The 57,671-nt window shown below is 62.6% G+C and carries 47 protein-coding genes, 1 pseudogene and 1 riboswitch (2 of these 49 only partly in view); of the genes and pseudogenes, 26 read left to right on the top strand and 22 right to left on the bottom strand.

Features of this window, described 5'->3' with window-relative positions; translation table 11 throughout:
- The 3 genes from Q1W70_RS24765 to Q1W70_RS24755 form a co-directional block, all read left to right on the top strand.
- Positions 1–58, top strand: partial view of a chemotaxis protein CheB gene (locus Q1W70_RS24765; protein WP_166592693.1) — the 3' portion only. Its footprint begins 548 nt before the window's first position; only the last 58 of its 606 coding nucleotides appear in the window; its start codon lies beyond the left edge, outside the window; the stop codon is at positions 56–58.
- Positions 52–1,233 carry a hybrid sensor histidine kinase/response regulator gene (locus Q1W70_RS24760; protein ID WP_182344561.1) on the top strand — a complete coding sequence of 394 codons (1,182 nt, stop codon included), beginning with the start codon at positions 52–54 and terminating at the stop codon, positions 1,231–1,233. Before Q1W70_RS24765 ends, Q1W70_RS24760 begins: the two co-directional genes overlap by 7 nt.
- Before the next feature lie 78 nt (positions 1,234–1,311).
- Positions 1,312–1,689, top strand: coding sequence for a response regulator (locus Q1W70_RS24755; protein ID WP_095168307.1), 378 nt, complete (start codon positions 1,312–1,314; stop codon positions 1,687–1,689).
- Positions 1,690–1,789: 100 nt separating this feature from the next.
- Here Q1W70_RS24755 and Q1W70_RS24750 read toward each other — a convergent pair whose 3' ends face one another.
- The 8 genes from Q1W70_RS24750 to Q1W70_RS24715 all read right to left on the bottom strand — a co-directional run bounded on the left by Q1W70_RS24750 (position 1,790) and on the right by Q1W70_RS24715 (position 15,399).
- Positions 1,790–3,460 (bottom strand): response regulator, encoded by a 1,671-nt coding sequence (locus tag Q1W70_RS24750; RefSeq protein ID WP_166592696.1) that lies wholly within the window; start codon positions 3,458–3,460, stop codon positions 1,790–1,792.
- Positions 3,457–4,959 carry an ATPase domain-containing protein gene (locus Q1W70_RS24745; protein WP_166592697.1) on the bottom strand — a complete coding sequence of 501 codons (1,503 nt, stop codon included), beginning with the start codon at positions 4,957–4,959 and terminating at the stop codon, positions 3,457–3,459. The genes Q1W70_RS24750 and Q1W70_RS24745 overlap by 4 nt, the downstream gene beginning before the upstream one ends.
- Before the next feature lie 107 nt (positions 4,960–5,066).
- On the bottom strand, positions 5,067–6,122 hold the full coding sequence (locus tag Q1W70_RS24740; RefSeq protein WP_182344565.1) for a tetratricopeptide repeat protein: 1,056 nt from the start codon (positions 6,120–6,122) through the stop codon (positions 5,067–5,069).
- 75 nt (positions 6,123–6,197) lie between these two features.
- Complete coding sequence (locus Q1W70_RS24735) at positions 6,198–7,097, bottom strand: bestrophin family protein (protein ID WP_182344567.1); 900 nt, start codon at positions 7,095–7,097, stop codon at positions 6,198–6,200.
- 635 nt (positions 7,098–7,732) lie between these two features.
- Positions 7,733–9,154 (bottom strand): efflux transporter outer membrane subunit, encoded by a 1,422-nt coding sequence (locus Q1W70_RS24730; protein WP_185818042.1) that lies wholly within the window; start codon positions 9,152–9,154, stop codon positions 7,733–7,735.
- Positions 9,151–12,330 carry an efflux RND transporter permease subunit gene (locus Q1W70_RS24725; RefSeq protein WP_166591575.1) on the bottom strand — a complete coding sequence of 1,060 codons (3,180 nt, stop codon included), beginning with the start codon at positions 12,328–12,330 and terminating at the stop codon, positions 9,151–9,153. The genes Q1W70_RS24730 and Q1W70_RS24725 overlap by 4 nt, the downstream gene beginning before the upstream one ends.
- A gap of 15 nt (positions 12,331–12,345) precedes the next feature.
- Positions 12,346–13,596: a multidrug efflux RND transporter periplasmic adaptor subunit MexE gene (mexE, locus tag Q1W70_RS24720; protein ID WP_166591576.1), complete on the bottom strand. Its 1,251-nt coding sequence runs from the start codon at positions 13,594–13,596 to the stop codon at positions 12,346–12,348.
- Between the two features lie 183 nt (positions 13,597–13,779).
- A complete protein-coding gene (locus tag Q1W70_RS24715; RefSeq protein ID WP_166591577.1) occupies positions 13,780–15,399 on the bottom strand; it encodes a condensation domain-containing protein in 1,620 nt (539 codons plus the stop codon).
- A gap of 496 nt (positions 15,400–15,895) precedes the next feature.
- Between Q1W70_RS24715 and Q1W70_RS24710 the strand changes: the two genes are divergently transcribed.
- Complete coding sequence (locus Q1W70_RS24710; RefSeq protein ID WP_302098235.1) at positions 15,896–17,152, top strand: aromatic amino acid transport family protein; 1,257 nt, start codon at positions 15,896–15,898, stop codon at positions 17,150–17,152.
- Between the two features lie 97 nt (positions 17,153–17,249).
- A riboswitch (cobalamin riboswitch) is annotated at positions 17,250–17,456 on the bottom strand.
- A 48-nt stretch (positions 17,457–17,504) separates the two neighbouring features.
- On the opposite strand, the gene Q1W70_RS24705 is transcribed toward Q1W70_RS24710, so the two are convergent.
- The 3 genes from Q1W70_RS24705 to Q1W70_RS24695 all read right to left on the bottom strand — a co-directional run bounded on the left by Q1W70_RS24705 (position 17,505) and on the right by Q1W70_RS24695 (position 21,242).
- On the bottom strand, positions 17,505–19,661 hold the full coding sequence (locus Q1W70_RS24705) for a TonB-dependent receptor (protein WP_166591579.1): 2,157 nt from the start codon (positions 19,659–19,661) through the stop codon (positions 17,505–17,507).
- A gap of 72 nt (positions 19,662–19,733) precedes the next feature.
- Positions 19,734–20,114, bottom strand: coding sequence for a DUF2946 family protein (locus Q1W70_RS24700; protein WP_302098232.1), 381 nt, complete (start codon positions 20,112–20,114; stop codon positions 19,734–19,736).
- Positions 20,115–20,267: 153 nt separating this feature from the next.
- Positions 20,268–21,242, bottom strand: coding sequence for a TerC family protein (locus Q1W70_RS24695; RefSeq protein ID WP_302098230.1), 975 nt, complete (start codon positions 21,240–21,242; stop codon positions 20,268–20,270).
- A gap of 363 nt (positions 21,243–21,605) precedes the next feature.
- Here Q1W70_RS24695 and Q1W70_RS24690 point away from each other — a divergent pair.
- A pseudogene (locus Q1W70_RS24690) lies at positions 21,606–22,508 on the top strand (universal stress protein).
- A gap of 150 nt (positions 22,509–22,658) precedes the next feature.
- Here the strand turns inward: Q1W70_RS24690 and Q1W70_RS24685 are convergent.
- The gene (locus Q1W70_RS24685; RefSeq protein WP_166591581.1) at positions 22,659–23,573 is read right to left on the bottom strand and encodes a LysR family transcriptional regulator; all 915 of its coding nucleotides are present in this window, start codon (positions 23,571–23,573) and stop codon (positions 22,659–22,661) included.
- A gap of 268 nt (positions 23,574–23,841) precedes the next feature.
- On the opposite strand from Q1W70_RS24685, the gene Q1W70_RS24680 reads away from it, so the two are divergent.
- The 4 genes from Q1W70_RS24680 to pgm all read left to right on the top strand — a co-directional run bounded on the left by Q1W70_RS24680 (position 23,842) and on the right by pgm (position 30,174).
- Complete coding sequence (locus tag Q1W70_RS24680) at positions 23,842–24,864, top strand: zinc-dependent alcohol dehydrogenase family protein (protein ID WP_166591582.1); 1,023 nt, start codon at positions 23,842–23,844, stop codon at positions 24,862–24,864.
- Between the two features lie 600 nt (positions 24,865–25,464).
- Positions 25,465–26,913, top strand: coding sequence for a hypothetical protein (locus Q1W70_RS24675; protein ID WP_302098229.1), 1,449 nt, complete (start codon positions 25,465–25,467; stop codon positions 26,911–26,913).
- Positions 26,914–27,019: 106 nt separating this feature from the next.
- Complete coding sequence (locus Q1W70_RS24670) at positions 27,020–28,420, top strand: aminotransferase-like domain-containing protein (protein ID WP_185818046.1); 1,401 nt, start codon at positions 27,020–27,022, stop codon at positions 28,418–28,420.
- 110 nt (positions 28,421–28,530) lie between these two features.
- Positions 28,531–30,174 carry a phosphoglucomutase (alpha-D-glucose-1,6-bisphosphate-dependent) gene (gene pgm / locus Q1W70_RS24665; protein WP_166591585.1) on the top strand — a complete coding sequence of 548 codons (1,644 nt, stop codon included), beginning with the start codon at positions 28,531–28,533 and terminating at the stop codon, positions 30,172–30,174.
- A 310-nt stretch (positions 30,175–30,484) separates the two neighbouring features.
- Here the strand turns inward: pgm and Q1W70_RS24660 are convergent, their stop codons facing one another.
- The 6 genes from Q1W70_RS24660 to Q1W70_RS24635 form a co-directional block, all read right to left on the bottom strand.
- Entirely contained in the window at positions 30,485–31,150 is a 666-nt protein-coding gene (locus tag Q1W70_RS24660) for a response regulator transcription factor (RefSeq protein WP_166591586.1), read from the bottom strand.
- Between the two features lie 57 nt (positions 31,151–31,207).
- A complete protein-coding gene (locus Q1W70_RS24655; RefSeq protein WP_302098226.1) occupies positions 31,208–31,765 on the bottom strand; it encodes a PQQ-dependent catabolism-associated CXXCW motif protein in 558 nt (185 codons plus the stop codon).
- Positions 31,766–31,888: 123 nt separating this feature from the next.
- Positions 31,889–32,680 (bottom strand): ABC transporter permease, encoded by a 792-nt coding sequence (locus tag Q1W70_RS24650; RefSeq protein ID WP_166591588.1) that lies wholly within the window; start codon positions 32,678–32,680, stop codon positions 31,889–31,891.
- On the bottom strand, positions 32,677–33,408 hold the full coding sequence (locus tag Q1W70_RS24645; protein ID WP_182344601.1) for an ABC transporter ATP-binding protein: 732 nt from the start codon (positions 33,406–33,408) through the stop codon (positions 32,677–32,679). Before Q1W70_RS24645 ends, Q1W70_RS24650 begins: the two co-directional genes overlap by 4 nt.
- Entirely contained in the window at positions 33,405–34,364 is a 960-nt protein-coding gene (locus Q1W70_RS24640) for a YVTN family beta-propeller repeat protein (protein WP_166591590.1), read from the bottom strand. The genes Q1W70_RS24645 and Q1W70_RS24640 overlap by 4 nt, the downstream gene beginning before the upstream one ends.
- 36 nt (positions 34,365–34,400) lie before the next feature.
- Positions 34,401–35,585, bottom strand: coding sequence for an ABC transporter substrate-binding protein (locus tag Q1W70_RS24635; protein ID WP_265537696.1), 1,185 nt, complete (start codon positions 35,583–35,585; stop codon positions 34,401–34,403).
- A 157-nt stretch (positions 35,586–35,742) separates the two neighbouring features.
- Between Q1W70_RS24635 and Q1W70_RS24630 the strand changes: the two genes are divergently transcribed.
- From Q1W70_RS24630 to Q1W70_RS24620, 3 genes are read left to right on the top strand one after another with little or no spacing between them, the layout of a single operon-like run.
- The gene (locus Q1W70_RS24630) at positions 35,743–35,865 is read left to right on the top strand and encodes a hypothetical protein (RefSeq protein WP_256669893.1); all 123 of its coding nucleotides are present in this window, start codon (positions 35,743–35,745) and stop codon (positions 35,863–35,865) included.
- Between the two features lie 2 nt (positions 35,866–35,867).
- The gene (locus tag Q1W70_RS24625) at positions 35,868–37,130 is read left to right on the top strand and encodes a sensor histidine kinase (RefSeq protein ID WP_302098222.1); all 1,263 of its coding nucleotides are present in this window, start codon (positions 35,868–35,870) and stop codon (positions 37,128–37,130) included.
- Entirely contained in the window at positions 37,127–37,765 is a 639-nt protein-coding gene (locus Q1W70_RS24620) for a response regulator (RefSeq protein ID WP_166591593.1), read from the top strand. The genes Q1W70_RS24625 and Q1W70_RS24620 overlap by 4 nt, the downstream gene beginning before the upstream one ends.
- A gap of 81 nt (positions 37,766–37,846) precedes the next feature.
- Here Q1W70_RS24620 and Q1W70_RS24615 read toward each other — a convergent pair whose 3' ends face one another.
- Positions 37,847–38,494, bottom strand: a complete 648-nt coding sequence (locus tag Q1W70_RS24615) for a pentapeptide repeat-containing protein (protein WP_182344605.1) — start codon at positions 38,492–38,494, stop codon at positions 37,847–37,849.
- A 168-nt stretch (positions 38,495–38,662) separates the two neighbouring features.
- Positions 38,663–40,549 (bottom strand): quinoprotein ethanol dehydrogenase, encoded by a 1,887-nt coding sequence (gene exaA / locus Q1W70_RS24610; protein WP_166591595.1) that lies wholly within the window; start codon positions 40,547–40,549, stop codon positions 38,663–38,665.
- A 253-nt stretch (positions 40,550–40,802) separates the two neighbouring features.
- Between exaA and pedF the strand changes: the two genes are divergently transcribed.
- The 14 genes from pedF (at position 40,803) to Q1W70_RS24540 (ending at position 55,670) form a co-directional block, all read left to right on the top strand.
- Positions 40,803–41,264: a cytochrome c-550 PedF gene (gene pedF, locus Q1W70_RS24605; RefSeq protein WP_166591596.1), complete on the top strand. Its 462-nt coding sequence runs from the start codon at positions 40,803–40,805 to the stop codon at positions 41,262–41,264.
- A gap of 4 nt (positions 41,265–41,268) precedes the next feature.
- Positions 41,269–42,144: a substrate-binding periplasmic protein gene (locus Q1W70_RS24600; protein WP_166591597.1), complete on the top strand. Its 876-nt coding sequence runs from the start codon at positions 41,269–41,271 to the stop codon at positions 42,142–42,144.
- An 8-nt stretch (positions 42,145–42,152) separates the two neighbouring features.
- Positions 42,153–42,914: a quinoprotein dehydrogenase-associated SoxYZ-like carrier gene (locus Q1W70_RS24595; protein WP_166591598.1), complete on the top strand. Its 762-nt coding sequence runs from the start codon at positions 42,153–42,155 to the stop codon at positions 42,912–42,914.
- A gap of 16 nt (positions 42,915–42,930) precedes the next feature.
- The gene (locus Q1W70_RS24590; protein ID WP_166591599.1) at positions 42,931–43,872 is read left to right on the top strand and encodes a quinoprotein relay system zinc metallohydrolase 1; all 942 of its coding nucleotides are present in this window, start codon (positions 42,931–42,933) and stop codon (positions 43,870–43,872) included.
- 218 nt (positions 43,873–44,090) lie between these two features.
- Complete coding sequence (locus Q1W70_RS24585; RefSeq protein WP_182344607.1) at positions 44,091–45,866, top strand: PQQ-dependent methanol/ethanol family dehydrogenase; 1,776 nt, start codon at positions 44,091–44,093, stop codon at positions 45,864–45,866.
- A 247-nt stretch (positions 45,867–46,113) separates the two neighbouring features.
- The gene (gene exaC / locus Q1W70_RS24580) at positions 46,114–47,634 is read left to right on the top strand and encodes an acetaldehyde dehydrogenase ExaC (RefSeq protein ID WP_166591601.1); all 1,521 of its coding nucleotides are present in this window, start codon (positions 46,114–46,116) and stop codon (positions 47,632–47,634) included.
- Positions 47,635–48,699: 1,065 nt separating this feature from the next.
- Entirely contained in the window at positions 48,700–48,771 is a 72-nt protein-coding gene (gene pqqA / locus Q1W70_RS24575) for a pyrroloquinoline quinone precursor peptide PqqA (RefSeq protein WP_003253598.1), read from the top strand.
- Positions 48,772–48,826: 55 nt separating this feature from the next.
- Positions 48,827–49,741: a pyrroloquinoline quinone biosynthesis protein PqqB gene (pqqB, locus tag Q1W70_RS24570; RefSeq protein ID WP_166591602.1), complete on the top strand. Its 915-nt coding sequence runs from the start codon at positions 48,827–48,829 to the stop codon at positions 49,739–49,741.
- A gap of 91 nt (positions 49,742–49,832) precedes the next feature.
- Entirely contained in the window at positions 49,833–50,585 is a 753-nt protein-coding gene (gene pqqC / locus Q1W70_RS24565; RefSeq protein ID WP_166591603.1) for a pyrroloquinoline-quinone synthase PqqC, read from the top strand.
- Positions 50,582–50,854 carry a pyrroloquinoline quinone biosynthesis peptide chaperone PqqD gene (gene pqqD, locus Q1W70_RS24560; RefSeq protein WP_166591604.1) on the top strand — a complete coding sequence of 91 codons (273 nt, stop codon included), beginning with the start codon at positions 50,582–50,584 and terminating at the stop codon, positions 50,852–50,854. Before pqqC ends, pqqD begins: the two co-directional genes overlap by 4 nt.
- The gene (gene pqqE, locus Q1W70_RS24555; RefSeq protein ID WP_302098216.1) at positions 50,832–51,974 is read left to right on the top strand and encodes a pyrroloquinoline quinone biosynthesis protein PqqE; all 1,143 of its coding nucleotides are present in this window, start codon (positions 50,832–50,834) and stop codon (positions 51,972–51,974) included. The genes pqqD and pqqE overlap by 23 nt, the downstream gene beginning before the upstream one ends.
- 109 nt (positions 51,975–52,083) lie before the next feature.
- Complete coding sequence (ercA, locus tag Q1W70_RS24550; RefSeq protein ID WP_302098214.1) at positions 52,084–53,247, top strand: alcohol dehydrogenase-like regulatory protein ErcA; 1,164 nt, start codon at positions 52,084–52,086, stop codon at positions 53,245–53,247.
- Complete coding sequence (locus Q1W70_RS24545; protein WP_166591606.1) at positions 53,231–54,958, top strand: PAS domain-containing hybrid sensor histidine kinase/response regulator; 1,728 nt, start codon at positions 53,231–53,233, stop codon at positions 54,956–54,958. The genes ercA and Q1W70_RS24545 overlap by 17 nt, the downstream gene beginning before the upstream one ends.
- Before the next feature lie 91 nt (positions 54,959–55,049).
- Positions 55,050–55,670, top strand: coding sequence for a TetR/AcrR family transcriptional regulator (locus Q1W70_RS24540; RefSeq protein ID WP_166591607.1), 621 nt, complete (start codon positions 55,050–55,052; stop codon positions 55,668–55,670).
- Between the two features lie 72 nt (positions 55,671–55,742).
- On the opposite strand, the gene preA is transcribed toward Q1W70_RS24540, so the two are convergent.
- Together preA and Q1W70_RS24530 are read right to left on the bottom strand one after the other, a co-directional pair.
- Positions 55,743–57,017 (bottom strand): NAD-dependent dihydropyrimidine dehydrogenase subunit PreA, encoded by a 1,275-nt coding sequence (preA, locus tag Q1W70_RS24535; RefSeq protein ID WP_182344613.1) that lies wholly within the window; start codon positions 57,015–57,017, stop codon positions 55,743–55,745.
- On the bottom strand, positions 57,017–57,671 hold the 3' portion of the coding sequence (locus Q1W70_RS24530) for an NAD(P)-dependent oxidoreductase (protein WP_182344615.1). It continues 713 nt past the right edge of the window; 655 of the gene's 1,368 nt are visible here — the last part of the coding sequence; its start codon lies off the right edge, out of view; the stop codon is at positions 57,017–57,019. The genes preA and Q1W70_RS24530 overlap by 1 nt, the downstream gene beginning before the upstream one ends.

The following is a 57,671-nucleotide window of genomic DNA, read 5'->3' as shown; positions in this document are numbered from 1 at the left end:
TCTCACCCTGCACGGCATCGGCCGTCTGCTTGTCGAGCTGGAAGGAACCTCATGCTAAGTACTATCCAGGCCAAATTGCTGATCGTCGACGATCTGCCGGAGAACCTGCTGGCCCTTGAAGCGCTGATCAAGCGCGAAGACCGCACGGTGTACAAGGCGCTGTCCGCCGATGAGGCCTTGTCGCTGCTGCTGCAGCACGAGTTCGCCCTGGCCATTCTCGACGTGCAGATGCCGGGCATGAACGGCTTTGAGCTGGCGGAACTGATGCGCGGCACGGAAAAGACCAAGAACATTCCCATTGTGTTCGTCAGCGCCGCCGGGCGCGAAATGAACTATGCCTTCAAGGGCTACGAAAGCGGCGCGGTGGATTTCCTGCACAAACCCCTGGATATCCATGCGGTGAAGAGCAAGGTCAACGTGTTCGTCGACCTGTTCCGCCAACGCAAGGCCATGAAGCTGCAGGTCGAAGCCCTGGAACAAAGCCGCCGCGAGCAGGAAGCCTTGCTCAACCAGTTGCAGATCACCCAGGGGGAGCTGGAGCAGGCGGTACGCATGCGCGACGACTTCATGTCGATCGTCGCCCATGAGGTGCGCACGCCGTTGAACGGGCTGATCCTGGAAACCCAGCTGCGCAAGATGCACCTGGCCCGCGACAACGCGGCGGCCTTTACCCTGGACAAGATGCACGCGATGGTCGACCGCGATGAGCGGCAGATCAAGAGCCTGATCCGCTTGATCGAAGACATGCTCGATGTGTCGCGGATTCGCACCGGCAAGCTGTCCATCCGGCCCAGCCGCTTCGACCTGACACAACTGGTGGCTAACCTGCTGCACAATTTTGCGCCGCAGGTCGAGGCCGCCGAGTGCTCCATCAGCTTTATTGCCGAGCAACCGGTAGAGGGGCACTGGGACGAATTCCGCATCGAGCAGGTGATTTCCAACCTGCTGACCAACGCCTTGCGCTATGGCGGCAAAGGCCTGATCGAGGTGCGGGTGTACAGCCAGGATGGCCAGGCCCGGGTCGAAGTCCGCGACCGTGGCATTGGCATCAGTGAAGAAAACCAGCAACGGATTTTCCAGCAGTTCGAGAGGGTTTCGGCGAAAACCGTGGTGGCGGGCCTGGGCCTTGGGCTGTTCATTTCCGAGCAGATAGTCGCCGCCCATGGTGGCTCGATCAGCGTCGAGAGCCGGATCAACGAGGGCGCATTGTTCCGGGTTTGCCTGCCGCTCTAGTAAAACCGGCAAAATAAACGCAACCTCTGCACCGATGCAGGGTCGTAATAGCAGCTATTGATCGAACAAAGGCTTCCCATGAGTGAAGATGCACAAGACGTCGTACTGATCGTCGAAGATGATCCTTCGATCCTGATGGTGCTTGCCGCCTACCTGTCGGGCGAGGGCTATCGGGTGTTGCAGGCGGTGGACGGCGAAGAAGCGTTCGCGATCCTGGCCAGCAAACCCCACCTGGACATGATGATCACCGACTTTCGCCTGCCCGGAGGCATCTCCGGCGTGCAGATTGCCGAGCCGGCAGTCAAGCTGCGCCCTGAGCTCAAGGTGATTTTCATCAGCGGCTACCCGCAGGAAATCCGCGAGTCCGGCAGCCCCATCGCGCAAAAGGCACCGATCCTGGCCAAGCCGTTCGACCTCGACGTGCTGCAGGAACTGATGCAGGAAATGCTGTCCTGATCCAACCGCAACCCCCGCATTACTCAATCTGCTGAGCGTCCTGCGGCCGCTGACGCAGCCGCGCGGTCTCGGCCAGCTGCTACAGGGCTCGGCGCTTGAGTCAGGCGCGGATCATCTCGCGGACTTTGGCGGTCAGCAGGTCGAAGGTGAAGGGCTTGGTGATCATCTGCATGCCCGGGTCGAGAAAGCCGCCGCGCACCGCGGCATGCTCGGCGTAGCCGGTGATAAACAACACCTTGAGCTCGGGCCGGTATTGCCGGCCGATTTCCGCCAGTTGCCGGCCGTTCATGCCGGGCAGCCCAACGTCGCTGATCAGCAGGTCGATGCGTTGCTCGGAGTCGAGGATCGGCACCGCGCTGTCGGCGTCCCCGGCTTCGACGAAGGCATAACCCAACTCGCTCAATACCGCACTGACCAGCACCCGCACGGCCGGATCGTCCTCGACAATCAGCACGGTTTCCCCAGCCTTTGCCTCCGGTGCGTGGGGCACCTGGGTCGGTTGGCTTTGCGTGAGGTCGCCACGAAAACGCGGCAGGTACAGGTTCACCGTGGTTCCGTTGCCCACCGCGCTCTGAATGGTCACGTGGCCCCGGGACTGCTTGCTGAAGCCATAGATCATCGACAGCCCAAGCCCCGTCCCCTGGCCAATCGGCTTGGTGGTGAAGAACGGATCGAAGGCCCGGCTGATGGTGGCCTGGGGCATGCCACAGCCATTGTCGACCACACTCAACACCACATAATCGCCGGCTTGCAGGTTGCCGTGGGCTTCGGTGAACGCGGTGTCCAGGTGCTGATTGAAAGTCTTGACCGCCAGGGTGCCGCCGTCGGGCATGGCGTCGCGCGCATTGAGGACCAGGTTGAGCAGGGCGCTTTCCAGCTGGTTGGGATCGGCCTCGGCCACCCACAGTGGGTCGTGCAGCTGCATGTTCAACTGAATGCTTTCATTGATGCTGCGCTGCAGCAGTTCGCCCATCGAGCGCACGAGTGTGTTCATTTCCACTGGCTTGGAATCCAGTGACTGGCGCCTGGAGAACGCCAGCAGACGATGGGTCAGGCCAGCGGCGCGGTTGGCGGAGGTCACGCCCAGGTCGATCAACCCATCCAGGTCCTCGGTGCAACCGCGGGCCAGGCGCCGGCGCAGCAGCTCCAGGCTGCCAATGATGCCGGTCAGCATGTTGTTGAAGTCATGGGCGATGCCGCCCGTGAGCTGGCCCACCGCTTCCATCTTCTGCGATTGGCGCAAGGCCTCTTCATTGTGCCGCAGCTGGGTGGTGCGCTCCTCGACCTGTTGCTCGAGGGTTTCCAGGGTGTTCTTCAGCCGCAGCTCGCTCTGGTACAGATCCACCAGGCGGTCGCGGGCTTCATACTGCCGGCGCCGCCCGCGCAGCGCCGTGGACACCAGGCTGATCAGGGTCACCGGGTGAAACGGGCGCTCGAGAAAGGTCACGTTGCCCAACTGGGTGCCAAAGCGCGAAGCCGGGTTCTGCTCGGCCCCGCCGTGGTGGGTCAGGAGCACGATGGGTAAGTCCGACCAGGCGGGTTGTTGCTCGATAAACCGCAGCAACGGCTCCAGGTCCGCGCCCAGCAAGGCCTCAGAGGAGATCAGCAGCAGGCCGGCACCGTGCTCCAGTTGTTCGCACAGCACGCCCAGCCCCTGGGTGATCACACCGTCGTAACCAGCCTCGTTGAGCAGGGTCAGGGCGATCTGGCTGTCGCGTCCCAGGGGCGCAAGAATCAGTGCCCGCTCGGACACGGCCTTGAGCGCGGTCACAGGGTCTCGTCCACAAGCAACGGTGTGTTGGCGCCCAGGTAGGTGGGCACACCGCGCAACACACCTTGGAAGGCATCCAGGGGCTCACCGATGGTCATGCCGGTGCTGCCGATGCGGTATTCGCGAATGGTCGATTCATGCCTGCCCGTGCGTTTCTTGATGATTGAAATGGCCCGCCGCACTTTGCCCAGGGCCTCGAAGTAACGCAGCAGAATCACGGTGTCGGCCAGGTAGGTGATGTCCACCGGGGCCTGCATATCACCCACCAGCCCGTGCTGGGCCACGGTCATGAAGGTCGCGGCGCCCTGGCGATTGAGGTACAGCAGCAATTCGTGCATGTGCAGCACCAGGGCGTTCTCTTCGGGCATGGCGGCCTGGTAGCCGTTGATGCTGTCGATGACCACGGTCTTGATCCCGCGTTCGTCGACGCAACGGCGCACCCGGTGCGAGAACTCGCCCGGGGACAGCTCGGCCGCGTCCACCTGTTCGATCAGCAGGTTGCCCGAGTCTTGCAGGGCCTGCAGGTCGATGCCCAGGTTTCTCATGCGCTCAAACAACAGGCCGAGTTCTTCATCGAAGATAAACAGCGCGGCCTTCTCGCCCCGGGACACCGCGGCGGCGGCGAAGATCATCGAGATCAGCGATTTGCCGGTACCGGCCGGACCGAGGATCAGGGTACTGGAGCCGGTCTCGATGCCGCCCCCGAGCAGGGCGTCCATTTCCTTGATGCCGCTGGTCAATTGCTGGCGGGTGTACTGCCCGCGATGCTCGGCGGCCACCAGTCGGGGGAACACGTGCACGCCATCGGCCATGATGGTGAAGTCATGAAAGCCGCCGCGATACTTCTGGCCCCGGTACTTCACCACCCGGATGCGCCGCCGTTCGGCGCCGTAGTTGGGGGTCAGTTCTTCCAGGCGAATCACCCCGTGGGCCACGCTGTGCACGGTTTTGTCGAGGGATTCGGTGGTCAGGTCGTCGAGCAGCAGCACGGTGGCGTCGTAGCGCACGAAGTAGTGCTTGATCGCCAGGATCTGCCGTCGATAGCGCAGTGAGCTCTGGGCCAGCAGGCGGATCTCCGAAAGGCTGTCGAGCACCACCCGGGTCGGCTTGACCCGCTCCACCACCTCGAAAATCTGCTTGGTGGCTTCGCCCAGCTCCAGGTCCGAGGAATACAGCAGGCTCTGCTGGTGCTCGCCGTTGAGCAGGCTCTCTGGCGGCGTCAGCTCGAAGATGTGGATGTTCTCATCCAGCTCCCAGCCGTGGGACTTGGCGCCCTGGCGCAATTCGCGTTCGGTTTCCGACAGGGTGATGTACAGCGAGCGTTCACCGGCGCGGGCTCCGGCCATCAGGAAATGCAGGGCCACCGTAGTCTTGCCTGTGCCGGGTTCTCCTTCCAGGAGAAACACATGGCCGCGGGACAGTCCACCGGCGAGGATGTCATCCAGGCCTTCAATGCCGGTGGCGGCTTTTACGCTGTTCAACTCGTTGGATGTAGACAAATAATGCCCTCTCATACCTAGGGGAAGCGAGGCAGTGGCCAAAAGTGGCGAATTAACTGCCTGTTCACTTGACCTCAGGGAGAGCCAAACGGTTCAACGCAATCGGGTCACAGACCCTGCTGCAGGGCCGGATCGTCCGGATTCATTTGCTCCAGCTGCGCCAGCAGCACCTGGACATTCTGCAGTTGGCCGCTTTCTTTCCAGTAGTTGATCAACAGCACCCGCGCCTTGCGATCGGCCGGGTGGCGCTGGACGATTTCCTGCAACTGCTTTTGCGCCGCTTCCAGCTCGTTCTCGCTGTGCAGGGTGGTCGCCAGGTCGTAGCGGTAGAGCTTGTTGTTCGGCTCCAGCTCCACCGCCCTGGACAACCCCAGCAGGGCGAACTCGCTTTGCCCGTGGTGCAACAGCCACAAACCCAGGGCGTGTTGCAGGTACGCCGAGTCGGGTTGGGCCTTGAGCTGGCGGGCCAGCAATTGCTGGGCCGCGTCGCTCTGGCCCAGTTTGTCCAGCACCTCGATCTGCATCACCAGCGCGGGCAGATTGCCCGGGTCCAGTGCCAGGGTCTGCTCCAGGTCTTGCTGCGCCTGCTTGAGCTCGGCGTTGTGCAGGTGCAGGCGTGCCAGTTGGTAGTGGGTATGGGCGGTGGCGGGCTGGCTTTGCAGCGCTTGCTCGTATTCATCGATGACTTGCTGCAGCGGACCGAAGTACAGCCCCAGGTCATCAGGCGACAAGCCGAGCAACGCCTCGGCGGCGGCAAACCGCACGGCTTGCTCGCTGTCCTCCAGCAGCGGCCCGAGCAACAGGCTGCGCTGGCCGCTGGGTACCAGGGCGACAATGCTGTCGATCGCCGCTTCGCGCACCGCCACCGAAGGGTGGTGCAGGTCGGCATCGGCCAGTTTCAGGGCCTGGGGGCTGGGGTAGTTGGGCAGTTCGGCATGCAGCCACAGGCGGCGTTTGTCGGAGATATCTGGACGGGCCAGTTGCTGGTACAGCACACGCGCGGCACCCGGCTTGCCATTGCGCGCCTGATCCAGGGCTTCGCTGTAGCCACGCTTGATCGCTTCCGGCACCTGCGGCGTGACACTGCGCAGAGACACCCAGGCAAGGGCGATGGCAACGACAACCAGCAGGCTGATGATCAGGTAGCGACGAGGCTTGGGCATGCAGGGATCCGGAAGCTGACAACGAGTGCAGGGTGGTCAGCTTCGGTCAGCGCAGGCCCTGAGTCAAACCCGTGGCTAGTTTAAAACGTAGTCGACCGGCTCCAGGGCCGGGGGCAGTTCGTCGTGGCCCAGGGCGGCCAGGACTTCGCGTTCGATCAGGCGTAGCAGGGCATTGCACGGCAGGTCGTTCTCATCGAAGCCGAACGGGTCCTCCAGATCGTCGCCGATTTCGTCCAAGCCAAAAAAGGTATAGCTGACGATGGCCGTGAACACCGGCGTCAGCCAGCCCAGCGGTTCGGCCATGGCGAAGGGCAGCAGGATGCAGAACAGGTAGATGGTGCGATGCAGCAGCAGGGTATAGGGGAAGGGCAGGGGCGTGCTTTTGATCCGCTCGCAGGCGGCCTGCACCTGGCTCAGGCTGACCAGCCGGGTTTCCAGTTGGGTATAGCGCCATTCGTTGATCCGCCCCAGCTCGGCCAGGCGCGAGCAACGGGCGCCGACGTGTTGCAGCAGGCGATCACTGAGGTTCGGATGGTGCAGGTCAGCCTCGACATCGGCCCATGGCCTGATGGCCGCAGCCTCATCTTCGACCCGCAGCCGGGCGATCAGGCCATGGGCAAAGCCGCACAGCTCACGCAGCAGGGGTTCCCGTTCGCCCGGGTCCTTGAGCACTTGGGTTTCGCGGATCAGCGACCGCAACTCGATGATCAACTGGCCCAATTGCTTGCGGCCTTCCCACCACCGGTCATAACAGGCGTTGTTGCGAAAGCTCATGAAAATCGACAGTGACAGCCCCAGCAGGGTGAACGGTGTGGCATTGACCTTGGAGAAGTACGCTGGGTGCAAGGTTTCCACCAGCACAATGACCGATGCCAGCAACGTCACCAGCAGGCTGCGCAAGGCGATGCGCTTGGCAATCGAACCCTTGAGGGAGAACAGGATGCCGATCAGGTTGGGTTTGGGGCGGACAATCATCAGTGGGGTCTTCAGCCGTTTTGGTGCAGTGGCAGCGAGTAGAGGCTAGAGGCCCGCAGGCAGCCTGTCCAATTGCTCTGGCTGACGGGGTGATCGATGCTGTCTATGGCTTTGACTTGGCTGATCGATTTACGCCATGTGCCACGTTCAGACCCTTGTGGGAGCTGGCTTGCCAGCGATGGACGCCAACGATGACGCGAGGCTCCTGAATAAACGCGGCGCTCTCAGGTTTTTCGCGCGTAGGCTCGCTCCCACAGGACGGCGTTCGGCCTGTGGGAGCGGGCGCCCGCTTGCGGCTTGCCCGCGATGAGCATAGGTATCTACACAACTGTGGTGCGACGTTGCACCAGGGTTTTGGATTAGACCGAGTACATATCCAACACCCCAGAGGCCGCTACAAAGTTGTGTAGATACCTATGCCGCGATGAGGCCGACCCAGTCCCACAGGTTTGGTGGCCATACGCAAAATTTGCCGGCAGCCAGATTCACTGTGCGAGCCCACTCGCGAAAACGGCCTCAAGCCTTGCGCAGTGTTTGATTCAACCAATCCCCAGGCCAAAAAAAGCCCCGCGACCGAATGAGGCGCGGGGCTAAAAGTTGGTTGGTTGCGGCCAACCAAAGGAGCACGTTTAAGCTTAGTTGCTGGCGACGGTTTGTGGTTGCCAACCGCCACCCAGGGCTTTGTAAATGGCGACGATGCCACGGTACAGGTCGACTTCGGCCTGGGCCTGGGCATCTTCGGCTGCCAGGCGCTCGCGTTGGGCGTCCAGCAGCACCAGGAAGTCCACGGTGCCTTCGCGGTAGCGAATCTCTGCAAGGTCGGCGGCGGCCCGGCTCGATTCGCTCTGGCGAATCAGCGAAATCAGCCGCTGCTGGCGTTTGCCGTAGTCAGAGAAGGCGTTTTCCGATTCTTCCAGGGCCAGCAACACTTGCTGTTCGTAGCTGGCCAGGGCGCCGTCGGCGTTGGCATCGGCGGCCCGCAAACGCGCGCGCACGCTGCCCAGGTCAAAGGCCGCCCAGGTGATGCTGGGGCCCAGCGCCCAGGCATTGGCTGCCGATGAACCGATCTGCGAGCCGCGCCCGGCGGTAAAGCCGAGGAAGCCACTGAGACTGACCCGCGGGAACAGGTCGGCCTTGGCCACGCCGATGCGCGCGGTGGCGGCTGCCAGCTTGCGTTCGGCGCTCTGGATGTCCGGCCGGCGTTGCAACAGTTCCCCCGGGTCGCCAATCGGCAAGGCCTTGGCAATGGCCGGCAGGCTGGCTGGGCTGAGGTCGACGCTGAGCTTGTCCGGACGTTGACCGAGCAACGTCGCAATGCGGTTGCGCTGACGGATCTGCACTTCCTGCAATTGCGGCACGCTGGCTTCCACGGACGCGAGGCGGGCATCGGCGCGCACCACGTCCAGTTGATCGCCGACACCGGCATCACGCAGGGTCACGGTGATCTTGCTCGACTCCTGCTGGTTCGCCAGGTTGGCCAGGGCAATCTTCTCGCGCAATTGCGCACCGCGCAGTTGGCCGTAGGCGTCCACCAGTTCGGCAATCAGGGTGACTTGCAACTGGTACAGGTCCGCCGCGGCCACCTGGGTGTCGGCGTCGGCCGCTTCCAGGTTGCGCTGGATACGTCCGAACAGGTCCAGTTCCCAGGCCATGTCCAGGCCCAGGTCATAACGTTCGCTGCTGACCCGGTCGGTGGTCTGGCCGGGGATCTGCCCCTTGGCCAGGTCACTGCTGACGCGGCTGGTCACCACCGGCATGGCGTCGTTGCTGACGTCATCGCGAAACGCTCGGGCGGCCCGCAGGCGGTCAAATGCCACCCGCAGTTCCCGGTTGCCTTGCAGCGAGGTGTTGACCAGCTCGTTGAGGATCGGGTCCTCGAACTGCTGCCACCAGATCCCCTCGAAGCGGGCCCGGTCGAAGTTCTTCTGACCCTGGGCGCCATCGGTGGCGGCCGTGATGTGGGCCGCCTCCGTCGTTGGAGTCTGGTAGTCCGGGCCGACGGCGCAGGCACTCAGGGCCAGCACCAGCAAGCTCGGCAGGAAGACTTTCAGGCTCATGGTTGTGCCTCCAGTGGCAGGGCCTTGGCCGCTTTGCGCGCTTCACCGCGCTCGACATAGCGGCGAATCAATACGTAGAACACCGGCGTCAGCAACAGGCCGAAGAAGGTCACCCCCAGCATTCCGGAGAACACCGCCACACCCATGGCGTGACGCATTTCGGCACCGGCACCGCTGGAGAAGACCAGGGGCACCACGCCCATGATGAAGGCGAAGGAGGTCATCAGGATCGGCCGCAGACGCAGACGGCAGGCTTCCAGCACCGCGCTGAGGGCGTCCATGCCTTCCTCTTGCTTGTCCTTGGCGAACTCGACGATCAGGATCGCGTTCTTGCACGCCAGGCCCACCAGTACGATCAAGCCGATCTGGGTGAAGATGTTGTTGTCACCACCGGACAGGATCACCCCGGTAATGGCCGACAGCAGGGTCATCGGTACGATCAGGATCACCGCCAGGGGCAGGCTCCAGCTCTCGTATTGCGCCGCCAGCACCAGGAATGCCAGCAGCACACACAGTGGGAACACGAACAGCGCGGTGTTGCCCGAGAGAATCTGCTGGTAGGTCAGGTCGGTCCACTCGTAGGTCATGCCGTTGGGCAGTTCTTCCTTGAGCAGTTTTTCAATTGCCTGTTCGGCCTGGCCGGAGCTGTAGCCGGGAGCTGCGGCACCGTTGATTTCAGCGGTGATGAAGCCGTTGTAGTGCATCACACGGTCCGGCCCCGAGGTGTCGCTGACCTTGATGAAGGTCGCCAGCGGGATCATCTCGCCTTTGTTGTTGCGCACTTTCAGCTGGCCGATCTGGTCCGGTTCGAGGCGGAACTGCTGCTCGGCCTGGACGTTGACCTGATAGGTGCGGCCGAAGCGGTTGAAGTCGTTGGCATACAGCGAACCCAGGTAGATCTGCAGGGTGTCGAAGATGTCACTGACGGCCACGCCATGGGTCTTGGCTTTTTCCCGGTCGATGGCGGCATCGACCTGGGGCACGTTCACGGTGTAGCTGGTGAACAGGCCAGCCAGCTCCGGCACGTTGTGGCTCTTGTTGATGATGTTCATGGTTTCTTTGTACAGCTCGTCGTAACCCAGGTTGCCGCGGTCCTCGATCTGCAGGCGGAACCCGCCAATGGTGCCCAGGCCCTGTACCGGCGGCGGTGGGAAGATCGCCATGTAGGCTTCCTGGATGTCGGCGTACTGGCCGTTCAACGCCCCGGCAATCGCCCCGGCGGACTCGCTCGGGTCCTTGCGTTCATCGAAAGGCTTGAGGGTGACGAACACGATCCCGGCGTTGGGGCTGTTGGTGAAGCCGTTGATCGACAGGCCCGGGAAGGCCACCGCGCTTTCCACGCCCGGCTGCTTGAGCGCCATGTCGGACATGCGCTTGATCACTTCTTCGGTGCGGTCCAGGCTCGCCGCATCCGGCAACTGGGCGAAGGCCACCAGGTACTGCTTGTCCTGGGCCGGGACAAAGCCGGTCGGGGTGTTGGAGAAACCGAAGAAGGTCAGCACCATCAGCCCGGCGTACAGCAGCAGGGCAATCCCGCTGCTGCGGATGACCCGGGTCACGGTGCCGACATAACCATGGCTGGCGCGGTCGAAGAAGCGGTTGAACGGACGGAACAACCAGCCACCGAACAGCGAGTCCAGGACCCGCGAGAAGCGGTCCTTCGGCGCGTCATGACTCTTGAGCAGCACGGCGGCCAGGGCCGGCGACAGGGTCAGGGAGTTGAAGGCCGAGATCACGGTCGAGATGGCAATGGTCAGGGCGAACTGTTTGTAGAACTGCCCGGTCAAGCCGGAGATGAACGCGGCCGGGATAAACACCGCACACAGCACCAGTGCCGTGGCAATGATCGGGCCGGTCACTTCGCGCATGGCGCGCTTGGTGGCTTCCACCGGTGTCAGCCCCAGGCCGATGTTACGTTCGACGTTCTCCACCACCACGATGGCGTCGTCGACCACGATACCGATGGCCAGCACCAGGCCGAACAGCGACAGCGCGTTGAGGGAGAAGCCGAACAGGTGCATCACGGCGAACGTGCCAATCAGCGAGACCGGTACCGCCACCAGCGGAATGATCGAGGCGCGCCAGGTCTGCAGGAACAGGATAACCACCAGCACCACAAGGATCAGCGCTTCGAACAGGGTGTGCACCACCGCTTCGATGGAGCCACGGACGAAGATCGTCGGGTCATAGACGATGCTGAAGTCCATGCCTTCAGGGAAGTTTTTCTTCAGCTCCGCCATTTTCTCGCGAACCTGGTTGGAGATTTCGATGGCGTTGGAGCCCGGACGCTGGAAGATCGGGATCGCCACCGCCGGATCGTTGTTGAGCAGCGAGCGCAGGGCGTACTGGCTGGAGCCCAGCTCGACCCGGGCGATGTCCTTCAGACGGGTGATCTCACCGTCGTCGCCGGCGCGGATGATGATGTTCTCGAACTCTTCTTCAGAGACCAGGCGCCCCTGGGTGTTGACCGAGAGCTGGAATGCGGTGGCGTTCGGTGCGGGCGGCGCGCCCAGGGCACCGGCGGCGACCTGGCGGTTCTGTTCGCGAATCGCGGTGACCACGTCGGTAGCCGTCAGGTTGCGCGAAGCGGTCTTGTTCGGATCGAGCCAGACCCGCAGCGAGTAATCCCCCATGCCGAACAGCTGCACGTCACCGACACCGCCCAGGCGCGCCAGCTCATCCTTGATGTTGAGCAGGGCGTAGTTGGACAGGTAGAGCATGTCGTAGCGTTTGTCCGGGGAGGTCAAGTGCACGACCATGGTCAGGTCGGGCGAGGCCTTGTCCACCGTGATGCCGATCCGGGTCACTTCTTCCGGCAGCTTGGGCTCGGTACGGGTGACGCGGTTCTGCACCTGCACCTGGGCGTTATCCAGGTCGGTGCCCAGGGCAAAGGTGATGGTCAGGGTGATCTTGCCGTCGGCGGTGGACTGCGAGGACATGTACAGCATGTTCTCGACACCCGTGATGGCTTGCTCCAGGGGCGCTGCGACGGTTTCGCCGATGACCTTGGGGTTGGCGCCGGGGAAGTTGGCGCGCACCACCACGGTCGGCGGTACCACTTCCGGGTATTCGCTGATCGGCAACTGGAATAGCGAGATGCTGCCGGCGATCAGGATCAGCAGCGACAGCACGGCGGCAAAGATCGGCCGTGAAATGAAGAACTGGGAAAAATTCATTGGCGTGTGTATCCCTTAACCGCGTGGAGTCGCAGCGGCGAGCTTGACAGCCGTACCCGGCGCACCCTTGGCAGGTGCGACTTGGGGCAGGTTGCTGGCTTCAAGCGCCTGGCGTTGTTGGGCGAGGGCGGCAAGGGTTTCCTGGCTGGCCATCTGCACCACTTCAGGGGTGACCGGCGAGCCTGGGCGCACCCGTTGCAACCCCTTGACGATGATCGTGTCGTCCTTGTTCAGGCCACTGCGCACGATGCGCAAGCCTTCGATCTTCGGACCCAGCTCGACGGCGCGGTACACCGACTTGTCGCCATCCATGACCAGCACGAACTTCTTGCCCAGGTCGGTTCCCACCGCTTCGTCGGTGATCAGCACCGCCGAGTAGGTACCGCTGCCCACCAGCTTCAGGCGTGCGTAGAGGCCGGGGGTGTATTCGCCCTTGCTGTTGTCGAACACCGCACGACCGCGAATGGTGCCGGTCTTGGGGTTGACCTGGTTGTCCATGAAGTTCATCTGGCCCTGGTGCGGGTTACCGTCTTCGTTGGACAGGCCCAGGTACACCGGGGTGCTCTGGCCGCGCTGGCCTTGGCGAGCCAACTGGCTGTACTTGAGGAACACCCGCTCATCGGCGTCGAAGTAGGCGTAGACCTTGTCGGTGGAAACCACGCTGGTCAGTGGCGTGACATCGGCGGTCACCAGGTTGCCGGCGGTGATTTCGGCGCGGCTGACGCGGCCACTGATGGGGGCGGTGACGCGGGTGAAGCTCAGGTTCAGCCGGGCCAGGTCCAACTGCGCCTGGATCGCGCCCACGGCGGCCCGGGCTTCCTGGGCGGCGCTGGTGCGCGAGTCGGCGAGTTCCGCCGAGATCGCGTTGCTGGTGCGCAGGCGCTCGCCGCGTTGGGCTTCGTTTTCACTGCGGGTGGCATTGGCGCGGCCTTGGGCAACCAGGGCTTCGAGGCGGCGGACCTCAGCCTGGAACGGACGCGGATCAATCTGGAACAGCAGGTCGCCCTTTTTCACCAGGGCGCCTTCGGTGAACGCTACCTCATCGATCTGGCCGGACACCCTTGGGCGGATCTCCACGGTTTCCGGCGCTTCCAGGCGCCCGGTGAACTCGTCCCACTCGTTGACCGGTTGTTCCAGCACCTTGGCCACGCTGACCTTGGCGGCGGGCATGGCGGCGGCCGAGTCCGGGGTCTTGCCGCAGGCGCTCATCACCAGCACGGCCAGGGCGGCCAGAGGCAAGCGCAAATGTTTGAGAGACTGTTCCATGGATAGATCCGCCAATGTATTGAGATGGGCGGATGATGCTCGGCGAGTCTCTATCTCACGAATCGAATGAAGCAAAGGTAACTATCATTCGGAATGATATAAGCCTCGGGACAGCCCTCTAGCCTAAGGCTTTTGCGAACAAGTCTTCGAATGTGCTGAGTCGAGATGGATCGGGCCGTGTTGTCACTTGCCTATGGCAAGTAACTCATCCAATGCCTGCTTGAAGCTGACCAACAGCGCGTGCACGCAATCGTCAGGAATGGCGTCACGATAGTAGGAAAGACTACCGACCAATCCGCTTTCGGTACGTAGTGTGTTAAGCGAAACATCAGTCTTTATTCCGCTGGACGGAACCCCGATACCGTGGAGCTGTGACGTGCCTAATCGGCGCTGTCGTGAGGGATAGTTGTGGTGGTTGTACCAGTAAGGAAATCGGGAGCCGTAAGCGACAGAGTGGGGCGAGCAGTTGGCCTCAAAAATAGGTGGTGGCAGCATGGCATGGCGATAGGCATCCAACACACAACGATTGACCTGCGCGAGCAGCCGCTGAGAAGGTGACCATTCGCAAAGCCTTGGTCGAATCACCATGGGGTGAACAAAATACCCCACCACCGGTTCCAGGGCTGCGTCGGTCCGGTTGGCTACAGGAGAGCGTACATAGAGGTCGATCGTGCCTGTATTTCTGGCGAGAGAAACCAGGAACGCAGTGAGGATAACGGTATAAAGGCTGAAGCCTGTTCGGCTGCTCAATTGCGCGATTGCGGGGTATTGCGCATCCAGGTTGAGCGGTAGGACCGCACTGCGATAGGTAAATTGCTGAGGCCGCTCAATAGCGCCGCGCAACGCAAAGGGTTCAGGCAGTTGCTTCAGTGTCTCTTGCCAAAAAGCGCTATGTGTATCCAGCAGGTTTTCAGCCAAACGTTGCTGTTGGGCATCAGTAAATTCAGCGTATTGCATGCAATGTTTGGCTTCGTCAGGCACGCCGGTAGCGAGTAACGACTGATAGTGCGCGCAAAGCTGGTCCATCAGTACCGCACCTGACCAGCCATCGAATGCAATGTGATGGGCAGTGATGATCAGCACGTCATCTGTCCCTTGGCAATCAAGGTAGGTTGCCCGCATCAACGGTGGATGTCTCAGGTCAAAAGCGAGCAATGATTCTTCAACGATCAGATCGGCCACGGTTTGGCTGATGTCGCTTTGAAGCGCCAGTTTTATCGGGTGAAAAGGCAATGGGAACTCATCAAGGGCGTGTTGTGATCGACGCCACTGGCCGTGCGAGTTGAGTTCGAAACTGCAACGTAATGCCGGTTGCTGTTCAAGTACGGCGCCGAACGCTTCGCGCACCCTGGTGACTGAACACTCGCCTCGAATGTAAAACGCCATCACCACATTTTCCAGATAGCCTGGGGTTTCGGGGGGCTTTTCAAGGATCTCGCGTTGAGCCAGTCCGGGCGTATCTTCACCTTCGCGCATGCGCCAGGCATGGGCGTCCCGCATTAGGCTGTTTTCACCATCCTGGCGTGCGCTGCAGTTGAGCAACACCGCCTGCTGAGCCAGTATCGGATGGTCGAAAATATCGTTGGGGGTCAGGTCAACATTGAAGAGGTTGGAAATCCTGCCAAGCAGCATCATCACCGAAAGGGAAGTCGCGCCACATTCAAAAAAATGGCTGTCGGCCGAAATCGCCTGGTGGCTGAGGATTTCTTTCCAGATAGCTTGTAGTCGATCCAATGTTGACGCGTCGCCGGCGACTGCCGCGCGCAGATTGGTCTTTAGGGATAGTAAATCAGTGTGGTTCATGGTGGCCCCTTTGTAGATTAAGTTATCCATAAGGCAGGGGTTACTATTGGCGGTTGTAGAGGCCTTGTTAAGTCGGCCTTGTCCGATATCTCCGATCCGTTTTCCATTTGTCGAGAGAGAGGATTCCTACAAAGTGTTTGGTCGATTCAACTCTTTTGGCTAAAAAATTTAACTGTCCCCAAGTGCCTACATTCAAGGCTATCCGCTGACTTCTGACGCTGTGTTCCGGATCCTTATCTGGAGCTAAGGCTTTCGTTAGGCTGCTATCAATATCATTGATGGCGCCCGGACCCGCCAATCCCGCCCCTGTCCAGCCCCCTGAAAGCACAAACTGCTCTAATCCGGGCATCTTAGACCAATGAATAAGCGTTCATGAGTGTTATTCCGAACACCATGTGTGATATTTTGCGCGCCGTTCAAGGTTTTACTGCATGCAGTGCTTTGATGACGAACGCTGCGTGGATTCTGCAATAACTATAAATAGCGAGAATTGTTCATGAGCAAGACCCCTTACGCCGTGGCCGACGAGCCACACGAGGCGAGCCATGCCGAGTCTTCCGGGCTGGAAGTCAAACGCCTGACCTTCGTCGAGGCGGTGGCAATGATTGTCGGCACCAACATTGGTGCTGGCGTGCTGTCGATGGCCTACGCCAGCCGCAAGGCCGGCTACATGCCGCTGCTGTTCTGGCTGGCGGTCGCCGGCATCTTCACCACCATCTCCATGCTGTATGTCTCGGAAACCGCCTTGCGCACCCGCCGTCACCACCAATTGAGTGGCCTGGCCCAGCGCTATGTCGGCTCTTTCGGGGCCTGGGCGATCTTCCTCTCGGTGGCGGTCAACAGCATCGGCGCGCTCGTGGCCTACATGAGCGGCAGCGGCAAGGTGCTCAGCGAATTTTTCGGCATCAGCCCGGCACTCGGCAGCTTGCTGTTCTTCCTGCCTGCGGCGTTGGTGCTGTTCCTGGGCCTGAAGGCCATCGGCAAGGGTGAGAAGTTCATCAGCATCGGCATGCTCAGCATGACCCTGGTGCTGGTCATTGCCACGCTGGTCAATGAAAACACCCAGTTTGCCAACCTGCTGGAAGGCGATTGGATCTACATGATCCCGGTGTTCAACATCGCCGTGTTCTGTTTCTCGGCCCAGTACGTGGTTCCGGAAATGGCTCGCGGCTTCAGCCACGCGCCCAAGCGCCTGCCGCTGGCGGTGATCACCGGGATGCTGATTACCTTTATTTTGCTGGCGATGGTGCCGATGTCGGTGATCGCCCTGACCGGTCTGGAAAACCAGAGTGAAGTGGCGACCCTGGCCTGGGGCCAGGCATTGGGGCAGTGGGCGTTCTACACCGCCAACACCTTTGCCCTGTGCGCGATGATGACGTCCTACTGGGGTCTGGGTGGCAGCTTCCTGACCAACATCTTTGACAAGTTCCAGAGCCTGGGCTCGGAGAGCAACCCCAAGACCCGCCTGATGGTCCTGGCCATTGTCTGTGTGCCGCCGTTTATCCTGGCCTACAGCGGCATGGTCGGCTTCGTCAGCGCCTTGTACTTCGCCGGGGTTTTCAGCGGGGTGATCCTGTCGATCATGCCGATCCTGATGCTGCGCTCGGCGCGCAAGAACGGCGACATCGTCCCGGCCTGGCAATGCGGCTGGATTGCCCATCCGCTGATCCAGGTCACGGTGGTGGTGCTGTACCTGATGAGCATGGCCTATGCCATCTGCGGGGCACTGGGTTGGTTGCCTGCCAGTTGGTAGGGTTTTTCGGCTACGCCAGTTGAGATAAAAAACGCCCCGACTTGTCGGGGCGTTTTTGTGTTTGCGGGAGACAAACCTTTAGCAGCTGCCGAGCCAAGGCAATACACCGTTCCGGGTATGCATCGTTACTCCCTCCCAGAGATGCGTTTGCTTAAGGCCTTCCAGATCCGTCGGGCCCCGTGGCATTTCGCGCCCGTACTCGCCGCTCACAGTTGCGGGGGCAGCGCGGGAATCGCCCTTGTGGGGCTTACCCGCTTCCCTGTTGCCTGTGTCTTTCGACACAACCGGCAGGCGTTGCAAGGGTGGTGCTCGTGGCCAGCCGATGCCAGCCGTTGGAACGGGGTGAAAAGGCTCAGAAGTAGCGCCACTGCACGGCGAATTCCAGGCTGCGCGGCTCACCCAGGTAGTACTGGGTGTTGGTCTGGTGGACGAACCGGGCATAAACCTCATCGGTCAGGTTGCGCAGGCGTGCGCTGAGCTGCACCTGTTTGTCCAGGTCGTGGGTCATCGACAGCCCATAGACGGTGTAGGAAGGCACCCACGAGGTGTTGGCTGTGTTGGCGTAGACCGAGGCGACGTAGCGGGCGTCGGCACCGATCTGCCAGCCTGGGGTCAGGTCGTAGGTCAGCCAGAGGTTGGCCACGCGGTCGGGGATGTTCACCGGGGTCTTGCCTTTGCGTGAGTACACCACGCCACCGATGGTTTCGTTGAACTCATCGTATTCGGCATTCACCCAACTGAAATTACCCGCTGCCAGCAGCGTGGGCGTGACCTTGAACGAGGTCGCCAGTTCGATCCCGGTGGACGTCTGCTGACCCGCCTGTTCGGTGGTGTTGGGCACAGTCGAGGAGGGCACCGAGATGTCCTTGCGTACAATGCGATAGGCCGCGGCGGTCGCCGAGCCTCGGCCATCGAGGAAGTCGAGCTTGCTGCCCACTTCGATCTGCCGGCCGGTGCTCAGGTCAAAGTCGCCGACCTGGCTGATCGAGGCACTGGTGAGGGTGCCTCCGGGCGGTTCGGCCGAGGTGCTGTATTGGGTGTAGAGGCTGATGTCGGACGTCAGGTCGTATACCAGGCCCAAGCGACCGGTGAACGCATCCCAGCGGCGGTCAAACCGGGTCCGAGCAACATGGTCGACGACGTCGAAGTCGATGTGGTCGTAGCGCAAGGCGGAGACCAGCGACAGTTGGTCGGTCAGTCGAGTGCGGTTTTCGACGAAGGCCGATGAAGTATCGGTCGTAGTGCTGCGACCTTTACTGCGCGGTGCGTCCATTCCCGGAATATCGAGGAAGTGATCGGGCTCGAAGCCATTCGGATCGACGGTGTCAAAGGCACCCTTGGACAGTGGGTAGTTGGTTTGCTGGTTACTGTTGTAATCAAGCCCGAACGCCCAGTCGCTGGCCAGGCCAAACAGTTGGTTCTGGTGGGTCAGCTCTATGCGATCGCCGTTGACGTGCTGGTCGTGGCGCTGGCGATAGCCGCCGGAGCGGGCGATGGCGCTGTTGTCGGCGTTGTAGCGGTACACCTCCAGATTGCGGTAATCGCGCTGGCCGTTGTAGTGGTAGAAGGTGTTGCGCAGTTGGGTGTTGTCATCGAAGCGATAGTCGGTGATCGAGCGCAGCCAGCGGGTGCGCTGCTCGTAGCGGCCGTCTTCGACGTTGTAGTTGTTGAAGCGGTTGTGCTTGTCGATATGCAGGGTGCCCACCAGCGGCTGTAGCACAGGCGTCCCCCAGTACGGACTGTCTTCCTGCTCTTGCAGGTATTCGATGGCCAGGGTGTGGGACAGCTGATCATTGATGTCGCTGAGCAGGGAGAAGGCCAGGTTGCCGGCGCCGTTCTCCTGGCGATCGATGTAGCCGTTGGTGTTAGTTCGGCTGTAGTCCAGCCGTGCATAGTGGCGTGGGCCATCGCCGCTGTTGAGCGCCTTGTTGAAACCGACGGCCGTTTCCCAGGTGTCGTAGCGTCCGTAGCTGACCCGCCCCTCGGATGTATCCCCATCGCGGTTGGCCAGTTTGGTGATGACATTGAGGCTGCCGCCGACAGCGCCGCTACCGTTGAGAAACGAAGAAGGGCCACCGAGCAGCTCGACACGGTCATAGATCCATGCGCCGACCGGGCGTGCCGCACCGCCATATTGCAGGTTGATACCGTTGAACAACTGACTGATCTGCGCGCCGTTGAAGCCCCGGTACGCTACGTAGCCACCCCAGCCTGGTGGTGCGGAGGCATTTACGCCGGGCAAGGCATTGGCGACGTCCTGAAAGTTTCGCGCGCCTATACGCTCCATGGTCTTGCGATCGGCCACGCTAACGGAGGCGGGGTTTTCCCGAGCGCTGAGGTTCAGGCGTGAGCCGCTTTCGATGGCCTGGTCGAGGTCCAGGGCGGTGGCCTGCTTGGGGTTGTCGGCTGTGGCATTCACAGTGCTGGTGGGCAGGGTCAGGGTGCCGTCCTGCGCCCACGCGCAGGTTGCGCTGCTGACAAGCAGCGCCAAAGTGGTAGAGCGAAACATGCAAGGCTTCCTAGCTAGAAGTCGATGAGCCCGTGAAGACCGCCATTAACGTGGCAATCAACCGGAGCGTTCTCAGTGCACTTGCATCGAATCGGGGGAGGCGCGGGGGTTTATCAGCGGCCAGCGATGGCGCGGTGAGCGGGACAGTATCTGTTTGCTCGGGTGCTTTTGTGCGGCGCATGGCAGGCGCCCGAACATGCTGAAAAATGCGGCGAGCAATATCGCGCTGAACAGGCTGGCAATGGCGCAGTCAGCTCCCGGCAGCAATATAGGTTCCGATAGATCGGTACTCATCTTCGCTGCGCCGTTGCTGTCCATCGAGCAGAACTGGGCATCCAAACCACTCAGACGCAAGCCTGCCATCTGGCCATGGCCCATCGCACACATCAGCGAACCGAGCAGGACACTGAAATACAGTACCCAGGCGATCAGAGATTTTTCGTGGCCGGCCATTTTCATGGGCGATGCTCGTAGGGCAGGGGTGGGCGAGAGGGGCGGTGGGATTCTACAGGTTCTGATGCCGCTGAACAGCAGCACTGACCAGGTAGCGTCCGGGGAACATACCTGGCGTCGGTACCGGCATCGCCCGTGCTTGTCGCCAACCCATCATTGCTCTCCCGCAACCCGCGTTTTGCCCTTGGTCAACGCCAGGCTCAACACCACCGAACTCAATATGAGGCCGCCGACGGTGGCCAGCGACCACTGGACCGGTACGTGCCACCACGGCGCGATCAGCATCTTGGTGCCGATGAACACCAGGACGATGGCCAGGCCGTATTTGAGCAAGTGGAAGCGGTAGGCCATGTCGGCAAGCAGGAAATACAGTGCGCGCAGGCCCATGATGGCGAAGATGTTGGAGGTGAACACGATGAAGGGGTCGGTGGTGACGGCGAAGATCGCCGGGATGCTGTCGACCGCGAACACCAGGTCGCTGGCCTCGATCAGCACCAGCACCAGGAACATCGGGGTCGCCCAGCGCAGGCCGTTCTCGCGCACGAAGAAGCGCTCGCCGTGAAAGGTGTCGGTGATGCGCAGATGGCGACGCAGCCAGCGCAGCAACGGGTTCTTTTCGAGGTCTGGTTGCTGGTTGGCGAAGATCAGCATCTTGATGCCGGTGATGGCGAGGAAAGCGCCAAACACATACAGCAGCCAGGCAAACTCCTGCACCAGCCAGACACCGGCGAAAATCATGCCGGCGCGCATGACGATGGCGCCGAGCACGCCATAAAGCAGGACGCGGCGCTGCAACTCCGGCGGCACGGCGAAGTAGCCGAAGATCATCACGAACACGAACATGTTGTCGATCGACAGCGACTGCTCGATCAGGTAGCCCGTCAGGAATTCGAGCGTTGTACGCTGGGCCACTTCGACGCCGAACATGCTGCGCAGATACCACCAGAGCAGGGCGGCGAAGAGCAGCGCCAGGCTGGCCCAGGCGATGACCCAGGCCAGCGCTTCGCGCACCGAAACACGATGGGCCTTGCGCCCGCCGAAGACGAAAAGATCCAGCGCCAGCATGGCGAGAACGAATCCGATGAAGGCGGCCCACATCCAGGACTGGCCGACGCTGATGGCAGTCATTTAACCACCCACGGGCGCCATGACTCAGGCTGTGAGCCAGGCGCTTGCAGAGGCAATTGTGCAAACCCTCGATCAGCTCGAAACCGTGGCATTGGATGACCCTCTGCATGGCTGTCTGCGCATCAAACAGCGATGGGCTGGATGGGGTCATGCTAAAGGGCATGTTGCATCAGTAAAATTCGGTTATTCGGGGCCAGTTGTTCGTTTTTTCCGAAGTATGGGGTCAACGGCTCAAAAGCGGTGAGGCTGGCCTATATTGATAGTGTCGATCCTGATAGTTGAGGCGATAAGAGATCGCCAAGGGTGGGACAAGAAAGTGCTGGGGGGCGCTAGCGGTTAACCCAGAACGTTTTGAGGTGCCACATGAGGCAGTATCAACGACTCTTTCTGATCGCAGGCCCCACCATGCGTCACTCGCCAGCGATGGAGCGGGCAATCGCGCTGGCCGAAGCCACTGGCGCGGCGCTGCATATCGCGGTGTTCATCGAAGACTTCGACCTGATGCGGTTAATGAGCAACAGTGAACAACTTCGCGAACGTTGCCGGCAGGAGAACCAGCAGTGGTTGACGGATGAGGCCGAACTCATGCGCAGCAAGGGCATCAATGTGACCACCGAGGTTGCGTTGACCCGTGACCCACTGCAAGAGATCCTCGAGCATGTGGCTCAAATGCAGCCGGACCTGCTGATCAAGGACGTACATCATGAGTCCGCGCTCAAACGCGTATTCGTCACGCCTTTGGATTGGCAGTTGTTGCGCGAATGCCCGACTCCGGTGCATCTGGTCAGCGAAGTCAGGTGCCCGCTTCCTCGGGTGATAGTGGCGGCGGTTGATCCCTCGCATCCAGAGGGGCAGGTCAGCGCAATCAACGACAGCATCATTCAGGCGGCAAACGAATTGGCGACGCAATGTGCGGCTGAGTTGCACATGCTGCACGCCTATGAACTGACCCACACGCATTTCTCTGATGCAGGGGCTGGCGCCGTGACGATGCCCGGCTTTAGCAACGACGTGCGCCGCTCCCTTGAAAAGTGCTTCGTTGCCTTGGCTTAGCGCTACGGCGTACCCCCTGAGCGGCAACACTTCATTGCAGGGCCACCCACCAAAGCGATGGTCGACTTTGCGACTCATACCCGAACGGATGTCTTCGTCATGGGAAATACCCATCACCAAGGGGTAGGCAAGCTGCTTGGCAGTACCACGGAGCATGTTCTGTATCAGGTGCCCTGCAGCGTTTTGGCCATCAAGGTCGAAGCGCAGCAATGAAAAAAACTGCCGCGATCACCGCCGGTTGTTGGTGCTGGACCCTCTCGGGTCAAGGGGCGCAGGGCGGGTTCAGTTCGACCGCAGCCCCTGCGCGATGGGCTGGTGCCCGCCCGGGCTGAAGAACAACTGAACGTCGTGTGGGGCGTTTTGCTACAGGCTATCCGGGTCCCCAAAAAACATCTGAATCCGCGACCGCAACCAACGCTCCCCCGGATCATTGTCCTGGGACCCGCGCCAGGCCATGTGCAGTTCGAAGGTGCGGGTTGGCAGGGGTGGGTTTTCGGCGCGCAGGCCGCCGGCGGCGGTCAGGGCTTCGGCGGTGTAGTCCGGAACGGTGGCGAGGATGTCGGTGCCGGCAAGCAGCGTGCCGAGGCCGTTGAACTGTGGCACGGCGAGTACCACGTGGCGTTTGCGACCTTGCTTTTCCAGCTCTTCATCGACGAAGCCGCTCAGGTCGCCGGCAAAGGACACCAGTGCATGGGGGCGGGCGCAGAAGTCGTCCAGGCTCAGCGCCCCGGGGACGGTGTCGGCGCGCAGCAGTTTGGGCTGGCTGCGGCGCAGTACTTTGCGCTTGGCATTGGCCGGCAGGTCGGTGGTGTAGCTGACGCCAATGGAGATTTCCCCCGAGGCCAGCAGGTTTGGCATCAGCAGGTAATTGACCCGGCGTACCACCAGGACAATCCCCGGGGCCTCGGCGCGCAGGCGCTTGAGCAGCATGGGTAACAGGGCAAATTCGACGTCATCCGACAGGCCGATGCGAAATACTGTGGTGCTGGTGGCGGGGTCGAACTCGGCTGCGCGGCTGACGGCCGTCGAGATCGAGTCCAGGGCCGGGGAGAGCAGGGCGAAGATTTCCACCGCGCGGGCGGTCGGTTCCATGCTGCGTCCGGTGCGCACGAACAGGGGGTCGTCGAACAGCCCCCGCAGGCGTGAGAGGGCCGCGCTGATGGCCGGCTGGCCGAGGAACAGCTTCTCGGCGGCACGGGTCACGCTGCGTTCGTGCATCAGGGTTTCAAACACGATCAACAGGTTCAGGTCGACACGACGCAGGTCATTACGATTCATCTGGAGTCCTGGCAGAGTCAGCAAACTTGACGAGAGCGGCCATTTGAGAACAATGACCGGCATGAATCTTACGGGGAAAGGCTGTTACTCTGCACCGAGTAATTCATTTTTCCCACAATGCTGGTTCGGTTTTCTAGATTGGATTGACGGATTGCCGGAGCTGCGGAATCAATGACAGGCATGTCGACTATTAATAGCCACTGATGGTCTTGGCCAGAAAGCCCGGATAAAGTTCATGGCATTAGAGGTTTCTTTGACGAGGTTTGCGATGTCCCGCACGATCCGTTTTCACAAGTTTGGTCCAGCCGAGGTGCTCAAATGCGAAGAGCATGCGGCTGCTCTGCCTGCACCCGGTGAAGTACAGGTGCGTGTCGAGGCGATAGGCGTCAGTTGGTATGACATCCTCTGGCGGCAGAACCTGGCGTCCTCCCATGCACGACTGCCCTCCGGGCTGGGGCATGAGATGGCGGGCGTGGTCACGGCCCTGGGTGAAGGCGTGGACGACCTGGCGATTGGCGACAAGGTCGCCAGCTTCCCGGCTGAAAGCCCCAATGACTACCCGGTGTACGGCGAGCAGATTGTGCTGCCGCGTTCGGCGCTGACCCGTTATCCCGATGTCCTGAGCCCGATCGAGGCTTCGGTGCATTACACGCCCCTGCTGATCGCCTATTTTGCCTACGCCGATCTGGCGCGGGTCAAACCCGGGCAGTTTGCCCTGGTGACTGACGCCAGCCACTGCGCCGGCCCGTCCTTTGTGCAATTGGGCAAGGCCCTGGGTGTGCGGGTGATTGCCGCGACCAAGACCGCCGAGGAACGTGAGTACCTGCTGTCGCTGGGTGCCGAGAAGGTGATTGTCACCGAAGAGCAGGACCTGCTCATGCAGATCAACAAGCTCACCGACAATCGAGGCGTGGACGTGGTGTTCGACGGCCTGGGTGGCCCACAGATGTCGCTGCTGGGCGACGTGCTGGCGCCACGGGGCAGTCTGGTGCTGTATGGCCTGCAAGGCGGCAACCAGACGCCATTCCCGGCCTGCGCGGCGTTCCAGAAGAACATTCAGTTTTTCGTGCACTGCATCGGTAACTTCACCGGCAAGCCGGAACTGGGGATTGTCCAGGACCAGGCTGCGCTGCAACGGGCCCTGCGCGAGATCAATCAATTGACCGCCGACCGTGTGTTGCTGCCGCTCAAGACCCGGGTCTTCCCGTTTGCCGAGTTCGTCGAGGCGCACCGTTACATGGACGAGTGTCCGTGTCGCGAGCGGGTGGCGCTTCTGGTCGAGCCCGCCTGAGGCCAGCACTAAAAACAGCCCGCGAAAGCGGGCTGTTGCGTTATGGAACCTGATAAACCCCGCAAACGTTGCCCTGATAAACAACCCGTTCAGCAACTGAACTGGTTTTTGTCTGTGATCTGTATCTTCTAATCAATATCCAAGCCCTGATAATTGAAAGATCACTTTCATCTCAAGGAATGAGTCATGGCTGAGCCTTTTATTTTAATCAGCGCTATTAACGGTGGCGGGGGGCGGGCACAGTGCTCGTCCATACCCGGTGTTGGTATTTGGCAAGTAACGCAGTCAACTACAAGTTGCCGATTTTTTGCTGGGTTATGGCTTCTTGATTTTGCGTACTCATTGGCTGTGGGAAGTTGTCGGAATTGTCCTAGGCCCTGCCGTATGAGGCTGGGAGCCCTTGGTTCAGGCGTGTCAGGGCGAACTTTCCGGCGTGTCAACTCGGCTTGGGCAATAGTGTCAAATGGTTGCTGGAATCAAAATGCTAGCATCTGAGCACCGATAATTACGCCACGCATTAATCAACCGACAATGATCACCGCCAGTGCGGTTGAGCCATGTTCTTTTGATACCGACTTATTGAATATCAGGTAAATAACGATGAGCGCCATGCATGATTCAGCGATGAACAATGTCTATCACCAAGTATTGACTCGTCTGCTGAGTTACTTCTCCCGGGCAGAGCGCACTGCACTGCAACTTTTAATCCAGCGTTTACTCGTGGCGGCTGGCGGCCCAGAAAGAATGGAGCATTTCAAGGTGCTGTTGGCCCACACCGGCACTCAGGACAGCTGTTATTCGCTGGCGCTGCTGCGTGCCGCGCAGTTGAGCATCGCTACCCGGTCGCCAGCGACCTTCCACCTGCGGGTAGCAACCCTGCGCATGGGCACCACGACACCGGCGATCATGGACAGCATTCACCGCAGCTATGGGGCGCTGTTTGTCTACGATGACCCGCGGGTCGAAGTGCTGATGGTCGACAACCGTGAGGTGTTGCCCTTCAGCCATTTGCCAGCGCTGTCCGACGCCGGCCGGGAGTGGAATCGCTACAGTCTGTTGTTGCTTGGCCATTTGCGAGAGACGGGGAGTCCCTATGAAGCCTGCGATGACGGCTACCTGGCCACCGGCGAATTCTATGGGCAGATGAGCCGCTGGCAGGGGGGCGTGGATGCGCTGGTGGGCGGAGCAACGGCGCGCCAGCAGCGACAGTTCCTGGCCGGATTGGCGCGAGCGGCGCAACGCGCCAACTTGCCGACGCTGGCGGAACCGGCACTGAGCATGGATGGGCTACTGAACAGCCTCGAACTACTGGACAACGACTGCTACCACGCGCTGTATGCCGAGCAAAAAACCGTGGCCTGGCGGCCCCAGGCGGATTTTGACGCACGGCGCGGGACCACCTTTATCGATATCCAGGACCTGGTCACGGGCAACGCGCAGGAGCGCTGGCCGCTGCTCAACGAATTTTTCGGTCTGCAGGCGGAGGACGCGGGGCTTGCCCTGCGGGAAAACGACTACGCCAGCGCGCTGCTATCGGCCCATTGCCGTGGTTTACAGGCCAGCTACCTGGAGGGCCAGCCGTATGAGCGCGGATTTGCCCACTACGTGCAGCGTGGGTTGTTGCTGATGCGCAAAAGAGGCGTACCGGAACCCATTTGCCAGCAGGCCTCGGCGCCCTATGACAATCCCCTGGCATTGGCCGAGCGGCGCATCGAGGCCAACGCCGAACTACAGCAGTCCCTGGGCCTGAGTGAAACGCAACTGGTGTGCCTGTTGTTTTCGCCCTTTGTCGGCCAGGGCGCAGGGCTGGAGAAATTTCTGCGGCGCTGCCATCCCGGCATGCTGGTGGCCATGGGCGAGCTGCACAAGGCGTTGCAGGGCGAGGCCGCGCCGGAGCAGGTCATGCACTGGATGGTGGATGTCAGTGGTTTGCCGATCAACCTGATGCGAGTGTTGTATCGCCGCCGTCCCGTGCTGGAGGCTGGTGTTCCGGTCTCCAGTGGCGGGGACGTGGTGCAGTCGCTCAATGCTCTGTCAGCGCGACCTTGAAGGAGCCTGGTTTGATTGATCTGAACCACATGGGCCGGGGCAATGGCGGCCAGGCGTGTTTGCCGTGGGCGCGGTCCCTGACCCTTGCCGCGATTGGCTTGCGTCCATGAAAGAGCACAGAGAGAACGACTTCGCCTACCAGGCGGTGTACCGCTACCTGACCTGCCTGATCAATGAAATGGAGGCCGAGACGCCGATCAAACTGCCGTCCCTGCGGCAACTGGCCGAGCGCCTGAGTGTGTCGATTTCGACCATCCAGTACGCCTACTCGTTGCTGGAGAAGGAAGGGCGGGTGTACTCGGTGGCCAAGTCCGGTTATTACGCGTTGCCGGTGTCGCTGAACGCGGCGTTCTGCGGCGGCAATGACCTGCTGGAAACCCTTTACGTGAGTGCCAGGCGTCCAGGCGTGCTGGTCATGAGCACCGACGAGCCGGCCCTGTTGCAATCGCTGGACAGTCCGTTGCTGCTGCTGGAGCGCGAACTGGTGCGCCAATACCCGCGCCAGCAGCAACCGCACTCCCAACCCTGTGGCGAGCTGGAACTGCGTACCGCGCTGGCGGCGCGCTATACCACATCGCCCACTCGATGCTGGCACGCCGATGATGTCTACATAGGTGCCGATTTACGTGGCGTGCTGGAGATCCTGATCGCGGTGCTGGCGCTCAAGGGCGCCACCGTGCTGGTGGAGTCGCCCTGCGACTGGGTGATTTTGCGCCTGTTGCAGGCGGCCGGGGTCCGGGTGATCGAACTGCCGCTTGGCGACGATGGCTCGCTCGACCCGCAATGGCTGGCGCACCTGCTGGCGACCGAGCCAGTGCGCTTGGTGCTGCTGTCCTCAGGCGTGAGCATGCCCAGGGGCAGCCTGATGCCGGCCGCCAACCGCCAGGACATCGCCCACCTGTTGCAGGCGCACGGCTGCTGGGTGCTGGAGAATGATGTCTACGGCGAACTGGGGCACGGGCCGAACGAGCTGCGCTTTCGCGACCTGCTCGACCCTGAGCGCTTGATTGTGTTTTCGACCTTCGAAAAACTCATGGGGCCCGAGGCGCCATACGGCTACGTGCTCTCGCGCCCGCTCAGCGCTGAGTTGCAGCGCACCTTTCTGCTGCGCTCCTTCCGCTTGTCGCCGATCCGCCAGAAAGCCATTGCCCGGCTGTACAGCAGTGGGCGCATCGACCAGCACCTGCCGGTATTGCGCCGCCTGCTCACGGAGCGCAAGAGCCGCATGGTGCACCTGCTGCAGGAGCGCCTGGCCGATGCCCTGGACTTTGTCGAGCCGGCGGGTGGCGCGACCCTCTGGGCCCGCTCGCTGCGCCCGGTGGATATGCGTCGGGTGTTCCAGCGCATGCTCAAGCAGAGCGTGGTGATTGCCCCGGGAGAGCTGTTCAGCCTGCACGGCCTGCATTCACAGCACCTGCGCCTCAGCCATGCGTTCAATGGCCATCACGATCTGGACGCGACCATGGCGATGCTCGGCGATGCCCTGAGGCTGGAGCTGATGGAGTGATCGAGGGGTAAATAATCCTGGCCGGACGCGGATAGATATCGTCGCTCTATAGTCAAACTGCCAGTAAACTGCGTCCCTATTCCTGAACCACTCTTTTTCAGAGGTTTTGCATGACACTCAGTCCTTTTGCGGGCAAACCGGCACCAGCAGAGCTCTTGGTCGATATCCCGCGACTGGTAACCGCCTATTACACCGGCCGCCCCGATGCCTCGGTGGCGACCCAGCGCGTTGCGTTCGGTACCTCCGGGCACCGTGGCAGCTCGTTCGAGCTGAGTTTCAACGAATGGCACGTCCTGGCGATCAGCCAGGCGATCTGCCTCTATCGCCAGGCCCAGGGTATCGACGGCCCGTTGTTCGTCGGTATCGACACCCACGCGCTGTCGACGCCGGCCGGTGCCAGCGCCCTGGAAGTGCTGGCGGCCAACGGTGTCACCGTGATGATCGCCGCCGGTGACGAATACACCCCGACCCCGGCCATTTCCCACGCGATCCTGTGCTACAACCGTGGCCGCACCTCGGGCCTGGCCGACGGCATCGTCATCACGCCGTCGCACAACCCGCCGCAAAGCGGTGGCTACAAGTACAACCCCACCAACGGTGGCCCGGCCGATACCCACATCACCAAGTGGATCGAGGCCAAGGCCAACGAACTGCTGGCCAACCAGTTGGCCGGGGTCAAGCGCATCAGCTACGAGCAGGCGCTCAAGGCCAGCACCACCCATCGCCATGACTACCTCAATACCTACGTCGCCGACCTGGTCAATGTGATCGACTTCGACGCGATCCGTGGCGCCAACCTGCGCCTGGGCGTCGATCCACTGGGCGGCGCCGGGGTGCGCTACTGGTCGGCCATCGCCGAGCACTACCGCCTGAACCTTGAAGTGGTGAACACCGAGGTCGACCCGACGTTCCGCTTCATGTCGGTGGACTGGGATGGGCAGATCCGCATGGACCCGTCTTCCAGCCACGCCATGCAGGGCCTGATCGGCCTCAAGGAACGTTTCGACGTCGCCTTTGCCTGCGACCCGGACCATGACCGTCACGGTATCGTCACACCCTCCGGTGGTCTGCTGGCGCCGAACAACTACCTGGCAGTCGCCATTGACTACCTGTTCCAGAACCGTCCGTTGTGGCGTGCCGATGCCGCCGTTGGCAAGACCGTGGTCAGCAGCGGCCTGATCGACCGCGTGGCCAAGCGCCTGGGCCGGCGCCTGTACGAAGTACCGGTGGGCTTCAAGTGGTTCGCTGACGGCCTGTTCGACGGCTCCCTGGGTTTTGGTGGGGAGGAGAGCGCGGGCGCTTCGTTCCTGCGCAAGGATGGCGGCGTCTGGAGCACCGACAAGGATGGTCTGATCCCGGCATTGCTGGCCGCGGAAATGACCGCCCGCACCGGCCGCGACCCAAGCCAGGCCTACCGTGCCCTGACCGATGAACTGGGCGAACCCTTCGCCGTGCGCGTCGATGCCAAGGCCAGCCCCGAGCAAAAAGCCCTGCTGGGCAAACTCGCGCCGGAGCAGGTGAAGTCGACCCAACTGGCGGGCGAAGCGATCCAGAGCATCCTCAGCAAGGCACCGGGCAACGACCAGGCCATTGGTGGCCTGAAAGTCATGACCGAAAACGGCTGGTTCGCCGCCCGTCCTTCGGGCACCGAAGACATCTACAAGATCTATGCCGAGAGCTTCATTGGCGACGATCACCTCAAGCAACTGGTGCAAGAAGCCCAGACCCTGGTGGATAGCGCGATCAGCGTCTGATAACCCCCGGCTCTACTTTGTGGGAGCGAGTCGGGCGGCGCTCCGTTTGCTCGCGATAGCGGTGGGTCAGGCACCGTCGATATTGAATGTTCTGGCCCCAGCGCTAGCAGGCCGCAAGCGGGCGCCGCAAGCGGGCACCGCAAGCGGGCACCGCAAGCGGGCACTAACTCCCACATGGGAAATTCGTACACCAGGAAAAGCGAGGCCGGCCGGTAGGCCGTCTCGCCCACCCTTACCACTCAACAGGCCGAGCGTTAGCTCGCCTGCAGCTCTTGATCCACACGCCCCAACCGCGAACCCGCAAAGGGCCTCAGCGGCGCAGGTACGAGCCGAAATCAATGTCCCCGGCACTGAGGATCGCCTGCACCCGATTGTGCACATTGAGCTTGCGCAGGATGGCCGAGACGTGGGCCTTGACCGTGGTCTCGGCGATTTCCAGGGTGTAGGCAATCTGCTTGTTCGACTCGCCCTTGGTCATCCGTTCGAGCACCAGCAACTGTTTGCGGGTCAACGCCTGGAGCAGTTCCGGCGGGAAGCTGGGGGTGTCGTTCATGCGCCGCTGGCTGCTGCTTTTTTGCGTGCGGATGATATCGGGCGGCAGGTACACGTTGCCGTTGAGAATCTGCTCGATGGCGTCGGTCATCTGCGCCCTGGGCGAGGACTTGGTAATGAAGCCCACCGCGCCATAGGTAATGGCTTGCAGCACGATCTGCTTGTCCTGTTCGGCGGACACGATCACCACCGGGATGGTCGGCGCTTCGTTGCGCAGGTTGATCAGGCCGTTGAGGCCGTGCATGCCGGGCATGTTCAGGTCCAGCAGGATCAGGTCCAGGTCGTCGTGGGTCTGGGTCAGGGCCAGGGCACTGTCCAGGTCGGCGGTTTCCATCACCTCGCTGCCGGGAAAGCCATCGCTGATGACGTTATGAATGGCTTCGCGGAACAGTGGGTGATCGTCGGCAATCAGAATTTTGTACATAGCCTTTCACCTCATTATTTTGATTATGGTGTGGCAACAACACGCAAGGGTGCAACGTCAGGGAAAGGGCTCCGGTTGGGCCAGGGTCACTGGCAGGTTCGCCGCCTGCCAGGCATCCAGGCCGTCGCGGTACCAGTACACCGACTGATAGCCCAGAGCTGCGGCGCGTTTTACCGCGTTCCAGCTCAGCCAGCAATCGGAGCGGCAGTAAAACACCAGCGCACGCTGCCGATCGCCCTCGGTCAGTGTTTGCAGGTTACGCGCAAAATAGGCCTGCCAGGCAGGCGTCAGATCACCGTCCCCGGTATTGGCCAGCCAGTGGCTGCCGGGCAGGTTCTCGTGGGGTTGGTCTTCAATGAAACGCTCATGCAGCCATTGCCGGCGGTAGACGTCGATCAGCAGCGGGCGCGGTGTCTGGCCGAGCAGGGTTTGCAGGCCGGCGGTATCGATGATGCTGGCGCCCGGCGCCTGGTCGGGCGTCGGGCTGCGGTACAGGCTGATGCGGTAACCCTCGGCAGAGAACAGCGGGCCCTCGGCGTGGGCCACGCCCAGCAGCAGGCACAGCGACACGGCGGTGAGCGAAGGGCACAACAGGCGGCGGCAGGCACGCAGCATAGCGGTTCAGTCCTTATCGTTATGAACCTATTACATGCCAGTCGTTGTGCCTTGGGAATGCGACGATAGACAGGAAAACCAGTACCAAAGTAGTAGTTTTGCGCCTTTATGGGGAAATACCGCCTAACCCGCCTTTCGCAACGCCGCATGCTGCGGATTGAACGTCAGCACGGCAAGCAGGCCGAACACCAGCGTCAGCCCAACGCACACCGCCAAGGCCAGGGGGTTGAACCGCTCGTACAGGGCAAACCGCACCAACTCCACCGCGTGGCTGAACGGGTTGACCGCGCACAGCCAGTACAACCACTCACTGGAGTCGCGCATTTTCCACAGCGGATACAGCGCCGATGACAGGAAAAACAGCGGGAAGATCACGAAGTTCATCACCCCGGCGAAGTTCTCCAACTGGCGGATCCCATTGGACAGCAGCAACCCCAGGGCACTGAGCATCAAGGCCACCAGCAACAGCGCCGGCAGGGCGAGCAGCAGGCCCGCAACGGGAGGGCGCACCCCGTACAGCCAGGCAATCGCCAGAAAGGCATACACCTGCAACAGCGAGACCAGCGCGGTCGCCAGCAATTTGCTGCACAGCAAAAAGGTCCGTGGCAGCGGGCTGGTGAGCAGCACGCGCATGCTGCCCATTTCCCGGTCGTAGACCATCGACAGCGAACCCTGCATGCCGTTGAACAGCAGGATCATGCAGGCCAGCCCAGGGATGATGTAGACCTCGTAGGGGATGTAGGTGTCGTAGGGCTCGATGATCGCTATGCCCAGCGCCGCCCGAAAGCCAGCGGCAAATACCAGCAACCACAACAGCGGCCGCACCAGGGCGCTGAGAAAACGCGTGCGCTGCAACACAAACCGCAGCCATTCGCGCAGCACGATGCCGCGCAGGCATTGCCAGTAGGCGTTCATCGGGTGGCTCCCACGGTGGTCAGGCGGTTGAAGGCTGCGCCGAGGTCGCCGCCATGTTCCAGGCTCAGGGCCGCAGCCTGCCCGCTGGCCACCAGGCGGCCCTGATGGAGAATCAGCAGGTCGTCGCTGGGCAACACCTCGTCCAGCAGGTGGGTGGTCCACAGCACGCTCAACTGCTGCTCGCGGCACAGGTTGCGCAGGTGCTGGTTGAGGGCCAGGCGGCTGGCCGGGTCGAGGCCGACGGTGGCTTCGTCAAGCAACAACAGGCGCGGCTCATGCAGCAGGGCCCGGGCAATCTCCACCCGGCGGCGATGGCCCCCGTTGAGTTCGCGCACTCGTTCGCCGCGGCGCTCGCTCAGGCCCTGGCGCGCCAGTTCGGCGTCCACCCGCTGGCCGCTCTGGCGCCGGGACAGACCATGCAGGGCGGCGTGGTAGCGCAGGTTCTGTTCGACGCTGAGGTCCAGGTCCAGGGTGCTTTGCTGAAACACCACGCCCAATTGCTTGAGCGCCGGGCGCGGGTGCTCGCGCATCGAGTGACCGCCAACCCGGATCTCCCCGCGCTGCAGGTCATAAAGTCGGGTAAGCAGGGCGATCAGGGTCGATTTGCCCGCCCCGTTGGGCCCCAGCAACGCGGCAAATCGCCCCGGGGCCAGACTGAAACCGACCTGGTTCAGCGCCTGGCGGGCACCGTAGGCAAAGCTCAGGTCGCTGACGTCCAGGGCGTTCATGGCGTGACCACCACGCCCCAGGGATAACGCCCGACTTTTACCGACTTGATGACCTTGAGGCTGTCGACATCGATCACCGAGACATCGCCGCTGACGCCGTTGGTGGCCAGCAACTGCTTTTGATCCGGGGTGAACGCCATCTGCCAGACGCGCCGTCCCACCAGCAGGTAGTCGAGGATTTCAAAGGTCTTGGCGTCGATCACCGCCACATGGTTGGCCGGGCCGAGGGCGACAAACCCGTACTTGCCGTCGGCGCTGAGCTTGACCCCCACCGGCTGGACCTTGTCCGGGTGCACGCCCTTGATCTGGAAGTTCAGGGTCTTGAGCACCTTGCGGCTGGCCACCTCGAGAATGGTCACGGTGCCGCCGATTTCCGCCGAAGCCCAGAGCTGTTGGCCATCCGGGGAGAACTCGACAAACCGTGGGCGCTGGTCCACCAGGGTGCTGTCGGCCAGGGTCTGGGTGCTGGTGTCGATCCAGTGCAGCATGTTGGTGGTTTCACTGGTGTTCACCGCCCACTTGCCATCGGGGCTGACGGCCATGCCTTCGGGCTCGACGCCGACGCTGATCTGCCCGAGCACCTTGGCGGTCTCGGTGTCGATCACCGTCACCAGCGCATCGTCTTCGTTGGACACGTACAGCCAGCGGTTGTTGGGGTGCAGGGCGAACTGCTCGGGGTCCTTGCCGGAGGGCAGTTCCTTGATGATCTTGCGGGTCGCCACGTCCATCACCTGGACCCGGTCCGAATCACTGGCGCAGATGTACAGCAGCGTGTTGTCGTGGGACAGCAGCAGGCCACGGGGGCGCTGGCCGACGGGCAGGGTGTCGGTGACTTGCAGGGTCTGCAGGTCGATCAGGCTCAGGCTGTTGTCCTTCTCGTTGGAGACCCAGGCAGTGCTGGCCACGGCGTGCCCGGCGGCGAGCAACAGGGCGCATGAGAGCAGGGTGCGGCGCATGGCGGATACCTTCTTGTTGTTGTGGGGTGGGCAATTTCAGGGAAAGCGGCAACTGACTTCGGGCTTGTCGTAACCCAGGCTGTCCATTTCGTTGAAGGGGTGCAGGAAACCCTCCTGGGGGGACGTGCTGACCAACGCCCGGGGCTGCACGATGGGGATGGGCTGGCGCAACTGGCCGTTCCAGGGGCGATAGCTGAGCTTGCGGCCCTTGAAGCCGTCCAGTGGCAGTTGATCGCTCAGTTCCAGTTCGCGGATTGCCATGGGGTCGGCGTTGCGCAGCTTGCTCACCGCACTGGCGATGCTGCGCACGGCCATCCAGGCGGCGAAATCGCGGTCGTTCATCCAGCGCCCGGCCAGGCCCTCGAAGCGCTTTTGCAACTGTGCGGCGCCGAAGGTCTCCACGGTCTTGTGCCAGCCCACCGGGGTCAGGCCCTGGGTGCCCGCGACCGGGCGTGGGTACCAGGTCTGGTAGGGCACGTACTCGCCGAAATCGCCGCGCTCATCGGCCACCAGCACCACGTCATACTCGGCGGTCTGGGTGAACAGGGGCATGTCGGCCTGGGCGCTGCGACGCTGGTCGTTGTCGAAGCTCCAGGCCTTTTCTGCCACCAGTTGCACGCCGAAGCGTTTGGCCGCGCGCCGCAGGGCGGCGGCATAGGCCTGGTCATCGGCGGTCGGGCCGACAATCAGCAAGGCCCGCTGCCATTTGCGTACCACCAGGAACTGCCCCAGGGCATCGGCGAGCATCGCCCGGCTCGGCAGGCTGTGCAGCACGTTGGGCAGGCAATCGGTGCTGCGCAGGCTGTCATCCGGGCTCCCGGCATTGAACAGCAGGCTGTCGGGCAATGCCGCGCTCAGTTGGCGCAGGCTGGCCGCCGGGGCGTTGACCACAAACAGGCGCAGCCCTTGCTCGTGCTGGACCTTGGCGGCGTCCAGCAGGGCTTGTGGGGTGACGACACTGGCGCTTTGCAGGTGATAGCTCTGGTTGAGAAAGCGCCCGGTGCTGTTGCTGTCGGTGATCGCCAGTTCGGCGCCGCGCAGGCCGGCGTCAGTGGGTTCGGCAATCACGTTGGACAACAGCGGGCCTGGGTCGGGGCGATAGCCCAGGTAGCCGATCTGCACCGGCAACGCTGGGTCCGCGGCCTGGCTTTGGGTCGCCACGCCGGCGGCGCAGGCAATCGCCAGCAGGTAGATCAAGGCGTAGGGGGCAAGCTGGCGCATAGGGCACTCCGTTCCAGGTAGCGCCAGCATAGGAAGCCCACGAGCAGGGGGAAATATGCAGAAAGTACCAGTGAGCCAGTACCAAGGTAGTAACTGCGCCAAGGCGGCGTGGTTTTAGCATGGGCAATACCGGCCATTTCAGTGGAGGCGATCGACCATGCGAACTCTCAAGGCGCTGCTCCTGCCGTTGTTGCTGATCCTGAGCATGATCGGCGTCGACCGTCTGCACGGCCCGCAACCGGTCGCCGCGCGGGTTTTGCCTGTTTGGCCGGGGCGCTAGGCGTGTCGGCCCTGTGGCGGATCAACCTGTGGGTCTGCGGGTTTTTTGCCCTGGTGACCTTGGGGTGCATGGGACTGCTGCTGCACCAGACGCTGGCGGATGTCGAGCGGGAGCTGCAGTCGGCGCAGGCGGTGGTCGAGTACTTGAGCGAAAGCGCCGCCCGCGACCCGGTCAGCCTGCAGCCCCGGCTGACCGAAGGACTGCGTCACGTACGGGTGCGTTGGTTGCAGCCGGGGGAGGCGGCCCAGGTCCCGGTGCAGGCGGGATTGGATGCCTGGCTCGCGCGCCTGCTGTTTGCCGAACGCCTGCACAGCCCCCGGCTCCTTGACCTGAGCGACGGCCGACGGGTGCAGATTGCCCTGGATCCGCGGGACGAACTCGATGAAGTCTGGGACTCGGTGCAGCAGTTGCTCGGCCTGTGCGCCCTGGCGTTGATCGTCAGCCTGTTGAGTATTCGCTGGGCGGTGCGCCGTGGCATGGGCCTGCTCGATGAGCTGCTGCGGGCCATGCAGCAAGTGTGCGCCGGCCAGCTCCAGGTCCGCCTGCGCGGCGTTGGTCTGGCGGAAGCGCGGCAACTGGCCCGGCAGTTCAATCGCATGACCGAGACGCTGGAACAGGCCCACGCCGACAACGCCCGGTTGACCCGCACCCTGTTGGCCGTGCAGGAGCAGGAGCGCACCCATCTGGCCCAGACCCTGCACGACGATCTTGGCCAGTACCTGGCGGGGATACGCGCCCAGGCCTGTCTGCTGCGTCTGGTGGCGAACCAGCCCCAGACCATCGAACGCACGGTGCGCGAGTTGGAGCACAACTGCGAACACCTGCAGCAGGGCTTTCGCGCCCTGGTCCACGGTCTCTATCCGGTCGTCCTGCAGCACCTGCCGTTGAGCGAGGCCGTGGGCTTGCTGGTACAGCAGTGGCAGACCCGGCAGGGCATCGATTGCCGGTTGCGGGTCAGCGCCGATCTGCCGCTGCTGTCCGGACCGCACCAGACCCATCTTTATCGGCTGTTGCAAGAGGCCCTGACCAACATTGCCCGCCACGCGGGCGCCAGCCAGGTGCGGGTGCGCCTGCACCATTGCGGCGGACGATTACGGGTGCTGGTGCGCGATAACGGTCGTGGTGCGCAGCAACCCCAGCAACCGGGTGTCGGCCTGTATTCAATGTTCGAGCGGGCCCGTTGCCTGGGCGGCGAACTGCGCATCATCAGTCATCCTGGCGCCGGTTGGGCGCTGGCCTTGAGCATACCTTTGGAGGCGTCATGAATATTCTGCTGGTCGATGACCATGCGGTGGTCCGCCAGGGCTACGCCAGCCTGTTGCGGGCGTTGTTGCCGGCGATCGAGGTGCGCGAAGCGGCCACCGGCGAGGAGGCGTTGACCCGGGTCCAGGAGGCGCTGCCGAACCTTGTGATCATGGATTTCGGCCTGCCGGGCATCAGTGGCCTGGAAACCACCCGCCGTCTACGCCAGCGCTTGCCGCAACTGCGGGTGCTGTTTTTCAGCATGCACGATGAATTGCCACTGGTGCGCCAGGCCCTGGACGCCGGAGCCTCGGGCTACCTGACTAAAAGCTCGGCGCCTGAGGTGTTGATCGAGGCGGTGCGACGGATTCTCGCCGGTCACGCCTATATCGAGCAGCCCCTGGCCACCCAACTGGCGTGCCATCCGCAGCAGGACGCCAGCGATCCGCGCTTGCAGAGCATGACCCAGCGTGAACTGGAGATCTTTGTGATGCTCGCCAAAGGCACCCCGGCCCGGCTGATTGCCGAGCAGTTGAGCATCAGCAGCAAGACCGTTTCCAATCACCTGACCTTGCTCAAGAGCAAGCTGCAGGTCAGTTCCCATGCCGAACTGGTGCACCTGGGGATTGATATGGGGGTGGTGCGGGTGGCGAGCTGATCTTTTGATCTTGGCTTTGTGGGGGCATATCCGATGCTGCGGTTTTCGCTCAGCCACCATCGAGCCTCGACAACAAGTCAGTCATTTATCCCAGGTCGTTGGACAACCGATACAGCCCTCCATGTTGGCATCCTGGAAATTGCCGTAGTGCTGGCGTGAGCCGCTGAGGTTGGCCTGGGCCAGGTTGCTCTCGCCGAACTTGGCTTCCTGCAGGTTGGCGTCGCTGAGGTTGGCGCCTTGCAGGTCGGCCTTGCTCAGCCAGGTCATTTCCAGGTCGGCGGCGCGCAGGTTGGCATTGTGCAGCTTGGCTCCGGACAGTCGGGCGAATTGCAGGTAGGCGCCACTGAGGTTGGCGTCCTGGAATTGTGCGCCCTGGGCAAACAGGCCCCAGCCCTGGATCGCCAGCAGCGTGGCGCCGGTGAAGTCGGCCAGGCGCAGGTTGCTTTGTTGCAGGCTGGCGCGGGTCAGGTTGGCGCCTTGCAGTTGGGCCTTTTCCAGATTGGCCAGGTCAAGGCGGGCGTGGCGCAGGTCGGCATCGCGCAGGTCGGCGCCGCTGAGGTTCATGTTGCGCAAGTCCTGGTTGCTCAGGTTGGCGCCACGCAGATTGGCGCCGGGGCATTGGCTGTGGTCCGCGATGGTGCAGCCGTTGATGATCAGCGGCGCATTGTCAGCGTCGTCGGCGTGCGCCTGGGCGATGCTCAGCAACAGTAACAGGGGCAGGTATTTCATGGTGAGTAGGTCCTTGGGTGGTCGTGGGGATTGGTTGCCTGCGCGGGGGCCGCTTGTGGCGTGCTCGCGACGGCCGCCAGCCTGACGCGTTCATCCAGGTAGAACGAACGCGTCATCGTTGCCGTCCCTCGTCGGAACGCCGCCCGGAGCGGGCTCGCTCCTACTGGGTCAGCGTTTGGCGGTCGAGTTATCCCAGCTCGGGATCTTGAACACCCAGAACGAGCCACCCTGTGCCACCGGCTTGGTCAGTTCGGCCATGTCGCCGCCCCACAACGGCACCGCACCGCCGTAACCAACGGTCACGCCGATGTACTGCTCGCCATCCTGTTCCCAGGTGATCGGCGGCGAGACGATGCCGCTGCCGGTCTGGAACTTCCACAGCTCCTTGCCGGTTTTCGCATCGAAGGCCTTGAAGAACCCGTCGCCGGTGCCGGTGAACACCAGGTTGCCCTTGGTCGCCAGCACGCCGGCCCACAGCGGCAAGGCTTCCTTGTGTTCCCAGACCACTTTGCCGGTGGTCGGGTTCATGGCGCGCAGGGTGCCGACGTGATCGTCGTACATGCGCTTGATGCGAAACCCCATGCCCAGGTAGGCCGAGCCCTTCTTGTAGTTGACCTCTTCGGTCCAGTATTCCTCTTTCCACTGGTTGCCGGGGATGTAGAACAGCCCGGTGTCCTGGCTGTAGGCCATGGGGTTCCAGTTCTTGCCGCCGAGGAACGGCGGCGAGACTTCCACCGGCTTGCCCTTGGTTTCCCCTGGCAGGGGCTTGGCCGGACGTTGGCCCTCGTTCTCCACCGGCCGCCCGGTCTTGAGGTCGATGTGGCTGGCCCAGGTGATGTTGTCGACGAAGGGGAAGGCGTTCTGCAATTTGCCGTTGTTGCGGTCGACCACGTAGAAGAAGCCATTGCGGTCGGCGTGGCCGGTGGCCTTGACCAGTTTGCCGTCCTTGTCCTTGTAGTCGAACAGCACCAGCTCGTTGTTGCCGGAGAAGTCCCAGGCGTCGTTCGGGGTGTGCTGGTAGAACCACTTGACCTCGCCAGTGCTCGGGTCGACCCCGACCTGGCCTGAGGTGTAGAGGCTGTCGTAGTCGTGGGGGTTGCCGTCCTTGGAGGTACGCGCCCAGGTGTTCCAGGGGCCGGGGTTGCCCGCACCGACGATGATGGTGTTGCTTTCCGGGTCGAAACTGGCGCTCTGCCAAGGGGCGCCGCCGCCATGGCTCCAGGCCTCGACCTTGCCGGTCTCGGTGGTGGGATCATCGGGCCAGGATGGTGCCTTGACGTCACCGGTGGGGGTGCTGTCCTTGCCGTTCAGGCGGCCCATGTGGCCTTCGACGAAAGGCCGCATCCAGACTTCTTCGCCGGTGTCCGGGTCGCGGGCGAACAGTTGGCCGACCACGCCGAATTCATCACCGGAGCTGCCGTGGATCAGCAGCACCTTGCCGCTGGTCTTGTCCTTGATCAGCACCGGGGCGCCGGTCATGGTGTAGCCGGCGGCGTGGTCGCCGAATTTCTTGTTCCAGACGACTTTGCCGGTGTTCTTGTCGAGGGCGATCAGCCGCGCGTCGAGGGTGCCGAAGTAGATCTTGTCGCCGAAAATCGCCGCGCCACGGTTGACCACGTCACAGCACGGACGAATGTTGTCCGGCAGGCGATGGTTATAGGTCCACAGGCGCTTGCCGGTCTTGGCGTCGAGGGCAAAGACCCGGGAGTAGGAACCGGTGACGTACACCACGCCGTCGCTGACGATGGCCTGGGACTCCTGGCCGCGCTGTTTTTCATCGCCGAAGGAGTAGGACCAGGCAGGGGTCAGCTTGAACACGTTCTGGTCGTTGACCTGGGCCAGCGGGCTCCAGCGCTGGGCGTTGGTGCCCATGCCGTATTGCAGCACGTCCTTGGTGGTCAGGTGGTCGTTGGCAATGTCTTCCCAGCTCACCTTGGCGCTGCTCGGGGCGGTGGCAGCGTACCCGGTGGCGCTCAGGGACAGGCTGCCCACCAGCAGGAAAGCCTGCACGGCGAGGGTCAAGGGGGAAAGGGCGGGTAGCGATCTTATTGTCATGGTTGCAGTTCCCAGTGGAGGTTTTGGCCTGCACAGGTTGCTGCGCCGCCTCGGTGGCGCCTACGGAAAAAGTCCCGCTGTGGCCGGGAAGAGTTCCCGGCCGGGCCATGAATTGGGTGTGCGTCACAAGCCCTACTACCAAGGGAGTAGAACGCGGCCACCAAAGCAGCATGGGGCTTGTGCCAAGGGCTTTCTAAGATGGCTGCCATAGCCTCTGCCAAGAGGTTTTGCGTGCAATCCTGAGGGCATAACAATGACAACAAAACGCAACGCCTTGCTCGTGGCCGGACTGCTGGCCGGCTTTATCTCTGCAGGTTCGGCCTGGGCCCACGGCAACGTGGTGCCACAAGCCGTCGAGACCCAGGGCCTGACCCCGGTCAAGGATGCCGGCGTGACGCTGGATGGCGATGGCTGGGCCGCGGTGAACCCGTACCGCAGTTCGCCGGAGCACGACAAGGCCGTGGCCATCGGCTCATCGGCCTACAACCAGAACTGCGCCGCCTGTCATGGCCTGGAAGCCAAGTCCGGGGGGATTGCCCCTGACTTGCGCATGCTCGACGCAGGCGATGCCGGGGATGAGTGGTTCGTCGAGCGCGTGCGCCACGGCGCGGTGCGTGACGGTCGGGTGTACATGCCGAAGATGGCCGACTACCTGAGCCAGGAAGCCCTGTGGGCCGTGCGCACCTACCTGGACAGCGTGCACGTCGAGGAGTAAGCCCATGCGCCTGCTCGCGGTGTTGATCAGTGCGCTGCTGCTGTGTTGCCCGGCGGCGCAGGCCCAGGTCCGAACGTATGACGAAATGATCGCCGCCGGCGAATTGAAGGTGGCGGTGTACAAGGACTTTGCTCCCTACAGCTTCGAGGAAGCCGGGCAACCCCGTGGGGTCGATGTGGAGCTGGCCCAGGCGTTGGCCAAGGCCCTGGGTGTACGGCTGCAACTGATCTGGGCACCGGCCGGGGAAAAGCTCGACGACGACCTGCGCGATTACATCTGGCGTGCCAGTGCGCTGCACAACCAGCAACTGGCCGACCTGATGATGCGCGTGCCCTACGACCGCGACTTTGCACAGAAACGCAACGAGCTGGGCGAACTGGAAAACGGCCATGTGGTGATGTTCGGACCGTACCAGAGCGAACAGTGGCAGGTGGCTTTTGACCGCCGCCGGCTGGACAAGGTGGCCAGTGTCGCGGTGTTCGAATACCAGCCGATCGGGGTCGAGGTCGACAGCGTGCCCTCGTTCTACCTGACCTCGGTGTTCAACGGTATGTTGGCGAAAAACACCCGCCACTATCCCGGTGTGCCCCAGGCGTTTGCCGCCATGCAGGCCGGTCAAGTAGATGCGGTCATGGCCATGCGCGGCGAGATCGACTGGCAACTGCATCAAGCCGCCGACCCGCAACTGGCGCTGGCCGAGAACGCCTACCCGAACATGGGTAAACAACGCTGGGAAATCGGCATGGCGGTGCACGAGAGCAACCGTCAGTTGGCCTACGCCGTCGAAGAGGCGCTGGAAGGGTTGATCCGCGAGGGTGCGGTGCAAGCCCTTTATAGCCATTACGGCCTGCGCTACGACGTGCCCGAGATGTATCAATAGGAGCTGCGATGAACTGGCGAGCGTGTTGTCTGTTGGCCTGCTGGCTGCCGTTGCTGGCGGCGGCCGCGCCGGTCGACCCAGGGCCGGACCCGGTGCCGTCGGTGATGTGGGCCTTCTATCACAAGCAGATGCTGGGCGATGCGCCGTTCGTGTTCGATGAGCGGGTCAAGCTGCTGGCGCCGCCGTTCGCCGAGGACGCGCGCCAGGTGCCGCTGGAAATCGACGCCCGGGCATTCAAGGGCGAGGTGGTGAGAATCCTCGCCTGGGCCGAGTTGAATCCCTTGCCCAAGATCGTCGACTTCGAACCCCTGGACGGGGTGCTGCCGTGGCTGGCGATCCGCATCCGTATCGAGCAGGCCACGCCGCTGCGCGCGGCGGTACAGACCCGGGACGGCCTGTGGCACGTTGGCTCGACCCTGATCGACGCCGCGGGTGGCGGCTGCACGGCGCCGAGCGTGGTGCGCACCCAGCCAGGCTGGGAAGAGCACATCGGTGAAGTGCTCGGCGGCCGTTATCCGCGGGACCACTTCAGCCGCTTGCGCCTGCAAGTGGCCCATCCGATGGACAACGGCATGGTGGGCGGGATCCCGGAATTTTTCCTCAACCACGCTGAACTGCGCGACCAGGACGACCGGCTCATGGCCCGCCTGGAGCTGTTCCCGGCGGTCAGCGAAAACCCCAGCCTGGCCTTCGATATCGAAGGGGCAGGGCAGACGCGCCTGCTGCTGCGTGACAACAGCGGCAACCAATTTTCCGCAACCCTGCCCTGAGCCCAAGGAGTACGTGATGCGCTGGATGCTGTTGTTGTGCCTGTCGCTGAGCCTGCCCGCCCTGGCGGATCTGGACTATGCGCTCAGCCCGCGGCAGATCGCCGAAGACACCTGGCTGCTGGAGGGCAGCACCGACAATTTTGCCAAGGCCAATGGCGGCAACATCGTCAACACCGCGTTCATCGTCACCACCCAAGGGGTGGTGGTGATCGACAGCGGGCCTTCCAAACGCTACGGCGAAGCGATGCGCAAGGCGATTGCAGCGGTCACCGACAAGCCGGTGATCCAGTTGCTGTTGACCCATCATCACCCTGACCACGTGCTGGGTAACCAGGCGTTCAGCGACGTGCCCATTGGCGCGTTGCCCGGCACCACCGTGCTCCTGCAACAGCAGGGGGACGCCATGGCCGAGAATATGTACCGGATGGTCGGCGACTGGATGCGCGGCACCGAAGTGGTGTTGCCGACCCAGGCCCTGGCGCCGGGAGTGAACCGTTTTGGGAATCACGATTTGCAACTGCTGAGCCTGGGTGGGCATACCGGCGCAGATCTGGCTATTCTCGACCAGAAAACCGGCGTGCTGTTTGCCGGTGATCTGGTGTTTTATCAGCGGGCCCTGACCACGCCCAACAGCCCGGGATTGTCGGTGTGGCTGGCCGACATCGCCACCCTGCAGGGCTTGCCCTGGACGCAGGTGGTGCCCGGTCACGGGCCGGTGGCCAACGATGCACGACCGTTCGAGCAGATGCGTGACTACCTGGCCTGGCTCGACCAGTTACTGCGTGACGGCGCCGCCAACGGCAGTGACATGGGCGAGATGATCCGCAGCCCCATCCCCGAGCGCTTCGCCGCCATCAACCTCAGCCGCTATGAATTGATCCGCAGCGTCAGTCATTTGTACCCGCGCTATGAGCGTGAGCAGATGAAGCGGATTGACGCCGCGTCTAATGGCCAGTAACCCCGCACCACCCCACTGACCACGCCGTGCCACCGCACTGCCGCGCCACGCCACCGCGCTACGGGGCCGCGTGGTACGGGAATCGGAATCGGACCCCCTACCAAGGAACTAACAATCTCCACACTGCGGGCAATTGTTGCCAGGGCGGTGGCGCCCAAGAATCTGCACCAGACCGGGAAAATTTCCCGGGTATAACAAAAACCGCAGAGGTAGCCGCCATGACCCAACCCGCACGTCGCCAACCCTTCGTCCTGTGTGCACTGCTCAGTGCCATGCTGCTGTCCGGCACGGCCCTGGCCGCCGTCAGCGACCAGGACATTCTCCAGGATCCGAAAAACCCGGAGCAGATTGTCACCAACGGTCTGGGCGTCCAGGGTCAGCGCTACAGCCCGCTGGACACCCTCAACGTCAGTAACGTCAAGGATCTGCGGCCCGTCTGGGCATTCTCCTTCGGCGGCGAAAAGCAGCGTGGCCAGCAAGCGCAGCCGATGATCAAGGACGGCGTGATGTACATGACCGGCTCCTACTCGCGGGTGTTTGCGGTGGACGCGCGCACCGGCAAGAAACTCTGGCAATACGATGCGCGCCTGCCCGATGACATCCGTCCCTGCTGCGACGTGATCAACCGTGGCGTGGCGCTGTACGGCGACCTGGTGTTCTTCGGCACCCTCGACGCCAAGCTGGTGGCCTTGAACAAGGACACCGGCAAAGTGGTCTGGAGCAAGAAAGTCGCCGACCACAAGGAAGGCTACTCCATCAGCGCCGCGCCCCTGGTGATCAACGGCAAGCTGATCACCGGGGTCGCCGGTGGCGAGTTCGGCGTGGTGGGCAAGATCGAAGCCTACGACCCGAAAAACGGCGATCTGTTGTGGAGCCGGCCAACGGTCGAAGGGCACATGGGCTATGTCTACAAGGACGGCAAGGCCGTGGAAAACGGCATTTCCGGTGGTGAAGCGGGCAAGACCTGGCCTGGCGACCTGTGGAAGACCGGCGGCGCGGCCCCGTGGTTGGGCGGCTACTACGACCCGGAAACCAACCTGCTGCTGTTCGGCACCGGTAACCCGGCTCCGTGGAACTCGCACCTGCGCCCTGGCGACAACCTCTATTCCTCGTCGCGCCTGGCCCTCAACCCGGACGACGGCACCATCAAGTGGCATTTCCAGAGCACGCCCCATGACGGTTGGGACTATGACGGGGTGAACGAACTGGTGTCGTTCAACTACAACGAAGGTGGCAAAGAGATCAAGGCGGCCGCCACCGCCGACCGCAACGGCTTCTTCTACGTGCTGGACCGCACCAACGGCAAGTTCATCCGCGGCTTCCCGTTTGTCGACAAGATCACCTGGGCCACCGGCCTGGATAAAGACGGCCGGCCGATCTACAACGAAGCCAGCCGTCCGGGTGCTCCCGGCAGCGAGGCCAAGGGCAGCTCGGTGTTTGTCGCGCCGGCGTTCCTGGGGGCCAAGAACTGGATGCCGATGGCCTATAACAAGGACACCGGGCTGTTCTATGTGCCGTCCAACGAGTGGGGCATGGACATCTGGAACGAAGGCATCGCCTACAAAAAAGGCGCGGCATTCCTCGGTGCCGGTTTCACCATCAAGCCGCTGAACGAAGACTACATTGGCGTGCTGCGGGCAATCGACCCGAAAACCGGCAAGGAAGTCTGGCGCCACAAGAACTTCGCGCCGCTGTGGGGTGGGGTGCTGACCACCAAGGGCAACCTGGTGTTCACCGGCACGCCGGAAGGCTTCCTGCAGGCGTTCAACGCCAAGACCGGGGAAAAAGTCTGGGAGTTCCAGACCGGTTCCGGGGTACTGGGTTCACCCGTGACCTGGGAAATGGACGGCGAGCAATACGTCTCGGTGCTCTCGGGCTGGGGCGGCGCCGTACCCCTGTGGGGCGGTGAAGTGGCCAAACGGATCAAGGATTTCAACCAGGGCGGCATGCTCTGGACCTTCAAGTTGCCGAAGGAGCTGGTGGCCAAGCACTGATCCACCACAAACCTGTAGGAGCGAGCTCGCTCGCGATGGTCGTTAACGATAACGCTGGAAGCCTGACACCCCACGGCGTTCTCGGATTCATCGCGAGCATGCTCGCTCCTACAGTGATCTGTGTGAAATCTACGACCAAATAATGAGAGCCCCCCTGCCAACGGCGCATACGTCTGGCTCGCGGGGCTCTCTACTATCGGTGCATCGCCTGTTTGCCGACAGGCATCGACCAAGACAGAGGCCCAGCATGATCTACGCACAACCCGGTACCCCAGGCGCTGTTGTTTCCTTCAAGCCGCGCTACGGCAATTTCATCGGCGGCGAATTTGTCGCCCCGATCAATGGCCAGTACTTCACCAACACCTCGCCGGTCACCGGCGAGGTGATCGCCGAGTTCCCGCGCTCCTGCGCCGCCGACATCGACCGCGCCCTGGATGCCGCCCACGCCGCGGCCGATGCCTGGGGCAAGACTTCGGCCCAGGACCGCTCCCTGGTGTTGTTGAAAATTGCTGATCGCATCGAACAGAACCTGGAAATCCTCGCGGTCACCGAGACCTGGGACAACGGCAAGGCTGTGCGCGAGACCCTCAACGCCGACGTTCCGCTGGCCGCCGACCACTTCCGTTACTTCGCCGGGTGCATCCGCGCCCAGGAAGGCGGTGCTGCCGAAATCAATGAACTGACCACCGCCTACCACTTCCACGAGCCCCTGGGCGTGGTCGGGCAGATCATCCCGTGGAACTTCCCGCTGCTGATGGCTGCCTGGAAGCTCGCTCCGGCGCTGGCCGCCGGCAACTGCATCGTGCTCAAGCCAGCCGAGCAGACGCCGCTGTCGATCATGGTCTTCGCCGAACTGATCGCCGACCTGCTGCCTGCTGGCGTGCTGAACATCGTCCAGGGTTTTGGTCGCGAAGCCGGTGAAGCCCTGGCCACCAGCAAGCGTATCGCCAAGATCGCCTTCACCGGCTCGACTCCGGTGGGCGCGCACATCATGCATTGTGCCGCCGAGAACATCATTCCGAGCACGGTGGAGCTGGGCGGCAAGTCGCCGAATATCTTCTTCGAAGACATCATGAATGCCGAGCCTGCGTTCATCGAGAAGGCCGCCGAAGGCCTGGTGCTGGCGTTCTTCAACCAGGGCGAAGTGTGCACGTGCCCGTCACGGGCGCTGGTGCAGGAGTCGATCTACGAGCCGTTCATGGCCGAGGTGATGAAGAAGATCGTCAAGATCAAGCGCGGCAACCCGTTGGACACCGAGACCATGGTCGGCGCCCAGGCGTCCGAGCAGCAATACGACAAGATCCTCTCGTACCTGCAGATTGCCCAGGAGGAGGGCGCCGAACTGCTCACGGGCGGTGCGGCCGAGCGCCTGGAGGGTGACCTGTCCAGCGGCTATTACATCCAGCCGACCCTGCTCAAGGGCCACAACAAGATGCGCGTGTTCCAGGAAGAAATCTTCGGTCCGGTGGTGGGTGTCACCACCTTCAAGGATGAAGCCGAGGCCCTGGCGATTGCCAACGACAGCGAGTTCGGCCTCGGTGCCGGCCTGTGGACCCGCGACATCAACCGCGCCTATCGCATGGGCCGGGCGATCAAGGCCGGGCGCGTGTGGACCAACTGCTACCACCTGTACCCGGCTCATGCCGCGTTTGGTGGCTACAAGAAGTCCGGGGTTGGCCGGGAAAACCACAAGATGATGCTCGACCACTACCAGCAGACCAAGAACCTGCTGGTGAGCTACGACATCAACCCGTTGGGGTTCTTCTGATTACCTGAGCACGACACAAAACCTGTGGGAGCGGGCGCCCGCTTGCGGCTTGCCCGCGATGGACATAGGTATCTACACAACTTTGTAGCGGCCTGTGGCGAGGGAGGAGCTTGCTACCGTGGCGGTCTCTGGGCCGTCCGTGGTGTTGGATTAGACCGAGTACATATCCATTTCTTCGGTAACGGCCACCTATGGTTCCGCTCTTACAGCGGCTCACTTTTGGGAGCCGGAATGCCGGCCCAGCCAAAAGTAAGCAAAAGGCTCTTGCCCCACCACTTGGTGCCTCGCTTAGGCTCGGCATGCCCGTACTCCGACATTGATTTGGGGGGTCGCCGCACTGGGCCATCCCTGGCCCAGTGCGGCTAAACCGGCGTCCTGCCGGTTTACCCCCCAAATCAATATCGGACTCCGGCCAGCGTGGTTAACGGGCGCCCAGAATCAAAAACAAAGCGAGGCGGCCTTAGAGCCGACCTGATCGCTAGGGCATGCGCGGTGTAGCTTCTACTTCCTCAGACGCTGACGAAGTCAGCCATCTTTTGATCTGGCTTTTGCTTTCGCTTTAGCTCTGGCTCTGGCTTTTGATCCTGGGCGCCCCGTTAACCACGCTGGCCGAACGCAGGCTTGAAGCCGTGGGCAACCCGGCAGGACGCCGGGTTAGCCGCCCCGCGCCATGGATGGCGCGTGGCGGCGGCCCACGGATTCAAGCCGGAGTGAGGGAACACCGAGCCCAAGCGAGGTGCCGAGTGGTGGGGTAAGAGCGTTTTGCTTACTTTTGCGCTCTCAAAAGTGAGCCGCTGTAAGAGCGGAACCATAGGTGGTCTTTACCGAAGAAATGGATATGTACTCGGACGTCGCACCACAGTTGTGTAGATACCTATGCCTATCGCGGGCAAGCGGAGCGCCGCCCGGCCAGCTCCCACAGGTCTGATGGTGTTTCTGAAAATCGGACAAACACCCCCTACCAAATCACCCCGCCAGCTCCTTCGAAAGTAGCATTCGGTCACCTAAAGTCCCGTGCATTAATGCGTGTACCGGAATCGCCCGGCACAAGAAGAGGAATGACCCATGTGGACTAAACCCGCGTTTACCGATCTGCGCATTGGCTTCGAAGTGACGATGTATTTCGCCAACCGTTGATTGACCACCCGGCCAGCCGTTGCGTTGGCCGGGCCTGCCATCTGGAGCAATGCCCATGCACATCCGTGTCCTCGGTTCCGCCGCCGGTGGCGGTTTTCCGCAGTGGAATTGCAATTGCCGCCAGTGCGCCGGCGTGCGCGCGGGCAGCCTGCGGGCGCAACGGCGGACGCAGTCGTCGATTGCCTTGAGTGACAACGGTGTGGATTGGGTGCTGTGCAACGCCTCGCCGGACATCCGCGTGCAACTGGAAAGTTTCCCTGCGCTGCAACCCGCGCGCCAGCTACGGGATACGGCGATTGCCGGGATCATCCTGATGGACAGCCAGATCGACCACTGCACCGGCCTGTTGAGCCTGCGCGAAGGTTGTCCGCACGCCGTGTGGTGCACCGAGCGGGTCCACCAGGACCTGAGCAGCGGTTTCCCCCTGTTCAACATGCTGACCCACTGGAACGGCGGCCTGCAGTGGCAGCCCATCGGCCTGGACCGCGCGCCGTTCAGCATCGCTGCTTGCGCGCACCTTGAGTTCCGGGCCATCCCGTTGGTCAGCAACGCACCGCCGTACTCGCCGAATCGTGGCAATCCGCAGCCGGGTGACACCATCGGCCTGTTCATCGAGGACCGGCGCAGCGGTGCTTCACTGTTCTATGCCCCGGGCCTGGGCCAGGTCGATGACGAGTTGCTGGGCTGGATGCAGCGCGCCGATTGCCTGTTGCTCGATGGCACGCTGTGGCGCGATGACGAGATGCGCCTGTGCGAAGTCGGCCAGAGCCTGGGTCGCGACATGGGGCACCTGGCGCAAAGCGGCCCGGGCGGCATGCTGGAGGTGCTGGAGGGGTTCCCACGCCAGCGCAAGGTGCTGATCCACATCAACAACACCAACCCGATCCTCGACCCGGACTCGGCCGAGCGGGCGGAGCTTGAGCGGCGCGGGATCGAAGTGGCCTATGACGGCCTGCACATCGACCTGTAGGGGCTTTCGCGAGCAGGCTGACTCGGACCCTTGTGGGAGCGGGCTTGCCCGCGATGCCCCCAGACCCCACCGAACCGCGAGGAGAAGCACCATGATTGACCAGGCAATGACCCCCAGCGAATTCGAAGCGGCCCTGCGTGCCAAGGGCGCCTATTACCACATCCATCACCCATTCCACCAAACCATGTACGCCGGGGGTGCCACTCGCCGGCAGATCCAGGGCTGGGTCGCCAATCGGTTCTATTACCAGTTGAACATCCCGCTCAAGGACGCGGCGATCCTGGCCAATTGTCCGGACCGCGACGTGCGTCGCCAGTGGTTGCAACGCCTGCTCGATCACGATGGCGCGCCGGGCAGCGAAGGCGGGATCGAAGCCTGGTTGCGCCTCGGCGAAGCCGTGGGGCTGACCCGCGAGCAAGTGTTGTCCCAGGAACTGGTGTTGCCGGGGGTGCGGTTTGCCGTGGATGCCTATGTCAATTTCGCCCGGCGCGCCTGCTGGCAGGAGGCGGCCAGCAGTTCGCTGACCGAGCTGTTCGCCCCGCAGATCCACCAGTCGCGCCTGGACGCCTGGCCCCAGCATTACCCCTGGATCGACCCGGCCGGCTACCAGTATTTCCGCACACGCCTGGGCCAGGCCCGTCGCGACGTCGAGCACGGGCTGCAGATCACCCTGGCGCACTACGTCACCGCCGCCGGCCAGCAACGGATGCTCGAGATCCTGCAGTTCAAGCTCGATGTGCTGTGGAGCATGCTCGATGCCATGAGCCTGGCCTACGAACTGGAGCGCCCGCCGTACCACACGGTGACCGCCGCCAATGTCTGGCACCGGGGGATCGCCCTGTGAGCCTGATCAAACGCGAACAGGCGCCGCTGCTGCGCCGGGGTTTTCGCCTGCAATGGGAACCGCGGCAGGACTGTCACGTGCTGCTGTACCCCGAGGGCATGATCAAGCTCAACGCCAGTGCCGGGCAGATCCTCAGCCTGGTGGACGGCCAGCGCAGTGTGGCGGCGATCATTGCCCAGCTGACGTCGAGTTTCCCCGGGGTGCCGGGGATCGACGAGGATGTCCTGGCATTCCTGGAGGTGGCCCATGCGCAATTCTGGATTGAGTGAGGCGCCACCCGGCCCCCCGCTATGGTTGCTGGCGGAGCTGACCTATCGGTGCCCGCTGCAATGCCCTTATTGCTCCAATCCGCTGGATTTTGCCCGGCACGGTGAGGAGTTGAGTACCGCCGAGTGGATCCGGGTGTTCCGCCAGGCCCGCGACATGGGCGCCGCGCAACTGGGCTTTTCCGGTGGCGAGCCGTTGGTGCGCCAGGACCTCGCCGAGCTGATCAAGGCCGCCCGGGACATGGGCTACTACACCAACCTGATCACCTCGGGCATTGGCCTGACCGAACAGAAAGTGCAGAATTTCAAGGTGGCTGGGCTGGACCATATCCAGATCAGTTTCCAGGCCGCCGACGAAGCGGTGAACAACATGCTCGCCGGCTCGCGCAAGGCCTTCGCCCAGAAGCTGGCCATGGCCCGGGCGGTCAAGGCCGAGGGTTACCCGATGGTGCTGAATTTTGTCACCCACCGGCACAATATCGACCGTATCGAGCAGATCATTGAGCTGTGCCTGGAGCTGGAGGCTGACTTTGTCGAGTTGGCCACCTGTCAGTTCTATGGCTGGGCCGAACTCAACCGGGTGGGCCTGCTGCCGACCCGCGACCAGTTGGAGCGCGCCGAGGCGGTCACCCAGGCTTACCGCCAGCGGCTCGAGGCCCAGGGCCATCCGTGCAAACTGATTTTCGTCACCCCGGACTACTACGAGGAGCGTCCCAAGACCTGCATGAACGGCTGGGCCAACCTGTTTCTCGACATCACCCCGGACGGCACCGCGTTGCCGTGCCACAGCGCCCGGCAATTGCCCGTGGCGTTTCCCAACGTGCGCGAGCACAGCATCGAGCACATCTGGAATGACTCGTTCGGCTTCAACCGCTTTCGCGGTGACGCCTGGATGAAGGAGCCGTGCCGTTCCTGCGATGAAAAGCACAAGGACCTGGGTGGCTGTCGCTGCCAGGCGTTCATGCTCACGGGGGATGCCGCCAACGCTGACCCGGTGTGCAGCAAGTCGGCGCACCATGGGGTGATCCTCAAGGCCCGGGAAGAAGCCGAGGCGCCGGGGCCGGGCATGGAGGCGCTGACGCTGCGCAATGAAAAGGCTTCACGGTTGATTTATCGCGGATAGCTCGCCAAGCCTGGTTCAGGCTTGGGGTACCCAATGGTCTGATTGCATTCACCAGCGGATCGGTTAGTGTGGCTGTTACCTTTCAAAACAATAAAAAACAGGCTTTCCAATGAGCCAGAGTCTCAGCCAACTGCGTAAGTTCGTTTCCCCTGAAATCATCTTCGGTGCCGGTTGCCGGCACAACGTCGGCAACTATGCCAAGACCTTCGGCGCCCGCAAGGTGCTGGTGGTCAGCGACCCGGGGGTGATTGCCGCCGGCTGGGTCGCGGATGTCGAGGCCAGCCTGCAGGCCCAGGGCATCGACTACTTCCTCTACAGCGATGTGTCGCCCAACCCGCGGGTCGAAGAAGTCATGCTCGGTGCCGAGCTGTATCGGGAGAATCACTGCGACGTGATTGTCGCGGTCGGTGGCGGCAGCCCGATGGACTGCGGCAAAGGCATTGGCATTGTGGTCGCCCACGGGCGCAGCATTCTCGAGTTCGAAGGCGTGGACACCATTCGTGTCCCCAGCCCGCCGCTGATCCTGATCCCGACCACTGCCGGTACTTCGGCGGATGTGTCCCAGTTCGTGATCATCTCCAACCAGCAGGAGCGCATGAAGTTCTCCATTGTCAGCAAGGCGGTGGTGCCCGACGTGTCGCTGATCGACCCGGAAACCACATTGAGCATGGACCCGTTCCTGTCGGCCTGTACCGGCATCGATGCGTTGGTGCATGCCATCGAAGCCTTTGTGTCCACCGGACACGGGCCGCTGACCGATCCCCATGCCCTGGAGGCGATGCGGCTGATCAATGGCAACCTGTTGCAGATGATTGCCAACCCGGCGGACATCGCCCTGCGGGAAAAAATCATGCTCGGCAGCATGCAGGCCGGGCTGGCGTTCTCCAACGCGATCCTGGGCGCGGTGCATGCCATGTCCCATAGCCTGGGTGGCTTTCTCGACCTGCCGCACGGGCTGTGCAACGCGGTGCTGGTGGAGCACGTGGTGGCGTTCAACTACAGCTCGGCGCCGGAGCGCTTCAAGGTGATCGCCGAGACCTTTGGCATCGACTGCCGTGGCCTTAACCACCGGCAGATCTGCGGGCGCCTGGTGGAGCACCTGATCGCCCTCAAGCATGCCATCGGTTTCCACGAAACCCTGGGCCTGCATGGGGTCAGTACGGCGGATATCCCGTTCCTCTCGCAACACGCGATGGATGACCCGTGCATTCTCACCAATCCGCGCGAGTCCAGTCAGCGGGATGTCGAGGTCGTCTATGGCGAAGCCCTCTGACCAGCAGCAACAGGCGCTGGCCGGGCTGCTGGGGCTGGGCAATCACTCGGCCCGCAAGAGTCATTACCCGGAGCTGGCAGCGCGCCTTAAAGAGTTGGAAGCGGAGCGCAATCGCTACAAGTGGCTGTTCGAAAACGCCGTGCACGGGGTGTTCCAGGCCAGCCTGCTGGAGGGCATGCGCGCGGCCAACCCGGCGTTGGCGCGGATGCTCGGCTACGCAGACCCGCAGGATGTGCTGTTCTCCCTGACAGACCTGGCCGACACGCTGTTTGTCGGTGGTGCCCGCGAGCTGGAACAGATTCGCGAGATCCTGCAACGCGAGCGCAGCCTGCTGGGCTACGAGACCCAGTTGCGGCGCAAGGACGGCAGCGCGCTGGACGTGCTGATGAACCTGTTGCTCAAGCCCGATCAGGAAGGGTTGGTGGAAGGGTTTGTCGCCGACATCACCGAACGCAAACTGGCCCAGGAGCGCCTGCAACAGCTCAATGATCAACTGGAGCAGCGGGTCACCGCGCGCACCGACGAATTGCTCGAGGCCAACCGCAACCTGCAACAGCAGATCGCCGAGCGCGAGCAGATCGAGCATGCCCTGCGTGAAGCCCGGGACGCCGCCCAGGCTGCCAACCACAGCAAGGACAAGTACCTGGCGGCGGCCAGTCACGACCTGCTGCAACCGCTCAACGCCGCGCGGCTGCTGGTCTCGACCCTGCGCGAGCGCCATCTGCCGGAGGTCGAGCAGGTGTTGGTGGAACGCACCCATCAGGCCCTGGAAGGGGCCGAGGACCTGCTGACCGACTTGCTGGACATCTCGCGCCTGGACCAGGCCGCGGTAAAGCCCGACGTGGCCCTGTATCGGCTCGACGAACTGCTCGGCCCGCTGGTCTCGGAGTTCCAGTCGGTGGCTCAAGCTGCGGGGCTGAACTTGCGGGTGCGCATGGGGGACTTCGGAATCCGTACCGACCTGCGGCTGATGACCCGTATCCTGCGCAACTTCCTCAGCAATGCCTGCCGCTACACCGAGCAGGGCAGCATCCTGCTGGCCGCCCGCCGGCGGGGCGCGGCCTTGCGCCTGGAAGTCTGGGACACCGGGCGCGGCATTGCCGCAGATCGTCTGGACTCGATCTTCCTCGAATTCAATCAGCTGGATGTCGGCCGTGCGGCCGACCGCAAGGGGGTCGGCCTGGGCCTGGCGATTGTCGAGCGGATCGCCAAGATCCTCGATTACCGGGTTCAGGTGCATTCCTTGCCGGGACGCGGGTCGATGTTCAGCATCGATGTGCCGATCTGCGACGACATCCCGTTGCCCATCAGCCTCGCGGTGCCCCAGGCGGGCACCGGCAATCCGCTGCCGGGCCGCCGCTTGCTGGTGCTGGACAACGAAGTGAGCATCCTGCAGAGCATGAGTGCGTTGCTTGGGCAGTGGGGCTGCGAGGTGGTCACGGCCACGGATGAAAGCTCGGCCCTGAGCAACTTGATGGGCCAGGCTCCGGAACTGATTCTGGCGGACTATCACCTGGACCACGGGGTGGTGGGCAGTGAGGTGGTGCGGCATTTGCGCGAGCATTTCCAGCAGGTGATCCCGGCGGTGATCATCACTGCCGACCGCACCGACCAATGTCGGCAATCCTTGCACAGACTGGATGCGCCGTTGCTCAACAAACCGGTGAAACCCGGCAAGTTGCGCGCGGTGCTGAGCCAGTTGCTGGGCTGAGCTGCGCTCATTGGCGGCCTTGGGCGTACGACGTTTCGTTTCGCGTGTCGCCAATGCTAGTCTTGGGAAATGCCGCTGACAGGGAGCCCCCATGGGCAATCACAAGATCGAGATCCGTCGCAGCAACGTCGAGAAAATCCTCCTGGCCGCGGAAAAAGTCTTCGCCGAAAAAGGCTTTGGCAGCACCGCGATGGCGGACATTGCCAGGGAAGTGCAATTGCCGCGCTCCAACCTGCATTACTACTTCAGCACCAAGACCGAACTTTACAGCGCCGTGCTCTTCGACTTGCTGGAAGTGTGGAAACAGGACGCGCTGTGCTTCGAGATGTTCGATGATCCACGGGTGGTGTTGAGCAGCTACATCCGCGCGAAAATGCAGCACTCACGTAGCCGCCCCTATGGCTCGAAAGTCTGGGCCAACGAAATCATCCATGGCGCACCGACCCTGGGCCTGGCGCTGGACGCCAGCCTGTACGACTGGGCCAAGATGAAAGAAGCGAAAATCCGCCAATGGGTCGACGACCAGCGCATCCTCCCGGTCGAGCCTTCCAGCCTGCTGTACATGATCTGGGCCTCGACCCAGCACTACGCCGACTTCGACCATCAGGTGAACATTCTCAACGAGCACCAGCCGCTGTCGGACATGCAGTTCGAGAGGGCGGTGCAGACGGTGACCAGTGTGATCTTGCGCGGGATTGGGTTGGAGCCTTGAGGTCGGGATTGTCCGGGCTGACTTCATCGCGAGCAAACGGGCGGCGCTCCGTCTGCTCGCGATGACGATCGGTCAGATAGCGACGTGGTAGGGATTACGCGGATCATGGTTCCAGTCGAGGAAGGGTTTGCCGTTATCGACCGGCACCATCTCGATGCAATCCTGCACCGGGCAGGTGATCTGGCACAGGTTGCAGCCCACGCATTCGTCGTCGATCACCTGGTACTTGTGGCTGCCGTCGGCCTGCTTGAGGCTGGCAACGGCCTGGTGCGAGGTGTCTTCGCAGGCGATGTGGCAACGTCCGCAGCCGATGCAGGCCTGCTGGTCGATCCGGGCGATCACCTGGTAGTTGATGTCCAGGTACTTCCAGTCGGTGGTGTTGCCCACCGCGCGCCCCGCGAAGTCCTGCACGCTGGCGTAACCTTGGCTGTCCATCCAGCGCGACAGGCCGTCCTTCATGTCCTCGACGATCCGGAAGCCGTGCAGCATTGCCGCCGTGCACACTTGCACCGCGCCGCTGCCCAGGGCCATGAATTCGGCGGCGTCGCGCCAACTGCCGATGCCACCGATGCCGCAGATTGGCAGGCCCTGGGTCTGCGGGTCACGGGCGATTTCGGCGACCATGTTCAAGGCAATCGGCTTGACCGCCGAGCCGCAGTAACCGCCGTGGGTACTCTGGGTGCCGACCATGGGCAGGGCGACCATGCGGTCGAGGTCGACGCTGGTGATTGAGTTGATGGTATTGATCAGTGACACCGCATCGGCCCCACCACGATGGGCCGCCCGGGCGGCGACGCGGATGTCGGTGATGTTCGGCGTGAGCTTGACGATCACCGGCAGCGAGCAATAGGTCTTGCACCAGCGGGTCACTTGTTCGACGTATTCCGGCACCTGGCCCACCGCCGCGCCCATGCCGCGCTCCGGCATGCCGTGGGGGCAGCCGAAGTTCAGCTCGATGCCGTCCGCGCCGGTGGCTTCAACCAGCGGCAGGATGTGTTTCCACGACTCCTCGACGCAGGGCACCATCAGCGAGACGATCAGGGCGCGGTCCGGCCAGTCTTTCTTGACCTGGGTGATTTCCCGCAGGTTGATCTCCAGCGAGCGGTCGGTGATCAGTTCGATGTTGTTGATGCCCATGACTTCACGGTTGGCGCCAAAGTGCGCGGAGTAGCGCGATGACACGTTGACCGCCGCCGGGTCCTCGCCCAGGGTTTTCCAGACCACGCCGCCCCAACCGGCCTCGAAGGCTCGAACCACGTTGTAGGCCTTGTCGGTGGGCGGTGCTGAAGCCAGCCAGAAGGGGTTGGGCGCCTTGATGCCGGCGAAGACAATCGAGAGATCGGCCATTACGCAGCCTCCACGTTGAGCATGAGTCGGGCATGCATGGCTTGCGCGGCGAGTTTGCCGTGCTGCACCGCTTGCACGGTAAGGTCCTGGTCGAGGCTGGTGCAGTCGCCCCCGGCATAGACCCCGGGAATGCTGGTTTGCATCTGTTCGTCCACCTGGATTCGCCCGCCCTGGCGCTGCAGTTGGCTGGCCAGCGGATCGCTCAGGGCGTGCTCGTCAAAGCTCTGGCCGATGGCCTTGAAAATGGCATCGGCGGCCAGTTCGAAGGTCTCGCCGGTGGTGACCAGCCGCCCCTCATCCATGCGGGTGCGGGCGAAGCGCATGCCGCGGACCAGGCCCTGGTCGTCGAGCAGTACTTGCTCGGGTTGGGCCCAGGTCAGCAGGCGCACCTGGTTGGCCTTGGCGATGTCCTGTTCATGGTCGGTGGCGCCCATGTCCGGCACACCCCGGCGGTATACCAGGTTGACGTCGCGGGCGCCGAGGCGGGCCATTTGCACCGCCATGTCGATGGCGGTGTTGCCGGCGCCGAGGACGATGCAATGCTCGGCCAGGGGCAGTTGGCTGAGGTCATCGGTCTGGCGCAGTTCGCGGATGTAATCGGTGGCGGCCAGCATCCCCGGCGCGTCCTCGTGGGGCAGCCCCAGTTGTTTGCTG

Origin of the sequence: Pseudomonas kielensis (assembly GCF_030505375.1) — a bacterium.
Classification (GTDB): domain Bacteria; phylum Pseudomonadota; class Gammaproteobacteria; order Pseudomonadales; family Pseudomonadaceae; genus Aquipseudomonas; species Aquipseudomonas kielensis.
This window is presented reverse-complemented; position numbering and strand designations above follow the sequence as displayed.

Excerpts from the sequence above, each read along its gene's own strand:
- Q1W70_RS24545 (WP_166591606.1), top strand. The coding sequence starts at position 53,231 with ATGGCGAAGCCCTCTGACCAGCAGCAACAGGCGCTGGCCGGGCTGCTG.
- Q1W70_RS24760 (WP_182344561.1), top strand. The coding sequence starts at position 52 with ATGCTAAGTACTATCCAGGCCAAATTGCTGATCGTCGACGATCTGCCG.
- Q1W70_RS24735 (WP_182344567.1), bottom strand. The coding sequence starts at position 7,097 with ATGATTGTCCGCCCCAAACCCAACCTGATCGGCATCCTGTTCTCCCTC.
- Q1W70_RS24695 (WP_302098230.1), bottom strand. The coding sequence starts at position 21,242 with ATGACTGCCATCAGCGTCGGCCAGTCCTGGATGTGGGCCGCCTTCATC.
- Q1W70_RS24725 (WP_166591575.1), bottom strand. The coding sequence starts at position 12,330 with ATGAATTTTTCCCAGTTCTTCATTTCACGGCCGATCTTTGCCGCCGTG.
- Q1W70_RS24540 (WP_166591607.1), top strand. The coding sequence starts at position 55,050 with ATGGGCAATCACAAGATCGAGATCCGTCGCAGCAACGTCGAGAAAATC.
- preA (WP_182344613.1), bottom strand. The coding sequence starts at position 57,017 with ATGGCCGATCTCTCGATTGTCTTCGCCGGCATCAAGGCGCCCAACCCC.
- Q1W70_RS24680 (WP_166591582.1), top strand. The coding sequence starts at position 23,842 with ATGTCCCGCACGATCCGTTTTCACAAGTTTGGTCCAGCCGAGGTGCTC.
- exaC (WP_166591601.1), top strand. The coding sequence starts at position 46,114 with ATGATCTACGCACAACCCGGTACCCCAGGCGCTGTTGTTTCCTTCAAG.
- Q1W70_RS24675 (WP_302098229.1), top strand. The coding sequence starts at position 25,465 with ATGAGCGCCATGCATGATTCAGCGATGAACAATGTCTATCACCAAGTA.
- Q1W70_RS24740 (WP_182344565.1), bottom strand. The coding sequence starts at position 6,122 with ATGCCCAAGCCTCGTCGCTACCTGATCATCAGCCTGCTGGTTGTCGTT.
- Q1W70_RS24660 (WP_166591586.1), bottom strand. The coding sequence starts at position 31,150 with ATGTACAAAATTCTGATTGCCGACGATCACCCACTGTTCCGCGAAGCC.
- mexE (WP_166591576.1), bottom strand. The coding sequence starts at position 13,596 with ATGGAACAGTCTCTCAAACATTTGCGCTTGCCTCTGGCCGCCCTGGCC.
- Q1W70_RS24670 (WP_185818046.1), top strand. The coding sequence starts at position 27,020 with ATGAAAGAGCACAGAGAGAACGACTTCGCCTACCAGGCGGTGTACCGC.
- pqqE (WP_302098216.1), top strand. The coding sequence starts at position 50,832 with ATGCGCAATTCTGGATTGAGTGAGGCGCCACCCGGCCCCCCGCTATGG.
- Q1W70_RS24640 (WP_166591590.1), bottom strand. The coding sequence starts at position 34,364 with ATGCGCCGCACCCTGCTCTCATGCGCCCTGTTGCTCGCCGCCGGGCAC.
- Q1W70_RS24645 (WP_182344601.1), bottom strand. The coding sequence starts at position 33,408 with ATGAACGCCCTGGACGTCAGCGACCTGAGCTTTGCCTACGGTGCCCGC.
- Q1W70_RS24595 (WP_166591598.1), top strand. The coding sequence starts at position 42,153 with ATGAACTGGCGAGCGTGTTGTCTGTTGGCCTGCTGGCTGCCGTTGCTG.
- Q1W70_RS24630 (WP_256669893.1), top strand. The coding sequence starts at position 35,743 with ATGCGAACTCTCAAGGCGCTGCTCCTGCCGTTGTTGCTGATCCTGAGC.
- Q1W70_RS24620 (WP_166591593.1), top strand. The coding sequence starts at position 37,127 with ATGAATATTCTGCTGGTCGATGACCATGCGGTGGTCCGCCAGGGCTAC.
- Q1W70_RS24700 (WP_302098232.1), bottom strand. The coding sequence starts at position 20,114 with ATGGCCGGCCACGAAAAATCTCTGATCGCCTGGGTACTGTATTTCAGT.
- Q1W70_RS24615 (WP_182344605.1), bottom strand. The coding sequence starts at position 38,494 with ATGAAATACCTGCCCCTGTTACTGTTGCTGAGCATCGCCCAGGCGCAC.
- Q1W70_RS24755 (WP_095168307.1), top strand. The coding sequence starts at position 1,312 with ATGAGTGAAGATGCACAAGACGTCGTACTGATCGTCGAAGATGATCCT.
- pqqB (WP_166591602.1), top strand. The coding sequence starts at position 48,827 with ATGCACATCCGTGTCCTCGGTTCCGCCGCCGGTGGCGGTTTTCCGCAG.
- Q1W70_RS24650 (WP_166591588.1), bottom strand. The coding sequence starts at position 32,680 with ATGAACGCCTACTGGCAATGCCTGCGCGGCATCGTGCTGCGCGAATGG.
- pgm (WP_166591585.1), top strand. The coding sequence starts at position 28,531 with ATGACACTCAGTCCTTTTGCGGGCAAACCGGCACCAGCAGAGCTCTTG.
- Q1W70_RS24590 (WP_166591599.1), top strand. The coding sequence starts at position 42,931 with ATGCGCTGGATGCTGTTGTTGTGCCTGTCGCTGAGCCTGCCCGCCCTG.
- Q1W70_RS24655 (WP_302098226.1), bottom strand. The coding sequence starts at position 31,765 with ATGCTGCGTGCCTGCCGCCGCCTGTTGTGCCCTTCGCTCACCGCCGTG.
- ercA (WP_302098214.1), top strand. The coding sequence starts at position 52,084 with ATGAGCCAGAGTCTCAGCCAACTGCGTAAGTTCGTTTCCCCTGAAATC.
- Q1W70_RS24715 (WP_166591577.1), bottom strand. The coding sequence starts at position 15,399 with ATGAACCACACTGATTTACTATCCCTAAAGACCAATCTGCGCGCGGCA.
- exaA (WP_166591595.1), bottom strand. The coding sequence starts at position 40,549 with ATGACAATAAGATCGCTACCCGCCCTTTCCCCCTTGACCCTCGCCGTG.
- Q1W70_RS24730 (WP_185818042.1), bottom strand. The coding sequence starts at position 9,154 with ATGAGCCTGAAAGTCTTCCTGCCGAGCTTGCTGGTGCTGGCCCTGAGT.
- pqqC (WP_166591603.1), top strand. The coding sequence starts at position 49,833 with ATGATTGACCAGGCAATGACCCCCAGCGAATTCGAAGCGGCCCTGCGT.
- Q1W70_RS24600 (WP_166591597.1), top strand. The coding sequence starts at position 41,269 with ATGCGCCTGCTCGCGGTGTTGATCAGTGCGCTGCTGCTGTGTTGCCCG.
- Q1W70_RS24585 (WP_182344607.1), top strand. The coding sequence starts at position 44,091 with ATGACCCAACCCGCACGTCGCCAACCCTTCGTCCTGTGTGCACTGCTC.
- Q1W70_RS24685 (WP_166591581.1), bottom strand. The coding sequence starts at position 23,573 with ATGAATCGTAATGACCTGCGTCGTGTCGACCTGAACCTGTTGATCGTG.
- pedF (WP_166591596.1), top strand. The coding sequence starts at position 40,803 with ATGACAACAAAACGCAACGCCTTGCTCGTGGCCGGACTGCTGGCCGGC.
- Q1W70_RS24635 (WP_265537696.1), bottom strand. The coding sequence starts at position 35,585 with ATGCGCCAGCTTGCCCCCTACGCCTTGATCTACCTGCTGGCGATTGCC.
- Q1W70_RS24710 (WP_302098235.1), top strand. The coding sequence starts at position 15,896 with ATGAGCAAGACCCCTTACGCCGTGGCCGACGAGCCACACGAGGCGAGC.
- Q1W70_RS24705 (WP_166591579.1), bottom strand. The coding sequence starts at position 19,661 with ATGTTTCGCTCTACCACTTTGGCGCTGCTTGTCAGCAGCGCAACCTGC.